The 54,195-nt window shown below is 67.3% G+C and carries 60 protein-coding genes and 1 pseudogene (1 of these 61 only partly in view); 44 read left to right on the top strand and 17 right to left on the bottom strand.

The annotated features are described in order from the left end of the window. Positions 1–708: the 5' portion of a LysR family transcriptional regulator gene (locus AC5P8F_RS13490; RefSeq protein WP_495228337.1), read on the bottom strand. 207 nt of this gene lie to the left of the window's left edge; only the first 708 of its 915 coding nucleotides appear in the window; it begins with the start codon at positions 706–708; its stop codon lies beyond the left edge, outside the window. Between the two features lie 176 nt (positions 709–884). Between AC5P8F_RS13490 and msuE the strand changes: the two genes are divergently transcribed. The 3 genes from msuE to AC5P8F_RS13475 are packed head-to-tail and all read left to right on the top strand — an operon-like array spanning position 885 to position 3,576. After that, complete coding sequence (gene msuE / locus AC5P8F_RS13485) at positions 885–1,469, top strand: FMN reductase (protein ID WP_041863466.1); 585 nt, start codon at positions 885–887, stop codon at positions 1,467–1,469. A gap of 56 nt (positions 1,470–1,525) precedes the next feature. Further along, complete coding sequence (locus AC5P8F_RS13480) at positions 1,526–2,503, top strand: DUF1852 domain-containing protein (RefSeq protein WP_495228336.1); 978 nt, start codon at positions 1,526–1,528, stop codon at positions 2,501–2,503. A gap of 38 nt (positions 2,504–2,541) precedes the next feature. Continuing rightward, on the top strand, positions 2,542–3,576 hold the full coding sequence (locus AC5P8F_RS13475; RefSeq protein ID WP_014647229.1) for a methionine synthase: 1,035 nt from the start codon (positions 2,542–2,544) through the stop codon (positions 3,574–3,576). Here the strand turns inward: AC5P8F_RS13475 and AC5P8F_RS13470 are convergent. From AC5P8F_RS13470 to AC5P8F_RS13460, 3 genes are all read right to left on the bottom strand, one after another. Continuing rightward, positions 3,533–4,168: a hypothetical protein gene (locus tag AC5P8F_RS13470; protein WP_495228334.1), complete on the bottom strand. Its 636-nt coding sequence runs from the start codon at positions 4,166–4,168 to the stop codon at positions 3,533–3,535. The genes AC5P8F_RS13475 and AC5P8F_RS13470 overlap by 44 nt on opposite strands. Positions 4,169–4,233: 65 nt before the next feature. Next, positions 4,234–5,049, bottom strand: coding sequence for a S1 family peptidase (locus AC5P8F_RS13465; protein ID WP_495228333.1), 816 nt, complete (start codon positions 5,047–5,049; stop codon positions 4,234–4,236). Between the two features lie 135 nt (positions 5,050–5,184). Beyond that, on the bottom strand, positions 5,185–5,541 hold the full coding sequence (locus AC5P8F_RS13460; RefSeq protein WP_111206845.1) for an excalibur calcium-binding domain-containing protein: 357 nt from the start codon (positions 5,539–5,541) through the stop codon (positions 5,185–5,187). 479 nt (positions 5,542–6,020) lie between these two features. Between AC5P8F_RS13460 and AC5P8F_RS13455 the strand changes: the two genes are divergently transcribed. Both AC5P8F_RS13455 and AC5P8F_RS13450 read left to right on the top strand, forming a co-directional pair. After that, on the top strand, positions 6,021–7,022 hold the full coding sequence (locus AC5P8F_RS13455) for an NUDIX domain-containing protein (protein ID WP_495228332.1): 1,002 nt from the start codon (positions 6,021–6,023) through the stop codon (positions 7,020–7,022). Between the two features lie 50 nt (positions 7,023–7,072). Further along, positions 7,073–8,920 (top strand): hypothetical protein, encoded by a 1,848-nt coding sequence (locus AC5P8F_RS13450; RefSeq protein ID WP_134808888.1) that lies wholly within the window; start codon positions 7,073–7,075, stop codon positions 8,918–8,920. A gap of 45 nt (positions 8,921–8,965) precedes the next feature. On the opposite strand, the pseudogene AC5P8F_RS13445 reads toward AC5P8F_RS13450, so the two are convergent. Beyond that, positions 8,966–9,151, bottom strand: a pseudogene (locus AC5P8F_RS13445) (S41 family peptidase); the annotation flags it as partial. A gap of 270 nt (positions 9,152–9,421) precedes the next feature. Continuing rightward, positions 9,422–10,996, bottom strand: a complete 1,575-nt coding sequence (locus AC5P8F_RS13440) for a S15 peptidase family protein (RefSeq protein WP_495228331.1) — start codon at positions 10,994–10,996, stop codon at positions 9,422–9,424. Positions 10,997–11,155: 159 nt separating this feature from the next. On the opposite strand from AC5P8F_RS13440, the gene AC5P8F_RS13435 reads away from it, so the two are divergent. Together AC5P8F_RS13435 and AC5P8F_RS13430 are read left to right on the top strand one after the other, a co-directional pair. Beyond that, positions 11,156–12,169, top strand: a complete 1,014-nt coding sequence (locus AC5P8F_RS13435) for a DUF4034 domain-containing protein (RefSeq protein WP_046430782.1) — start codon at positions 11,156–11,158, stop codon at positions 12,167–12,169. Positions 12,170–12,503: 334 nt separating this feature from the next. Then, positions 12,504–13,244 carry a DNA/RNA non-specific endonuclease gene (locus AC5P8F_RS13430; RefSeq protein WP_032957559.1) on the top strand — a complete coding sequence of 247 codons (741 nt, stop codon included), beginning with the start codon at positions 12,504–12,506 and terminating at the stop codon, positions 13,242–13,244. An 18-nt stretch (positions 13,245–13,262) separates the two neighbouring features. Here AC5P8F_RS13430 and AC5P8F_RS13425 read toward each other — a convergent pair whose 3' ends face one another. Next, positions 13,263–14,120: a hypothetical protein gene (locus tag AC5P8F_RS13425; protein WP_241886869.1), complete on the bottom strand. Its 858-nt coding sequence runs from the start codon at positions 14,118–14,120 to the stop codon at positions 13,263–13,265. Positions 14,121–14,299: 179 nt separating this feature from the next. Between AC5P8F_RS13425 and AC5P8F_RS13420 the strand changes: the two genes are divergently transcribed. Continuing rightward, positions 14,300–14,995, top strand: a complete 696-nt coding sequence (locus tag AC5P8F_RS13420; protein ID WP_014647239.1) for an HAD family hydrolase — start codon at positions 14,300–14,302, stop codon at positions 14,993–14,995. Positions 14,996–15,002: 7 nt separating this feature from the next. Here the strand turns inward: AC5P8F_RS13420 and AC5P8F_RS13415 are convergent, their stop codons facing one another. The 4 genes from AC5P8F_RS13415 to AC5P8F_RS13400 are packed head-to-tail and all read right to left on the bottom strand — an operon-like array spanning position 15,003 to position 17,050. Then, the gene (locus AC5P8F_RS13415) at positions 15,003–15,233 is read right to left on the bottom strand and encodes a hypothetical protein (RefSeq protein WP_032957563.1); all 231 of its coding nucleotides are present in this window, start codon (positions 15,231–15,233) and stop codon (positions 15,003–15,005) included. Then, positions 15,230–15,655: a VOC family protein gene (locus tag AC5P8F_RS13410; RefSeq protein WP_134808897.1), complete on the bottom strand. Its 426-nt coding sequence runs from the start codon at positions 15,653–15,655 to the stop codon at positions 15,230–15,232. Before AC5P8F_RS13410 ends, AC5P8F_RS13415 begins: the two co-directional genes overlap by 4 nt. 10 nt (positions 15,656–15,665) lie before the next feature. Beyond that, positions 15,666–16,127, bottom strand: a complete 462-nt coding sequence (locus AC5P8F_RS13405) for a helix-turn-helix domain-containing protein (RefSeq protein ID WP_014647242.1) — start codon at positions 16,125–16,127, stop codon at positions 15,666–15,668. Then, complete coding sequence (locus AC5P8F_RS13400) at positions 16,124–17,050, bottom strand: LysR substrate-binding domain-containing protein (RefSeq protein ID WP_014647243.1); 927 nt, start codon at positions 17,048–17,050, stop codon at positions 16,124–16,126. Before AC5P8F_RS13400 ends, AC5P8F_RS13405 begins: the two co-directional genes overlap by 4 nt. Before the next feature lie 91 nt (positions 17,051–17,141). Here AC5P8F_RS13400 and AC5P8F_RS13395 point away from each other — a divergent pair, with 91 nt between their 5' ends. The 4 genes from AC5P8F_RS13395 to AC5P8F_RS13380 all read left to right on the top strand — a co-directional run bounded on the left by AC5P8F_RS13395 (position 17,142) and on the right by AC5P8F_RS13380 (position 19,966). After that, positions 17,142–18,182, top strand: coding sequence for a hypothetical protein (locus tag AC5P8F_RS13395; protein WP_142234773.1), 1,041 nt, complete (start codon positions 17,142–17,144; stop codon positions 18,180–18,182). Then, positions 18,179–19,060, top strand: a complete 882-nt coding sequence (locus AC5P8F_RS13390) for a TolB family protein (protein ID WP_046430791.1) — start codon at positions 18,179–18,181, stop codon at positions 19,058–19,060. Before AC5P8F_RS13395 ends, AC5P8F_RS13390 begins: the two co-directional genes overlap by 4 nt. Before the next feature lie 62 nt (positions 19,061–19,122). Then, positions 19,123–19,665, top strand: a complete 543-nt coding sequence (locus AC5P8F_RS13385) for a GFA family protein (RefSeq protein ID WP_495228330.1) — start codon at positions 19,123–19,125, stop codon at positions 19,663–19,665. Next, complete coding sequence (locus tag AC5P8F_RS13380) at positions 19,658–19,966, top strand: DUF6958 family protein (RefSeq protein ID WP_014647247.1); 309 nt, start codon at positions 19,658–19,660, stop codon at positions 19,964–19,966. Before AC5P8F_RS13385 ends, AC5P8F_RS13380 begins: the two co-directional genes overlap by 8 nt. Here AC5P8F_RS13380 and AC5P8F_RS13375 read toward each other — a convergent pair whose 3' ends face one another. Beyond that, positions 19,967–21,322 (bottom strand): sigma-54 interaction domain-containing protein, encoded by a 1,356-nt coding sequence (locus AC5P8F_RS13375; protein ID WP_495228329.1) that lies wholly within the window; start codon positions 21,320–21,322, stop codon positions 19,967–19,969. A 397-nt stretch (positions 21,323–21,719) separates the two neighbouring features. On the opposite strand from AC5P8F_RS13375, the gene AC5P8F_RS13370 reads away from it, so the two are divergent. From AC5P8F_RS13370 to AC5P8F_RS13300, 15 genes are all read left to right on the top strand, one after another. After that, positions 21,720–22,250: a FapA family amyloid fibril periplasmic chaperone gene (locus AC5P8F_RS13370; protein ID WP_495228328.1), complete on the top strand. Its 531-nt coding sequence runs from the start codon at positions 21,720–21,722 to the stop codon at positions 22,248–22,250. Positions 22,251–22,294: 44 nt separating this feature from the next. Next, positions 22,295–22,864: a FapB/FapC family functional amyloid domain-containing protein gene (locus tag AC5P8F_RS13365; RefSeq protein WP_049439918.1), complete on the top strand. Its 570-nt coding sequence runs from the start codon at positions 22,295–22,297 to the stop codon at positions 22,862–22,864. A gap of 43 nt (positions 22,865–22,907) precedes the next feature. Beyond that, positions 22,908–24,224: a FapB/FapC family functional amyloid domain-containing protein gene (locus AC5P8F_RS13360; protein ID WP_046430796.1), complete on the top strand. Its 1,317-nt coding sequence runs from the start codon at positions 22,908–22,910 to the stop codon at positions 24,222–24,224. A gap of 99 nt (positions 24,225–24,323) precedes the next feature. Continuing rightward, complete coding sequence (locus AC5P8F_RS13355) at positions 24,324–25,028, top strand: C39 family peptidase (RefSeq protein ID WP_046430798.1); 705 nt, start codon at positions 24,324–24,326, stop codon at positions 25,026–25,028. A gap of 13 nt (positions 25,029–25,041) precedes the next feature. After that, positions 25,042–25,791, top strand: a complete 750-nt coding sequence (locus AC5P8F_RS13350) for a hypothetical protein (protein ID WP_111207017.1) — start codon at positions 25,042–25,044, stop codon at positions 25,789–25,791. A 49-nt stretch (positions 25,792–25,840) separates the two neighbouring features. Next, positions 25,841–27,133: a transporter gene (locus AC5P8F_RS13345; protein WP_495228327.1), complete on the top strand. Its 1,293-nt coding sequence runs from the start codon at positions 25,841–25,843 to the stop codon at positions 27,131–27,133. A gap of 301 nt (positions 27,134–27,434) precedes the next feature. Beyond that, positions 27,435–27,725, top strand: a complete 291-nt coding sequence (locus AC5P8F_RS13340; RefSeq protein WP_005416648.1) for a RebB family R body protein — start codon at positions 27,435–27,437, stop codon at positions 27,723–27,725. A gap of 43 nt (positions 27,726–27,768) precedes the next feature. Next, the gene (locus AC5P8F_RS13335; protein ID WP_005416649.1) at positions 27,769–28,038 is read left to right on the top strand and encodes a RebB family R body protein; all 270 of its coding nucleotides are present in this window, start codon (positions 27,769–27,771) and stop codon (positions 28,036–28,038) included. Positions 28,039–28,064: 26 nt separating this feature from the next. Continuing rightward, positions 28,065–28,331, top strand: coding sequence for a RebB family R body protein (locus tag AC5P8F_RS13330; protein ID WP_006446865.1), 267 nt, complete (start codon positions 28,065–28,067; stop codon positions 28,329–28,331). A 60-nt stretch (positions 28,332–28,391) separates the two neighbouring features. Further along, complete coding sequence (locus AC5P8F_RS13325; protein WP_005416651.1) at positions 28,392–28,664, top strand: RebB family R body protein; 273 nt, start codon at positions 28,392–28,394, stop codon at positions 28,662–28,664. 70 nt (positions 28,665–28,734) lie between these two features. Next, positions 28,735–28,971 carry a RebB family R body protein gene (locus tag AC5P8F_RS13320; RefSeq protein ID WP_032957589.1) on the top strand — a complete coding sequence of 79 codons (237 nt, stop codon included), beginning with the start codon at positions 28,735–28,737 and terminating at the stop codon, positions 28,969–28,971. Then, complete coding sequence (locus AC5P8F_RS13315; protein ID WP_495228326.1) at positions 28,968–29,564, top strand: RebB family R body protein; 597 nt, start codon at positions 28,968–28,970, stop codon at positions 29,562–29,564. Before AC5P8F_RS13320 ends, AC5P8F_RS13315 begins: the two co-directional genes overlap by 4 nt. Before the next feature lie 47 nt (positions 29,565–29,611). Next, positions 29,612–29,959, top strand: a complete 348-nt coding sequence (locus AC5P8F_RS13310; RefSeq protein ID WP_046430815.1) for a hypothetical protein — start codon at positions 29,612–29,614, stop codon at positions 29,957–29,959. A 20-nt stretch (positions 29,960–29,979) separates the two neighbouring features. Beyond that, a complete protein-coding gene (locus AC5P8F_RS13305) occupies positions 29,980–31,059 on the top strand; it encodes a hypothetical protein (RefSeq protein WP_049439619.1) in 1,080 nt (359 codons plus the stop codon). Beyond that, positions 31,056–31,502 (top strand): hypothetical protein, encoded by a 447-nt coding sequence (locus AC5P8F_RS13300; protein ID WP_239683796.1) that lies wholly within the window; start codon positions 31,056–31,058, stop codon positions 31,500–31,502. The genes AC5P8F_RS13305 and AC5P8F_RS13300 overlap by 4 nt, the downstream gene beginning before the upstream one ends. Positions 31,503–31,561: 59 nt before the next feature. Here the strand turns inward: AC5P8F_RS13300 and AC5P8F_RS13295 are convergent, their stop codons facing one another. Further along, complete coding sequence (locus tag AC5P8F_RS13295) at positions 31,562–33,049, bottom strand: helix-turn-helix domain-containing protein (protein WP_049439615.1); 1,488 nt, start codon at positions 33,047–33,049, stop codon at positions 31,562–31,564. Positions 33,050–33,709: 660 nt separating this feature from the next. Here AC5P8F_RS13295 and AC5P8F_RS13290 point away from each other — a divergent pair. The 9 genes from AC5P8F_RS13290 (at position 33,710) to AC5P8F_RS13250 (ending at position 41,416) form a co-directional block, all read left to right on the top strand. Then, positions 33,710–33,973, top strand: coding sequence for a CD225/dispanin family protein (locus tag AC5P8F_RS13290; RefSeq protein ID WP_041863485.1), 264 nt, complete (start codon positions 33,710–33,712; stop codon positions 33,971–33,973). Positions 33,974–34,105: 132 nt separating this feature from the next. Further along, positions 34,106–35,245 (top strand): SPFH domain-containing protein, encoded by a 1,140-nt coding sequence (locus AC5P8F_RS13285; RefSeq protein WP_014647262.1) that lies wholly within the window; start codon positions 34,106–34,108, stop codon positions 35,243–35,245. A 20-nt stretch (positions 35,246–35,265) separates the two neighbouring features. Beyond that, positions 35,266–36,618, top strand: coding sequence for a membrane protein (locus AC5P8F_RS13280; protein ID WP_032956535.1), 1,353 nt, complete (start codon positions 35,266–35,268; stop codon positions 36,616–36,618). Then, on the top strand, positions 36,615–36,872 hold the full coding sequence (locus tag AC5P8F_RS13275; RefSeq protein WP_014647264.1) for a hypothetical protein: 258 nt from the start codon (positions 36,615–36,617) through the stop codon (positions 36,870–36,872). Before AC5P8F_RS13280 ends, AC5P8F_RS13275 begins: the two co-directional genes overlap by 4 nt. A gap of 189 nt (positions 36,873–37,061) precedes the next feature. Then, a complete protein-coding gene (locus AC5P8F_RS13270; RefSeq protein ID WP_495228325.1) occupies positions 37,062–37,646 on the top strand; it encodes an AprI/Inh family metalloprotease inhibitor in 585 nt (194 codons plus the stop codon). Positions 37,647–37,715: 69 nt separating this feature from the next. After that, positions 37,716–38,675, top strand: a complete 960-nt coding sequence (locus tag AC5P8F_RS13265) for a cation diffusion facilitator family transporter (protein WP_164165655.1) — start codon at positions 37,716–37,718, stop codon at positions 38,673–38,675. A gap of 72 nt (positions 38,676–38,747) precedes the next feature. Further along, on the top strand, positions 38,748–39,383 hold the full coding sequence (locus AC5P8F_RS13260; RefSeq protein WP_346601056.1) for a DNA-3-methyladenine glycosylase: 636 nt from the start codon (positions 38,748–38,750) through the stop codon (positions 39,381–39,383). Then, complete coding sequence (locus AC5P8F_RS13255) at positions 39,383–39,577, top strand: hypothetical protein (protein ID WP_346601055.1); 195 nt, start codon at positions 39,383–39,385, stop codon at positions 39,575–39,577. The genes AC5P8F_RS13260 and AC5P8F_RS13255 overlap by 1 nt, the downstream gene beginning before the upstream one ends. 120 nt (positions 39,578–39,697) lie before the next feature. After that, positions 39,698–41,416, top strand: a complete 1,719-nt coding sequence (locus AC5P8F_RS13250) for a sensor domain-containing diguanylate cyclase (RefSeq protein ID WP_014647269.1) — start codon at positions 39,698–39,700, stop codon at positions 41,414–41,416. On the opposite strand, the gene xth is transcribed toward AC5P8F_RS13250, so the two are convergent. After that, a complete protein-coding gene (gene xth / locus AC5P8F_RS13245) occupies positions 41,417–42,211 on the bottom strand; it encodes an exodeoxyribonuclease III (RefSeq protein WP_049439606.1) in 795 nt (264 codons plus the stop codon). It lies immediately after the preceding gene. A gap of 159 nt (positions 42,212–42,370) precedes the next feature. Here xth and AC5P8F_RS13240 point away from each other — a divergent pair, with 159 nt between their 5' ends. Then, positions 42,371–43,957, top strand: a complete 1,587-nt coding sequence (locus tag AC5P8F_RS13240) for an alpha-amylase family glycosyl hydrolase (protein WP_495228324.1) — start codon at positions 42,371–42,373, stop codon at positions 43,955–43,957. On the opposite strand, the gene AC5P8F_RS13235 is transcribed toward AC5P8F_RS13240, so the two are convergent. After that, positions 43,927–44,913, bottom strand: coding sequence for a TIGR03885 family FMN-dependent LLM class oxidoreductase (locus AC5P8F_RS13235; protein WP_495228323.1), 987 nt, complete (start codon positions 44,911–44,913; stop codon positions 43,927–43,929). The genes AC5P8F_RS13240 and AC5P8F_RS13235 overlap by 31 nt on opposite strands. A 59-nt stretch (positions 44,914–44,972) precedes the next feature. On the opposite strand from AC5P8F_RS13235, the gene AC5P8F_RS13230 reads away from it, so the two are divergent. The 3 genes from AC5P8F_RS13230 to AC5P8F_RS13220 all read left to right on the top strand — a co-directional run bounded on the left by AC5P8F_RS13230 (position 44,973) and on the right by AC5P8F_RS13220 (position 46,924). Then, positions 44,973–45,356 (top strand): sensory rhodopsin transducer, encoded by a 384-nt coding sequence (locus AC5P8F_RS13230; RefSeq protein ID WP_495228322.1) that lies wholly within the window; start codon positions 44,973–44,975, stop codon positions 45,354–45,356. 101 nt (positions 45,357–45,457) lie between these two features. Then, positions 45,458–46,324: a glucose 1-dehydrogenase gene (locus AC5P8F_RS13225; protein ID WP_012480369.1), complete on the top strand. Its 867-nt coding sequence runs from the start codon at positions 45,458–45,460 to the stop codon at positions 46,322–46,324. A 6-nt stretch (positions 46,325–46,330) separates the two neighbouring features. Beyond that, positions 46,331–46,924: a mechanosensitive ion channel domain-containing protein gene (locus AC5P8F_RS13220; RefSeq protein WP_014647275.1), complete on the top strand. Its 594-nt coding sequence runs from the start codon at positions 46,331–46,333 to the stop codon at positions 46,922–46,924. Positions 46,925–47,040: 116 nt separating this feature from the next. Here the strand turns inward: AC5P8F_RS13220 and AC5P8F_RS13215 are convergent, their stop codons facing one another. Both AC5P8F_RS13215 and AC5P8F_RS13210 read right to left on the bottom strand, forming a co-directional pair. Continuing rightward, the gene (locus tag AC5P8F_RS13215) at positions 47,041–48,984 is read right to left on the bottom strand and encodes a MacB family efflux pump subunit (protein ID WP_495228321.1); all 1,944 of its coding nucleotides are present in this window, start codon (positions 48,982–48,984) and stop codon (positions 47,041–47,043) included. 2 nt (positions 48,985–48,986) lie between these two features. Continuing rightward, the gene (locus AC5P8F_RS13210) at positions 48,987–50,168 is read right to left on the bottom strand and encodes an efflux RND transporter periplasmic adaptor subunit (protein ID WP_014647277.1); all 1,182 of its coding nucleotides are present in this window, start codon (positions 50,166–50,168) and stop codon (positions 48,987–48,989) included. Positions 50,169–50,405: 237 nt separating this feature from the next. Between AC5P8F_RS13210 and AC5P8F_RS13205 the strand changes: the two genes are divergently transcribed. The 4 genes from AC5P8F_RS13205 (at position 50,406) to AC5P8F_RS13190 (ending at position 53,938) form a co-directional block, all read left to right on the top strand. After that, positions 50,406–50,972: a hypothetical protein gene (locus tag AC5P8F_RS13205; protein ID WP_172601393.1), complete on the top strand. Its 567-nt coding sequence runs from the start codon at positions 50,406–50,408 to the stop codon at positions 50,970–50,972. Positions 50,973–51,024: 52 nt separating this feature from the next. Continuing rightward, the gene (locus AC5P8F_RS13200) at positions 51,025–51,741 is read left to right on the top strand and encodes a response regulator (protein WP_111206929.1); all 717 of its coding nucleotides are present in this window, start codon (positions 51,025–51,027) and stop codon (positions 51,739–51,741) included. Positions 51,742–51,744: 3 nt separating this feature from the next. Beyond that, entirely contained in the window at positions 51,745–52,821 is a 1,077-nt protein-coding gene (locus AC5P8F_RS13195) for an ATP-binding protein (RefSeq protein ID WP_346601051.1), read from the top strand. 190 nt (positions 52,822–53,011) lie between these two features. Next, positions 53,012–53,938 (top strand): ABC transporter six-transmembrane domain-containing protein, encoded by a 927-nt coding sequence (locus AC5P8F_RS13190; RefSeq protein WP_495228319.1) that lies wholly within the window; start codon positions 53,012–53,014, stop codon positions 53,936–53,938. The last annotated feature ends 257 nt before the right edge of the window (positions 53,939–54,195 follow it).

The raw sequence follows: 54,195 nt of genomic DNA, 5'->3' as shown, positions 1-54,195 counted from the left end.
GCGGCCGCTGGCCACCATCTGCATCATGATGTCGGTGGTTTCGATGGCCTTGTGGCGCCGCGGGGTGATGCCGGCCGGCAGCAGGAACTGGTTGTAGATGTCCAGGCGCTCGAACGGCACCGGGTAGCTGATCAGCACTTCCTGGCCGAGCTGGCGCGGCTTTACGTGGTCCACCTTGGCCAGGGCGTGGTTCCTGGCGACCACCAGCACCTGCTCGTAATCGAACACGGGGATGAACTTCAGGCCCGGCTTCAGCAGTGGATCGGGCGTGACCAGCAGGTCGATCTCGTAACCGAACAATGCGCCGATGCCACCGAACTGGAACTTCTGCTTGACGTCCACATCCACGTCCGGCCACGCCGCCAGGTAGGGAGAGACGATCTTCAGCAGCCACTGGTAGCACGGATGGCATTCCATGCCGATGCGCAGCGCGCCGCGCTCGCCCTGCGCGAACTGGCCCAACCGCTCCTCGGCCAGGTCCAGCTGCGGCAGTACCCGGTTGGCGACCGCCAGCAGGTACTGCCCGGCCTGGGTCAGGCGCAGGCTGCGGCCCTCGCGCAGCCAGACATCGGTGCCCAGCTGCTGCTCCAGCTTTTTCATGCTGTGGCTGAGCGCCGACTGGGTCAGGTTGAGCACGCCGGCGGCCGCGGTGAGCGAGCCCTGCTGTTCGACCTGCTGCACGATGCTGAGGTGGATCCGCTCCAACATGACGATGAATCTCATTCATGGATTGGTGAAGTAATACCATTTTACGTCATGGAAGGGCATGGCTAGGATCGGGTCATGCCTTCGGTTGCCTGCCAGCCTGCTGACCCAGCCGGCCTGCAGGGCTGCGCACCTGCAGATGCCCGAAGGCGCTCCCCTCCCCCGCTGATAGCGAACAGATGACCCGCCCCCTCCGTATCGTCGCCGTTTCCGGCGGACTGCAACGCCCCTCCCGGGCCGCCGCCCTGGCCGAGCATCTGCTGGACCTGATCGGCGAGGACATCCACAGCGAACAGCAGCTGATCGAACTCGGTGAGCTGGCACCGCAGCTGGCCGGTGCGCTGTGGCGCTCGCAGCTGCCCGAGGCCGTGGAGCGGCAGCTGGTTGCGGTTGAACAGGCCGACGTCCTGGTGGTGGCCACGCCGGTCTACCGCGGCTCCTACACCGGCCTGTTCAAGCACTTCTTCGACTTCATCGACCAGGATGCGCTGGTCGACACCCCGATCCTGCTGGCCGCCACCGGCGGCAGCGAGCGCCACGCCCTTGTGATCGACCACCAGCTGCGCCCGCTCTTCAGCTTCTTCCAGGCCCGCACCCTGCCCCTGGGCGTCTACGCCACCGACCGCGATTTCGCCGAGGGCCGCGTGCACAACGACGCACTGATCCAGCGTGCGCGACTGGCCGTGCAGCGGGCGATGCCCCTGCTGGCGCTGTCCCATCGCGCCGCGCCTCCCGCTACCGCAGAGGCCACCGCAACGCTTTGAATGCCAGACGCCGCCGACCTGCATCTGGATGTCACCCCGCAACCCGGAACGCCGCCATGACGACCGATACCTTCACCTTCAGCATCACGCGCATCCCCTTCAACGAGGATTACCAGCCGGCCGAGGGCACGCGCATCACCACCAACTTCGCCAACCTGGCCCGTGGCGCGTCGCGGCGGGAGAACCTGCGCAACACGATCAGCATGATCAACAACCGCTTCAACGACCTGGCACATTGGGACAACCCGAATGCGGACCGCTATGCGGTCGAGCTGGACATCATCACCGTGGAGATGCACATCGACGGCGCCGACGGCAGCGATCCGTTCCCGTTGATCGAAGTGCTGCGGCCGACCATCGTCGATACGCAGACCGGCGTGCGTAGCGAGGGCATCGTTGGCAACAACTTCTCGTCCTACGTGCGCGACTACGACTTCAGCGTCGTGCTGCCGGCCAGCAACGAGGGCAAGGACACCTTCGGCATTCCGGAGGGCTTTGGCGACCTGCACGGCAAGCTGTTCCAGCACTTCCTGCGCTCGGACGCCTACCGCGCCAACTTCAGCAAGGGGCCGGTGATCTGCATCAGTGTTTCCAGCAGCAGGACCTACCACCGCACCGAGAACCATCATCCGATCCTGGGCGTGGAATACCGCCAGGGTGAGTTCTCCCCCACCGACCAGTACTTCGACAAGATGGGCCTGCAGGTGCGCTATTTCATGCCACCGGGCAGCGTCGCGCCGCTGGCGTTCTACTTACAGGGCGACCTGCTGGGCGATTACTCGAACCTGGAACTGATCGGCACCATCAGCACCATGGAAGCCTTCCAGAAGATCTACCGCCCGGAGATCTACAACGCCAATTCCGTGGCCGGCAAGGTCTACCAGCCCAGCCTGAAGCACCAGGACTACTCCTCCACCCGCATCGTCTACGACCGCGAAGAGCGCAGCCAGCTGGCGGTCAAGCAGGGCAGGTTCACCGAAGAGCACTTCATCAAGCCGTACCGCGCCGTGCTTGAGCAGTGGGCCGCCCGTTGATCCATCGATTTACCAACCGCCCCAGGACACACGACACAATGCCGACGAAGACGCTGCTCCCCACCTCCACCGCAGGCAGCCTGCCCAAACCCTCCTGGCTGGCAGAGCCCGAAACACTCTGGTCACCCTGGAAGCTGCAGGACGAAGCGCTGCTTGAAGGCAAGCAGGACGCCCTTCGCCTGTCCCTGCAGGAACAGCAGCACGCCGGCATTGATATCGTCAGCGACGGCGAGCAGACCCGGCAGCATTTCGTCACCACCTTCATCGAGCATCTCAGCGGCGTCGACTTCGAGAAGCGCGAAACCGTGCGCATCCGCAACCGCTACGACGCCAGCGTGCCGACCGTGGTTGGCGCGGTGAGCCGCCCGAAGCCGGTGTTCGTGGAGGATGCGAAGTTCCTGCGCCGCCAGACCACGCAGCCGATCAAGTGGGCGCTGCCGGGCCCGATGACGATGATCGACACGCTGTACGACGCGCACTACAGGAGCCGCGAAAAGCTGGCCTGGGAGTTCGCGAAGATCCTCAATGAGGAAGCGAAGGAACTGGAGGCCGCCGGCGTTGACATCATCCAGTTCGATGAGCCGGCCTTCAATGTGTTCTTCGACGAGGTGAACGACTGGGGCGTGGCCGCCCTGGAGCGTGCGATCGAAGGGCTGAAGTGCGAGACGGCGGTGCACATCTGCTACGGCTACGGCATCAAGGCCAACACCGACTGGAAGCAGACGCTGGGTTCGGAATGGCGCCAGTACGAGGAGTCGTTCCCGAAGCTGCAGACCTCCAGCCTCGACATCATCTCGCTGGAATGCCACAACTCCCATGTGCCGATCGACCTGATCGAGCTGGTGCGCGGCAAGAAGGTGATGGTCGGTGCCATCGACGTGGCCTCCACCACGGTGGAAACCCCGGAGGACGTGGCCAACACCCTGCGCAGGGCGCTGCAGTTCGTGGACGCCGACAAGCTCTACCCGAGCACCAACTGTGGCATGGCGCCACTGGCGCGCGACGTGGCCAGGGGCAAGCTGCGCGCACTCAGCGCGGGAGCGAGGATCGTTCGCGAAGAACTCTCGGCATAACCCTGGCTGGGGAGGAATTGTTGTTCGAATGTCGGTTTGACGGAGCCCGGCCGGGTATCGACCAGGCTCCACCCCGCCCCTGCACTTCCGGTCGGGTCTTCATCGCGGGCTGTCGCGGCGCCAGTGCCTGCTTGATCCGTACCACCTCCCCCGCCCCGGCCTCGGCCAGGCGGCGGGCCTGCTGCCGTTGTTCCCGCGAAAGCGCGGGCGACGGCGCAGCGCCTGTTTCCGGCGCTACGTCCACCAGGCGTGCCACTGCCTCGCGCAGCCGCAGCTGTGGGCAGAGCCGCGCAGCACACCAGCGCTCGGCGTAGCGCCTGGCCTGCCGCACATTCGTGGCGGCCACCACCTTGGTCTGGGACATCCTGCGTGCATCCAGGTAGACCCGGAAGCCAAGTTCGGCATGCGGCACGATGTTGGCCACCGAGCGCCCGTTCCACCACAGGTCCCAGCGCTCGCCGCTCCGTACCCAGCCGGAGGGCCGGGTAACCGTCATGAACTCTGGAAGATCGAAGGGAGGACTCATGCCAGGAAGGATACGAGCGCCCGTCGCACCGGCTGAGATCCGCACCGTGCGCTTGTTCGAGACCATGAATCGTTAAGGCGCGCTTGCTTCCGCTACGCCTGCTCCGCACCGCCGGGCTACGGGAACAAGAATTAAAGTGACGCGTCACGCTCGATGATGCTTTCGATCCAGTCGATGTAGCGGGACACACGCACGTTGTAGACCACCTGCCCATAGAAACCCGCTTCCAGCGCATGCTCGGGTACGGCGGTGATCCAGGAACCGAGGCCCACCAGCTGCCAGGCCCCATCTTTCTCGATCACCAGCGGGCCGCCGCTGTCGCCGTTGCCGAGCACGCCTTCAAGGGGAAGGCCCTGCGGAGGCGGATCAAACCGGTACCAGAGATAGCGCGTGTTGCCGCCGGTGATCGCGTTGCAGGCCCGCCGCAGCGTCGTACGATGCGGCCCGCCGGGCACCAGGCCAGTCGCACCATTGCCGGTGGCGCCTCTCCCTATCAGGGCGGCGACCTGCGTGACCTCGTCGGCGCCCCGGTAGAGTGCGACCGGCGGCACATCGCCCACCGGTGCGGCAAGTCTGATCAATGCAATGTCATCCGATGCTGCCAGGAACGCGTGGATTTTCGACGCGCTCCCGGTTGCCATCGCTTCCTTGCCCAGGGCTTCGGGCATCCTCCGGTAGCCGGGGTGCAGGAAGACACGCTCGACGCCGTAGCCGTTCCCATCGATGGTGATGGTGGCGCCCCTCCCTTCCATCGGCGCGGCATGCGCGGCGGTCAGCACCCAGCGCGGCGCGATCAGGACGCCGTGCCCCTCGCCCGGCATGTCGGCCAGCGCGGGGAAGGCCGATGCATCGATCTGATACCGGGCGTCGTCCACATCATCACGGATGACCACGGCACCGGCAGTGAACGGGAGCGTGGCCAATGCCAGGAAAATCCAGCGGCTCATGGTTGCTTGCATCCCAGCAGTTCAATCCCAACAGCCTAGGGCATGGCCCTGCCATACGGGGAGATCGTGCGACCGATCCCCGGCGATGGCCGACGAATGCGGGGAAACGGGAGTTGAAGCCAGGCGGGCCATGCCCTACCTGCGGCCGCGATAGGGTTCGCAGCCCACGCCATCATTGTCACGATCGAGGTGCGGGCCATAGCCCGGATCACCACGCCGTACCGGCGCCGCCCCGGCGGCGCGGGCCTCCGCGCAGTTGGCAAACACCCGGGAACTGCGCGCGGGCGCGGGGGCGAAACTGCTGCGCGGAGTGTCGACGTATCGAGGTGCCGCTGGAGCGCCTCGATGACAGTGATACTCACCCGTTTTCCGGTTGGTGTGGCACCCCTGCTTGTCGAGCCCGCCCGGATGCGCGAGCGCATTGGCGGACAGTGCCAGTGCGAGCATGCCGGATGCAGTCAATACGCTGGAAACGCGGCGTCGTGTGTCCATGCCTTCCCCCTGTCAGGCACTCCTGCCAAGGGGAAGGCTAGCATGGTGTCTCGACCGCCAGGCTTGACGCTGCAGCGGCTGCCACTCAACGCAGGTAGTCCTTCAGGAACAGCCAGGTGATCAGCGTCGGCAAGATCAACAAGAAGAAGCTGCGCGTGCTGCACGACCCGGAGGCAGGCGCCGGCAATCGCTGATCCCTGGGCGGCCACGGGCTCTGCGCCAATGCGGGGAAATCAATGCACCCGCGCTCCTGTTCCGTCGGTTCCGCCGCATACATCGTGGCTGGCGCCGATCCTCCCTCGCCCCTCGCTCCTACAGTGGATTCGCGGCGACGCACGGCCTGCACCCCGATGGCAACGTCGCCGCCCCCACCTTTCGAGCCCACAGGAGCGAGACATGGCATGCCTTTCCCGGACTATCGCTGGCACAGCGGCAATGCGCCCAGCCCCCTCCACGCAGGTTGAACGGAGGGGTGCACCATGAACCAGGTCTACGTCGCAGTCTGGGATGGAGCCCACTATCTGGTCGTCCGCAAACGGGTGCTCAACAGCTGGTGGGGCAGCAATTCCGTGGTCGTACTTTCTGCCGAGGCGATGGCCGCTGTGCTGGCCATCCGCAACGCGTCCGGCGGTGGCACAGAGCAGGACTGGGATCTGGTGAAGAAGCTGCTTTCCGGCGCCTGGCGCGCCGCAGGGTCAGTCGCCTACCGCGGCGAACGCACGCTGCCCCGCACCATGGACGCACTGGACCGGGCGCTTGAAAGCGCCGAACGCACGCATCCGCAAACCGATGACATCGCCATGGAGACGCTGGCCGCTCTGCAGAGCCTGTTCCGCGAGGACGCAAGAACCCCTCCCCCGTTCAGCGCTGCGCGAGCAACCTTGCGGGAGCTCTCCATCGCGTTGCCGCCGCCCACCCGGGGTGCGCCGAACTGGGCCGCTGCGTTGATACTGGCACAACGCCTGGTGGCGGAAGTCGGAGCGTGGTCGGATGGCCTGCCCCCGGCGCTGGTGAACCAGGCGGGGCAATGGGCCCTGCCCGGCGGCGGCCGCCTGAACAACGAACGCAAGGAGCGCGCCGCGCGCCGCGAGTTCGAGGAGGAGCTTGGCATTTGGCTTGGGCAGGGACGCGCCGCATGCGATCTGCGTGCCCGGCTGTTTCCGGATGGGGGAGGCAGCTTCTCCCTGGTTCGCTTCCGCACCACGGCCGAGGAGCTCCTGCGGATGGCGCAGGAGGCCGAGAACAACGTCCAGGCCAGTGCCAGCAGCCCTACGCGCCCCCAGTCCTGCCTGGTGACCGACTGGGAGGTGGCGAGCATCGGACGGGTGCCGGTGGCCAATCTGCGCAATGTCCTCGGGGCACGTGTGGAGGTTCCGGGCGAAGGAACACTGGAGGTTGACGAGGCCCTGGCCAGCGCCAGGCCCGGTAGCCAGGAGATCGACTGGTACCGGGAGATCGCCGCCCTGCTGTCACCCGCCTGAGCCTCCAGCGCGAACCCATGTGATCCCCTGCAAGCCCAGCGAGGCCCACCATGAAAGAGAGCACGCCCGAGCGCGAGGCCCGGCGCCACATCAGCAAGCAGCTCACCGCGCAGATCAACAACGCGCAGGCGTATCCCGACGTCCGCTCGGTCGTGGTCAAGGCCCTGTCGGACATCAAGGACCAGCTGCGCAGCCTGTCCAGCAAGGTACGGCGCGACTACAGCCTGAAGCCTGACGAGCCGCTGATGTTCTTCTACGTCAAGGGCGGCAACGCACTGGACGCACTGCTTGAACGCCCGGCCCAGCCGCCACCGACGCTGTTCGATTTCGGCCGGTCCGACTGGGATACGCAGGTGGTGATCAATCCCTGGATTCCGATCCCGGCCCAGGACGCCCTGCACGGCGGCGTGGAGGACATCGTGATCGAGGTGATGCTCGGCGCCGGCCTCAACATCGCATTGGAGATCAGTGTCTTCCCACCCAACCAGAATCCGCTGGCCGGCCAAGTGGTGGATCTTGCACCGGTGGACATCCATGTGCCGCCCGGCCAGCAGTGCCTGGTGACCTGTGACACTCCGCAGGCGTTCCGGAAGGTCTACCAGCGTGACCGCGCGGGCCTGCATCTGTTCACCAGCGAACCGCTGAAGGGCATCGGCACCTCCACGGCCTTGGCCAGCCCGTCCGTGCTGCCCCCGCCGCAGCCGCCACTGCCCGTGCAGCCGCCACCTACCCCTCCGCCGCCACCCGGCATCATCCTCAACGACGGCATCAAGCCGTTCGTGCTGTACCGCATGGGCTACACCTGGCACGCGCGATGGGTGAAGGATCCGAAGGCGCCTGTCGGCGACGACCCGGTGACGCCGCGGCCGATCCTGATGGAACTGATCGATGTGACCACGCCGCGCCGCGATACCGTGGAGGCCGTGACAGTGTGGTCGGACATCATCCGCAACCATCTGGTGATTGCCGAGGATGCCGGCGCGGAAGAGCGCTGGCGGCTGCCCCTGCCCAGCATGGAGTACCACCTGTGGGAAGGCCTGACCATGCTGTGCGAGATCGCCGCCTATCCCGGCTGGCCGGGTGCGGACAAGCTGGAGAAGCGTCGCCGCAATGTGCAGCGCATCCACGACTGGTACCGCGACCAGCAGGGCGACCTGGCGACGTTCGGCAGGGTGATCGATGGCATCTCGGCGGCGCCGGTGTTCGCCGATGACAGGGACTGCATGCAGCAGGTCGATGCCTGCATGCGTGAGGTCAAAATGCGCATGCAGGCGTCATCTTCGGGATTCGATCACGGCGCCCTGTCGGCCACCCACACGCATCGCCTGCGGCAGGGGCGGCAGTGGGTCGCGCAGCGGGTCGCAACGCTGCTGCAACGCCTGCAGACATCTGCCGCATCCTGTGGCTACAGCGACGATCTGGCGTTGATCGGGACGCTGGCACAGAACCCCTACCTGGATGTCACCCAGGTACCGATCTCCGACGTCGACTGCGCGATGATCATCCGCACCGACCCTGCAACGCTGCGCAGGGCGACGGCGGCCAACTGCTTGAATGCGCTTGCCGAGGATCTCGGCGCGCACATGACCATCGAGGATTCCCTGCACTCGACCGTACGTGCGACGGGTATCAGTTACGAGCGAACGCTGGTGATCTTCGATGCGCCGCGTTCGCCGTCGGCGCGCGTGGCCAAGGCGATCCTGACATTCACCACGGCTGGCCCGGTCGGTTGCCCGTTCCGGGACAGCCCCGACGGTTCCGGGCAGGCCATCGCGCCGTTGCTGGACATGGACAACCAGCGCAAGGTGGCAGCCTCGATCGTCCAGGGTTTCGTGCAACGGGCGAATCTGTCCAGGCAGCACGAGATGATCCGGGTGCTGTTGCCGCAGGGGGAATGATCCTCCATCAGCGCAGCGCGGGCGGCGGGTTCCGATCAGGTCCGATCAGTCCCTGCCCTCCAGGATCCATGCCTCCAGCGCCTGCGTGTCCCGCATGTCCCCCGCGTAGCGGCGATCCGGCACGTAGGGCTCGTTCGAACCGCGCCCGCGACCGCGGTAGACCTTCATGGGCACCGAAATCCGGCTCAGCCCACTGGGCAATGGCTGAGGCCTGATATCCATGTAGACACTGAGGGCGCCGTCCATCTGGGAGACGAAGCCGGGATTGTGCGGGTCAACCACCCCGGAATGGCTGTCGCGCAGGGCCGCGTCAGCAGCCTCCAGATCCATCAACAGCGTGCTTGGCCAATCTGTGGCACAGCCTTGGGTGCCTGCTGCCAGTACCGCACCGACCAGCAACGATGCGAGCGCCATCGATTCACCTCTCGACTGGATTGCGCTCCAGTCTGGCAACTTTCAGGTCTGTCGTACCGCGCCCGCCGCAACGGGCGCGGCGCCACGTCAATGCAGGGGCACCTTCAGCACCGAAGGCGCGTTGGCCGGTGAACTGAAGGTCACCGCACCGCCCAGCTGGCTGATGCCTGCATAGCGCAGGTCCACGGTATCGACCACCAGGGTCAGCCGGCTGCCGGCCGGGAGGTTCCAGCTGCTGGCTTCCAGGCGGAGATCGATTGTTTTCGGCTGGCCGGGCGCGGCCCCGCGCAGGGTGTAGGGCTTGTGGCTGACCAGCTGGCCGTTGCCCAGCGCGTCTTCGGCATACAGGTAGGCATACAGCGTGGTATTGGCGCGGCTGGGCGTCACCGTCACCCGCACTTCCGGTGCGCCATCCAGGCGACGTGCGCTCCAGTAGATCGGGCCCTGCCAGACGCCGGCGGCGTTGCGGCCGACGAACGGTACATAGGCGCCGGGCGGCAGGTTGATCATCTGCAGTGCACCGGAGGCCATCACCACGCCGGAACTGGCAGCCGTCAGCAGCCCGCTGCCGATGCGGTAGCTCCAGCCGGTAGCGCCACCGTTCTCTGCCAGGCCGCCGGTGGGCAGCAACAAACCGGAGGGTGCGGTCAGGCCGTAGCTGACGGCGCCCGCATTGGTGGCCTGCCAGTCCGGATAGCGGCTCCAGCTGCCCTTCTGCGACTTCAGCTGCACCGCTGCCTGGCGATCGATGCCATTGTCCACGCCCTTCAGGTAGTGGTCGAACCAGTCGCCCACGGCGGCATAGACCTCATTGGGAATGCCGAACGCACCGAAGGCCTCGTTGAGGGCATGGTCGCCGTGGCGCAACTGCAGCTGCTTGGGCCCCTTCAGGCGGTTGAAGAAATCGACCAGCTGGCCCGGCGGGAACAGGCTGTCATTGAAGGCATTGGCGAGGAATACCGCCGGCTGGTTGGCGTTGATCTCTTCAAGGCCGCTGGCCGGGCTGCGCTTTGCGGCCACCGGCAGCAGCGAGTCCACCGCCCCCTGGTAATTGCCGACCAGCACATTGCGGTTGATGGTGGCCAGCTCCGCGCCGGGGCGGCCGGTGGCCAGGCCCGCCGCCACCAGCAGGGCGATGCCCTGGGCGCTGGGTGTGTCATGGCTGTACAGCGACGCCTGCAGGTCGGCCCAGCCACTGAGTGCGGCAACGGCCTTGATGCGGGGATCGCGCGCCGCCGCCAGCAGGCTGGTGCCGGCGCCATAGGAGATGCCCGAGACCCCGATCCTGGCCGGATCGGCGCGGGTGTTGTCCAGCGCCCAGTCGATCAGCGCGCTGACATCCTCGACCGTGGCGGGCCCGGCGATGTCGATGCTGCCACCTGACTCCCAGAAGCCGCGCGAGCTGTAGCTGATGACCACATAGCCGCGCTGCGCCAACGACTGTGCCACGCCCACGTACTCCACGCTGGGCACCGCCCAGCTGCTGGGCATGACCAGCAGCGGATAGCGCCCGCTGCCGGCATCCTGCGGCTCGATGACGAAGGCCCCGAGAGGCGTGCCATCCCAGCTGGGAATGGTGCGATGGGTGGTCTTGACCGTGGCGGCCCAGGCGGTGGGCGCCAGGCCGGTCAGCAGGATCAACAGCAGCAAAAGCTTGCGCATTATCGTCTCTCCCCGTCGGTGGTGGTGCAACGGGTCGGACCGTACCAGTGCGAATGGTGGCTGGCACCTTGCGACGCAGCATGGCGCAAAGCGCACCTTGGTATGCTTCGCGGCACTGCGGTCCTCCGCAGGCTCCCATCAATGCAAGGATGCCCCCCGATGCGCAGGACGCTCTTCGTCGGCACGCTCTTGAGCGTGGCCAGTCTGTTCGCCCCTTCAGCCGTGGCGGCCCGGGACCCCGACGTCACGGATGACTGCAGCGAAATCGCGCAGTTGATGTCCAACGACGACTTTCCGGCACTGGACGCGATGGCCGCGCGCCTCCGCACGGGCGAGCTCAACGCCGCCGGCGAATCCCGGCTGGGCCGTTTCTACCTCTGCATGTCGCGTGCAATCGGCACGGCGCGGCAGGAGGTGGAGGCCTGGAACCGCTGGTCGGCCTGGGCGGCGCGCTGGGTTCAGCATGCGCCGAAGTCGCCGGCAGCCCACCTGATGACTGCACGGATTCCGCTCAACCTGGCCTGGAGCTACCGCGGAAATGGTTACGCCAACACCGTCAATGCCGAAGACTGGGCTCAGTTCCATGAGTACAACGCGGCTTCGCAGGCCTACCTGCAATCGCATGAGGGCGTTGCCGGCGGCGACCCGTTCTGGCACGAGATGAGCGTGCTGATCGCGCTGCGCGAGGGCGCGGATGACGAAGAACTACTGACGCTCGTCGACCGTGCAGCGAAGGCCTTCCCCGACTACGAGCCGCTGCACTTCATTGCCCTGCAGCACTTCACGCCGGCCTGGGGCGGCAGCGCACAGAAGATGGAAGCCTTCGCACGGCGCTCGATGGCCAGTATCCCGAAGAAAAAGCGGGCCATGCGCTACGCACGGCTGTACTGGTCAGCCACCGCGTATTCGGCCGATCACTTCCGCGCGGCGACACCCGATTGGCCGCTGATGCGCCAGGGGCTGGACGAAATCGCACAGCGCTACCCGACCATCGACAATCTGGAGACCATTACACGCTACGCCTGTTGGGCGCGTGACGGCGATGCCCTGGATCGGTGGAATCGCCTGTACTTGAGCCGAAGTGGTTTCAGCGAGGCGGTCATTGCGGACTCGAGCGAGCAAAGCAGGGCCGCCTGCCTGGCGCCGGATGCTGGGCAAGAGGCTTCCTTGTAGAGCCAATCGGTGCGGAACCGGGCCGCGGAGGATGCGCGGTCCAGCATGCACTTCACACCTGCAGGGTGCTTAGCACGTACGCATGTCAGCCACGGACCGCGTGATCTGACACATCACCAGTGCTTGCACCCGGTCACAGCTTCGCGTTCTCGTCGTTGACCAAAAGACGACAGCTTGTGACGCTTGCGACACCGCGCGGCCCTCCGGGCCTCCTCATCGCGGCCTCGCTCTACTGCACTCCGCATCACCCGTATCCGCAACGCCTTCACATGACACAGGCCCGGCCTGGTCGTGGCGGGCAGCTGCGTCCTGAACTCTTTGCTGGAGAATCGCAATGCGCCTTGCAAGCTTCGTCTTTGCCTTCGTCCTCAGCGCCTTTGCCGGCGCAGCCCAGGCCCAGGTAGTCACCCTCAACAAGGGCGGCTTCGTGCTCACCTACGACTGCGGCATCCACAGCGCCACCCGTTACGAGTACACGCTCACCGCCGATACCGGTTCGGCCGCACGGCCGTCCAGCTTCTACAAGGACCCGGACCTGCCGGCCGGTTGCCTGGGCCAGACCAGCACCGCGTCCTACGCCAGCATCAAATCCGGCTATGACCGTGGCCATCTGGTCACGTCCAACCACATGGATTACGACGCGACCTACATCCGTCGCGCCAACTACATGACCAACATCGTGCCGCAGGTGTCCAGCTTCAACCAGGGCATCTGGGTGAAGGCCGAGAACGTGGCCGAGTGCTACCGCGACATCGCGCCGGTGGACGTCTACGGTGGCGTGGTCTACGGCGATGCCGCCAACGATTATTTCCTGGCCAGCCATGGCATTCCGACGCCGGAGTTCTTCTGGAAGACGATCATCACCCGCGACCCGAACACCGGAACCGCCAAGGCGATCAGCTGGATCATCCCCAACGAGGCCAACCTGGGCAGCCTGGACAACTACCTGGTGACGATTGCGGATCTGGAGGAACTGCTGGGCGCCAGCTACGTGGCGATCAACGCGCCGGCCTCGCTGAAAAACATGCTGCCGGCGACCACCTGGCCGCAGCCGGCCGGGTGTGACCTGGGCTGATCGGGGGGCAGAGGAACGTCACGATGCCTGTGCGCGCAGCCATCGTGACGCCAGCACTCTGGCCAGCAGGAACTGCACTGCGGCGCCGACGACGGTGGCAACGACAAGCCCGCGACCTGTCGTCGGCGCCCCAGCGGACAGCGCTCGCAGAAGATAAGCCATGCTGGCCAGGATGATCAGCAGCGCCGTGGCAAGCAGGATCAGCGACACCACCATCGTGCGCGCCGTCGATGCGGGTTCCGGCGACGGCGCGCCGGCCCATAGGCCGGCAAACGTGGCCAGCGCGCAGGCCACCAGCAGGATCAGGCTCGCAATCTGCAGCTGCGCGGCGCCGTCGGCAACGGGCATGATGAACTCGCCGGGCGAGAATCCCACCGGCAGCTGCGCCACCAGGATGGGGAGCAGGCAGCTGCCGGCCACCAGCGCCACTGCGCCGGCGATGCCGGCACTGATGAGATGATGGTGCCTGCCCTCGGCACGTACGCGCCGCTGCATCAGCAGCGCCGGCACCAAGGCCAGCAGCGTGAGGACCAGTGCATGCGCAAGCGGCATCAGACTGATGGCTGCGACGCTGTAGACTGGAAACGGCAACTGCGCCATCGGAATGCGCATGGCGCGATCCAGCACGACGAGCAACCCGAAAAAGGCGATCGAAGCGATCACCGGGTGGCGGATCCGCAGCGCGCCGCGACGCCCGAACAGCAGCATCGACACCAGTACCGCCGCTCCGGCGAAGAGACTCAGCCTGAAACCGAGCTCCGCCAGCGCGTAGCCGATTTCACGTGAGGCCTCGGGCGGGCCCAGACGGCGCCCGAATTCGACCAGGCGGAGGGCTACGGGCAGATACAGGCAGAGCACGTAAAGCTTGGCGGCCATCGCGAAATGGATGGGGTACGCACTGAAGAATGATCGCAATCGGTTCAAGGCGTATTCCCGTGCAGGCGCTGGGCGGGCTGACCTGGCAGTCTAGCGTTCCTGTGGCCCGCGTGCCCCGCCCGACCCGCTATGGGAAAATGGCGGGCACGTCGCCCCTTTGGCTGTTCCCGGAGTAGTAGATGTCCCGTTTCCCCTTCGATGCCGTGCTGTTCGACTGCGACGGCGTACTGGTCGATTCCGAGCCGCTGGTGGCCCGTGTGCTCTCGGAAATGCTGACCGCACGCGGCTGGCCGCTGACCCCGGCGCAGGCGGGCGAGGTCTTCCTCGGCCAGTCCGTGGCTCATCTGGCCGGGCTGATCGCAGAGCGCACCGGCAAGCCGTTCACCGAGCAATGGCTGGAGGAATTCCGCCAGCAGCGCAACCGTGCGCTGGAGCAGGACCTAGAGGCGATCCAGGGGGCGCCCGAGGCCGTGCGTGCGATTGCCGCGGCCACCGGCGGGCGGATTGCCTGCGCCTCCGGTGCCGACCTGTTCAAGGTGAAGCTGCAGCTGGGCAAGGTCGGCATCCTTGATGCCTTCGGTGCCCATGTGTTCAGTGGCCAGGACATGCCGAACACCAAGCCTCACCCGGATGTCTATCTGGCCGCCGCCGCAGCGCTGGGCGTGGACCCGAAGCGCTGCGCGGTGATCGAAGACACCGTGACCGGCGCCACCGCCGGCGTCGCGGCAGGTGCGACCGTGTTTGGTTTCAGCGAGGGCGGCCCGCACCACAGCACGCCGGAGGCCCTGCGCGCTGCGGGCGCGAAGGTGATCTTCCAGCGCATGGAGCAGCTGCCGGCAGTGCTGGCGGCCTACGCCGCCGACGCAGCCGCCTGAGGCGGCCTCAGCCCGCAGCGCCCAGCGCGGCGCCGCGGCGTTTCCCGGCGTAATGCAGCACGAACAGGTACAGGCCGGTGAACAGCTGCAGGAACAGTGGCGGCAGCGGCGAATAGGTGATCCACGCTGCAGGCTCGCCCTGCCCCAGCCCGCGGACGACGAAGTTGGCGATCACCGCCAGGGTGAAGACGATCGAGGTCCAGCGATGTACGGGCCGCGCCCAGCCACCGCGGCTCATTGACGGCGCCTCGCTTCGGAGCGCGCTTCGATCATCTTCCAGCCATTGCCGGACGGGTCGCGGAACCCCGCATCGATGGCGCCGTAGCGTTCGACCGGCGCCTGGGTGAACTCCACGCCGTGCGCCAGCCATTGCGTGTAGCGCGCCTGGCAGTCATCCACGGCCAGCACCAGCGGCGGCATTGCGCCCTTGGCCACCAGCTGCTGCAGCGCCTGCGCGGTGGCCGCATCGTGGGTGGGCGGACCGGGCACGAACAGGCCCAGCTGGAATCCGTCCTGGCCGGGGCTGCGCACCGTCAGCCAGCGGTAGCTGCCATTGCGCACGTCGGTATGCACTTCGAAGCCGAGCGTGCCGACGTAGAACGCGAGCGCCTCATCCTGGTCGCGCACATACAGGCCGACCGTGTTCACAGTGTTTGTCATGGGACCTCCCTCAGGTGGGATCCACGTTAGCAACCGCCTCGCGGCGGCGCTTCTCCAAAACTGCGATGTTCAGGTCCGGTCGCTGCGCGGCACGTGCGTGGCATTCCGGCACGCTGGCCGGCGTCGCCTCGCCGGCGCGCTCGCGCTGGCGCACATTGCCCGGGCTGTCGCCGGTGATGTCACGGAAGATGCGCCCGAACGTGCCCAGGCTGCTCCAGCCGGTCTGCGCGGCGATCTCGGTGACCGGCAGCTCGGTGTCACGCAGCATCGCCACGGCCCGTTCGATGCGGCGGCTGAGCAGGTAGCGGTGCGGCGGCAGGCCGAATGCCTGCTTGAACGAACGCGCGAAATGCGCAGGCGATACCGCACTGACCTCGGCCAGGCGGGCCACCGGCCAGTCCTCGTGACTGGCGTGGTCCATCCGGTCCTTGGCACGCAGCAGGCGCCGCAACAGTTCCGGGCTCTGGTTCATGGCGTCACCGCGTGTGCCAGATGATGTCGCGACGCACGCCTGGCCTGCGCGGCCTGCTCGCCCAGCCAGTCACCGAATGCGATGACCTTGGTGCTGCGGCTGCGCGCCGTCGGTGCCACGAACCAGAAACCACGCCCGTCGCTGGCCACACCGGGATGTGCCTGCACCAGGCGCCCACTGTCCAGTTCGGCCTGGAACAGGATCGGCGAGCCGATGGCGATGCCCTGCCCGGCAATGGCAGCACCGACATCCAGATGCTCCATCGCAAAGGGGGTGACGAAGCTCTCCGGGTCCGGTGGCGGAACAGCACCATGTGCGGAAAACCACAGCGCCCACCAGTCAGGCCTGCCGAGCAGTGGAACCTCCAACGCCCGCCGACCGAGCCCGTCTGCCGCCGGCAGCAGCGCTGGCGCGCACAGCGGAGTGAAAATGCTGGGGAACAGGGGCGTGGCCTGCAGCCCGGGCCACGCACCATGCCCGTTGCGGATGGCGGCATCGAAACGCCCGGCGGCCAGGTCCTGCGGCTCTGCCGACAGGTCCAGTTCCAGCACGATGCTTGGATGGCGCGCGCGGAAACTGCCCAGGCGCGGCGTCAACCAGCTGGTGCCCAGCGTCGGCAGAACGGACAGGCGCAGTCGTGCCGCATCCATGTCAGCGGCGCGCATGAAACTGGCGCGCAGCGCGTCGAAGGCCCGGGTGGCCTCCACTGCGACGCTCGCACCGGCGGCGGTCAATTCCACATGCTGGGCGTGGCGCAGGAACAGGCAGGTACCGGTCTGGGCCTCCAGCCGGCGCACGTGGTAACTCACCGATGCCGCACTGGTGTCGAGCTCCTCGGCGGCGCGGGCGAAGCTGCCCAGCCGTGCCGCCGCCTCGAAGGCGCGGATGGCGACAAGCGATGGCAGCTGGCGTTGGGTCACCATAAGTGTGGCTTAGCCTGAGCCCCGATTTCCGCGTGGTCAATCCCCCTCGCACGCGCAACGATGGAGGCACCTCCGGCGCGGGATAACGCACATGGATCGACGGCAGTTCCTGGCCACCCTGGCCGCCACGGCAGCGTCCACCGCCCTGCCCTCCGGGTGGGCCCTGGCCAGCCCCAGCGCAGACTGGAAATGGTTGCAGGGCAACTGGCAGGTCCGGCACCAACGCCTGAAGGAGCGCCTGGTGGGCGATACCCGCTGGGACGCCTTCACCGGCGCCAGCGCGGTCTGGCTCACCCTGGGCGGGCTCGGCACCATCGATGACAACGTCATGGCACTGCCTTCGGGCCCCTACAGGGGATTGGGCGTGCGTGCCTTCGATCCGGTTTCTTCCACCTGGTCGATCTGGTGGATCGATGGGCGCACCCCTGCCCATATCGAAGCGCCCGTGCGCGGCGCCTTCGCAGGCGATGGCGGCAGCTTCCGTGGTCGCGATGACTTCAAGGGACGCCCCATCGAGGTCTGGTTCCGCTGGCATGACATCCACGGCGATGAGCCGTGGTGGGAGCAGGCGTTCTCCGACGATGCCGGTGCCCATTGGGAAGTGAACTGGCGCAACTGGTTCCGGCGCACTGCTGCGATCCCCACTCCGCTTCCGAAGCTGCCGGATGCACCGGGCGATTTTGATTTCCTGGTGGGCCATTGGAACGTGCGCCATCGCCGCCTGCGCGCTCGGCTGGCAGGCAGCGATGCGTGGGACGCGTTCAACGGCACCCTGCACAACTGGCCGGTACTGGGCGGATTCGGCAACGTGGGCGACAACCTGATGGACGTGCGTGGAGCACCGCTGCGCGGCATGGGCATCCGCGCCTGGAATGCGGCCGAGCGGCACTGGCTGAGCTGGTGGCTGGATGGCCGCGCGCCGACCCGGATCGGCGAGCCACTGCGTGGGGGATTCGAGGCCGGTGTCGGCCGCTTCTTCGGCGAGGACCAGCACGAGGGACGGGCGATCCAGACGCGGGTGATCTGGTCACGCATCACCCCGCGTTCGGCGCGCTGGGAACAGGCGGCCTCCGCCGATGGTGGACGCAGTTGGGAAACCAACTGGGTCAGCGACTTCGAGCGACAGGCATGAAGGCGCTGCTGGCCGTGATGCTGCTGGCATCGGCATTGCCCGTGCCCTCCCCGCCCGTGGTGCTGCGGATCATCGGTCCCGCCGAGCGCTTCGCCCCCGGCATTGCCTCCACACAGCATGACGAGATCCGGCTGACCCTGAGTCCGGACGGCAATACCGCCCTGTGGTTCAGCCGCAACCGGCCGGGGGGGCCTGGGGGCTACGACATCTGGATCTCGCACCGCGAAGGTGACCGCTGGCGGCCGGCCACGCCAGTGCCGTTCAACACGCCGGGGCGCGACTTCGATCCCGCATTTTCCGCAGATGGGCGCGTCGTGTATTTCTGCTCGGACCGCGCAGGCGGCCAGGGCGGTGACGATCTGTATCGGGTCAGCATGGGGAGCGACGGTCGATTCGGGGAGCCAGTCAATCTTGGCCCCGCAGTGAACAGCGCGGCCGATGAGTTCGCGCCGATGCTCTCGCCCGACGGTCGTACGCTGTTGTTCTCCAGCGATCGTGCGGGCGGTGCTGGCGGCCATGACCTCTACAGCGCGGCGATGATCGGCGGCGTCGCGCAGCCGGCACGGCCGCTGGCGGGAGACCTCAATACCGCAGCGCAGGAGTTCGATGCCACCTTCCTGGGCGACGGCCGAACGGTGGTATTTGCCCGCGCCCAGGACTTCGGCAGCGCACCGGTGCGCCAGTTCATTGCCTACGAACGTGGAGGCCGCTATGACGCAGGCCATGCCTTGCCATCGCCCGTGAACGCGCCCAGCGGCGACAGCTACGGCGCGATGCTGGATGGCTCGCGCCGCGACACGCTGACCTACTCGGCGCGACGCGCCGGTGGTGAGGGACTGGACCTGTACCGCGTCCGCTACCGGATGATGCCGCCCTGAAGGCAGTGGGTGTCGATTTCCCACGCGCCCGTTCGTCGAGAGGTTGAGTACCCCAGGAGAAAATGCAGATGCCTTCCCAACAGTCCCTTGCCTGCGCCTGCGGCCAGGTCCGCCTGACCACCACCGGCAGCCCCATCGCCAGCGTCGAATGCTGCTGCGACAGCTGCCGCAGGGCCGGCGTCCGGATGCAGGCGATGCCCGGCGTACCGCAGGTGCTGGGGCCTCAGGGCCAGACGCATTTCGTAATGCAGCGCAAGGATCGCGTCCGCATCGATGCCGGGCATTCCCGGCTGCACGCGTGGCGGTTGTCCAGCACGGCCGGCAGCCGCCGCGTCGTGGCGGGCTGCTGCAATACGCCGCTCTTCCTGGAGTTCAGCGGTGGCCATTGGCTGAGCCTGTATGGGCTGTTGTGGCCGGACGCGATACGCCCCGCCGTGGAGATGCGGACGATGGTCAACGATCTTCCCGACGCGTCTGTCCTTCCCGGCGACGTGCCCAACCTGAAGACCCACTCGCTGCGGTTCCATGCCCGGCTGTTGAAGGCGTGGATCTCCATGGGCTTCCGCAGCCCAAGCATCGAGATCACGGGAGACAGCCATGCCTGAGCCCGAGCGGATCGAGATCGAGAGCATCACCACGCCCGGGCACATCCAGCGCGTGGATCGCGCCAAGTACATGGCCATGCGCGCGGCCCTGCTGCGTGCCTTGCCCAGGCAACCTCCCGGGATGACGGTGGCGCAGGCGAAGCAGGCGCTGTTGCCGCACCTGCCCGCATCGCTGTTTCCGCAAGGCGCCACGGCCGGTTGGTGGCTGAAAGCCGTGCAGCTGGACCTGGAGGCCAAGGGCGTGATCGAGCGTCTTCCAGGCACGCCATTGCGCCTGTTCAAGCACGTGCCGGCCGGCTGATCAGCGCTGCGCCGGCAGCTCCAGCCGATGCTTGCGGCACAGCCGATACACGGTCACCCGCGAGATCTGCATCTGCCGCGCGCACTCGGAGACGTTGTAGCCGGTCTGCCGCAGCGTCTGCAGCAGCACATCACGTTCGGCCTGGCCGCGGGCATCGTGCAGCATCGCCCCCGGCGGCGCATGCACGGGCCCTCCCAGTTCGAGGTCACGCTCGCTGATCAGCTCGCCTTCGGCCATGATCGCCGCCCGCTGCACCCGGTTCAGCAGTTCGCGCACGTTGCCGGGCCATTCGAAACGCCGCATCGCCTGCAGCGCAGCGGGTGCAAAGCCACGTGCACGCACGCTGTGGCGCAGGCGGAAGCAGCGCAGGAAATGCTCGGCCAGCAGCTGCACATCAGCGCCGCGCTCGCGCAGCGGTGGCATCACCAGGCGCAGCACGTTGAGGCGATAGTAGAGATCGCTGCGGAACCGCCCCTGCGCCACCGCGTGCTCCAGTTCCACATGGGTGGCAGCCAGTACACGCACGTCCGCCCGCAGCGGCTGGCTGCTGCCGACCCGCTCGAACGTACCTTCCTGCAGCACGCGCAACAGGCTGGTCTGCGCTTCGGCCGGCAGGTCGCCCACCTCGTCGAGGAACACGGTGCCGCCGGATGCCGCTTCGAATACGCCGATCTGGCGCTTGTCGGCACCGGTGAACGAGCCACGCTCGTGGCCGAACAGCTCCGACTGCACCAGGCTGGCCGGGATGGCACCGCAGTTGACCGCGATGAACGGCTTGCCTGCACGGCCGGACAACGCGTGCAGTGCATGTGCAGCCAACTCCTTGCCGGTGCCGGTCTCGCCGGTGACCAGCACCGGCAGATCGACCGGCGCGAACTTGTGCAGTACGGTGCGCACCGCATGCAGCGCAGGACTCTCGCCGATCAATGCGCGCGGCCCCTGCCCGCTGCACACTTCGTCGGCAGACGTATCCTCCGCGTCGAACTGCTGGCGCATCGCCGCCACCAGGTCCTGCAGGCCGAAAGGCAGCGTAAACCGCGAGATGCAACGCTGCAACAAGGGCAGCCACGCGGCAGGCGTGGGCCCTGCGCCAGGCGGCAGCACCGCCAGCCACGTCAGATGCGCGTGCTGTTCGATCCACGGCGCCAGCAATTGCAGGGCCGGCGCATCCAGATGGCGAAGATCCAGCACGGCGAGCAGCCGGTCGCGCCCGCGCAGGCCGATGGCCATCGCCGGGTCGGGATGGATGCGACGCACGTACCAGCCTGCGGCTGCCAGCGCGCTGCGCTCGTTCGCCAGCGGCTCGCCGAACCAGAGCACGCATCGTGACGCAGAAGCCTCCGGGACCGCTGCCATGCTTCCCCCAGCATCCGGACACCGTCGGCGGACTGTCAGGCAATCACCGGCGTGCCGCCCCTCCGCCGGGACCTCTACGGCCACCGCGGCGGCCTTTGTTGCGCGGATCCTAGCGCTGCGCTAAACGGCGGCGCAATGAGCGGCGCGTCAAGAAAGCACTGGCTGAAGCGGCATCGTTACAGTCCGCGGCGGCACCTGTAACACCCGTGCGACAGTCGGGCGCCCGCCTTGCCCTGCGGCGCTTGGCGCTGCGCAATCCCAACATTTTTCCCACGCCGCTGTAACGACGCGGCAGCAACGCCCCACACCCGCCAGTGCCCACCCCCCTGGCTGCCAAGCCTTTCAGGGTTGGCACGGTTGATGCGTGGTTCCGCCGCACCCATCACGGGAGATCGGCATGGACGGCATCACCCCCATTCGCGGCCTGCTGGCAATGCTGGCCGTGGCCCTGCTGTCGGGCGCCGCGGGCGCCTCTGCCTCCGGTGCCCGCCAGGGCGTGAAGGCACAACCGGGCGAAATCGTCCTGTTGCGGGATGTGGCCGCGCGGCCGGCCTATCGCATGGCGCCCCCGGGCATGGCGCTGATCGCCGACCCGAAACCACAGCGCGAGATTGCGACGGCGCTCGGTGCGGGTACCCCGGCAAACGCGATGGACGAGCTGAGCGATGAGGACTATGCCGGCATGGGGGCGGGGCACACGGCTGCGACCGCGACCCCCACGGGCACCACCGTCGAACGGGTCGCCCAGCAGGCCCTGAGCGGCACGCCGGGACGCAGCAGTGACGGCATGCTCGGCAGCAGCCTCGGTGGCGCACTGGGTGGCCCACTGGGCGCGGTCGGGAACAGCACCCGCGGCATCGGCGATACCGTGCGCGGCACGCTCGCCCAGTTCCCGTTGCAGGGCCCGGCCCCGGCAGGTGGCAAGTGAAGCGGGCACGTTGGCTGCTGCTGGTCCTGTTTGCCACGCCGTTGATGGCGCAGGCCGACGACTACAGCGGCATGCTCGCCTACCTCGACGTGGCCCGCATCGACGGTCACGCCCTGGCGGGTGCAAACGGCGCCATCGCGTTGAACCAGGCGGCCGGTGACCTCAACCTGCAGGCCAACCTGCATGGCATCGCCACCGGCGAACGCGCCGACGTGTTGATCGGCAACCGGCAACTGCGGGCCGGCAACCGCGTGCTGAGCGCACCGGCGCACGCCACCGCCGTCATCGACGGCAACGCGCTGGCCGGTGCCAGCGGCATCGCATCCATCAACCAGGCCAGCGGCATCGCCAACACGACGCTCAACGTCGTCAGCGCGACGCTGGCCAGACAGGGCATACGCGAATCCGACGATACGGCCTTGGCCGCCGAAGGTTCCGCGTTGGCAGGGGGGCGGGACGACGCCGGTCGCGGCGTCGCGACCGGCACCCGCAGCGCCGGTGTCACCAGCACCGCGCTGCGGGGATTCGACGGGGTCCTGCAACTCAATCAGATCGCGGGCAGCGGCAACGACACGGCCAATGTGCTGGGCCTGGTCGTGCAGGACCGCCCGTGACAACCACCCAACCGATGCACCACCCGATGAGAGAGAGGGCACCATGAAAGCGACCGTCAAACGGACCATGCTCGCCATGGCGATTGCCACTGCCTCGACCGCCGCTGCGGCCAATGGCTGGGACAACCAGAACGCCAACGCGAACATCAACCACAACCACACCGTCAGCGAAACCCGCAACGACACCCACAACCACACCGACAACGACGTACGCAACCGCACCGTCAACGTCAATGTTCAGAAGCACAGCACCATCCAGGCCGACGAGCGCAAGGAAAAGAACAACCACGGCGTCGACGTGAACCTGGAGAAGGACCTGCGCCTCAGCACCGACGTCAATTTCTCCGGCGACCCCACCATCACCGGCGACATCGACCTCGACTCGGCGGCCATTGCGGTGATCGACAACCGCCAGTCGATCAGCAACAACGCCACCAGCAACAGCCTGGTCACCAACAGTGCGTCCATCGGTGACAGCGTGGGTGCCGGCGCCTCCGGCAACCTCGGCTTCAACGTGGTATCGGGGGACAACAACGCCCAGGACAATGCCGCGTCATTGTCCGCTGCCGATGCGTCCTTCAGCTTCGGCATGGCCGACGCCGAGGTGTTCGTCAACCAGGCCGGCTTCGGCAACGCGACCATGAACTCCGGCGTCACCAATGCCGCAGGTCTCGGTGGCAATGCCTTCGGCGGTGCGTCAGGCAACATCGGTGTCAACATTGCTTCGGGCAACAACAACGAGCAGAAGAACGCGCTCGCGGCCTCGGTCGCAACCACGGCGGTGGCGCAGTCGAGCATCAGCTCCAACCAGGTCTCCACCGGCAACACGGTCAGCAATGCCGGCTTCGTGCAGTCCTACACCGATACCGTGCAGGTCGGCCTGCATGGCGGCGTCAGCGGCCTGACGTGGGGCTATGGCGCCGGCACCTACCGCGGCACCGGCAATGCCTACCAGATGGCCAACTATTACCTGGATACGTGGAACGGCGCACTGCCGCACCCGGGTGGCAACAGTACCGGCCACATCGACCTGGACAACGAGATCCAGAACGCCACGATGAACCCCAACCGGCCGGGGGTGGGCGGCCTGGGCTTCGATACGCGTGAAAGCGGCACCAGCCAGTTCGTCGAACTGGGCGTGGCCGATCTGTACGCCAGCCTGAGCGGCACGGTCAGCACCACGCGCTGGGTGAACGTCAACGCCACCAACACGTCGGCCTTGTCCGGCAGTGCCTTCTCCGGCGCCTCCGGCAACATCGGCGTGAACGTGGCGGCGGGCACCGGCAACCTGCAGGCCAACAGCCTGGCCCTGGCCGTAGCCCAGCCCAGCACCGGCGGTGGTGGCGGCAACGGCGAGTAAGTGCACCACCCCGGCCGTCCGCCAATGGCCGGGTTCCCGGGAGCCCCTGTTCCTCCTCCCCCTTGGGGCAGGGGCTCCCTCCTGCTGCTGGAGAACGTGATGATCGGCCACCGTCTCTCGATATGCCTGCTGGCCTGCCTGCTGTTGCTGGGCGGTGCATCGGCGCGGGCGGGCGACGTCGGCTTCGCCAGCGTGCTACCCAATGGCGCACTGCTGCAGCAGAAGGTGGAAAGCATGCAGGAACGGCGCTACCGCAACGTGGTGCGCCAGCACACCGATTACAGCTGCGGGGCGGCCGCACTGGCAACCATCCTGCGCCATGCCTATCACCTGCAGACCGACGAAGCGACGGTGATCGAAGGAATGATGGGGGTGTCCGATCCAGCACTGGTGGCCGAGCGTGGTTTCTCGCTGCTCGACATCAAGCGCTACGTGGAATCGCTGGGCATGCGCGGGCGCGGCTATCGTATCGATGAAACACGCCTGCGCACGCTTCGCGTTCCCGGTCTTGTGCTGATGGACGTGCGCGGCTTCCGCCACTTCGTGGTGCTCAAGCAGGTGCGCGACGGTGTGGTCGAGGTGGCTGATCCCATCCTCGGCAACCGCAGCCTGGCGCTGCCTGAATTCCTCGCTGCGTGGCCATCGCGTGCCGTCTTCGTGGTGATCGGCAGCGATTTCGATCGCAACACGGTTCTGCTGCAACCCAGCGAACGGCCCAGTGCCCGCGCGCTCTACGCGCGACAGGGGCCGATCACCGATGCCGAACTGGTCGACTTCGGCTTCAGCCACGCCGACCTGTTCTGAAGGAGGTTCCGCCATGTTCCGTCACCGCCTGTTGATGGTCCTGCTGCTGGCCTGCCCCGCCCTGCCCCTGCAGGCGGCGGACGCGGCGCCCGGGCGCGGCCTGAAGGAAATCCCGGATCCCGAACTGAACCTGATGCGGGGCCGTTACACCGTGGGCGGCAATACTGTCGCCTGGTTCGGGGTGACGATGGTCTCGCAGTGGCAGGCCAGCAACGGAAGCGTGTTGCAGGGTGCGTTGACCCTGGGCATGGACTTCCGCGGCGGGGGCAGCCCGAAACTGAGCTTCCAGCCCAGCGTGCACGTCACCGCCGCAGATGCGCCGCTGCCGGACACGCAGGGTCGCCGCATCGACAGCAGCGGCCTGGCCAACGCCAGCGGCGTGGTGCAAAGCGTGCAGGTGGCCGGCGATGGCAACGTCGCCCGCAATGCGACCACGCTGGTGGTACGCAATGGCGCGGTGCCGGCCCTGCCGGGTGACGGTGCCCATTCGATCAGCGCACAGGCCGAAGGCGTCTCGGCCTCCGCGGTGCTCGACGGCAACCAGGCACGCCTGCTGTTGCAGGTAGATGGCCAGGGCCTGGTCCAGCAATGGATACGCAACGGCAGCGTCGGCCAGGGCATCGCCCTGGCCGGTGACGGCCAGATCGCCAGCAACCAGCTGCGGCTGGAGCTGGTGCGGGATACCGCGGGCGGCAACCTGCCGTTGAGCCAGAACGTGGCCCAGGCGATTGCGATGAACCGCGGCATGGGGCCGGGCCGGTAGTACCACGGCACGGCGTTGGGGGAAGCGTTCCACAACGCAGGACACGAACATGCACACCCTGATGAGGATCACCCCGTTGGCGCTGGCGGCGCTGGCGGGCACCGCCTTCGCCGCGCCACCCGCGGCGGATGATGGCGCCGACGTGCAGGCGCTGGCCAACCAGCTGGAGCAGCTCAAATCCAACTACGCGCAGGAAGTGCGGCGGCTGCGCGAACTGGACATGCAGGTGCAGGCGATGCAGGCGCGCCTGAGTGGGAAGGTTGGCCCGATGGCCTCGTCTACGGCTGCGCCCGTCGAGCATGGCTCGCCCCTGCAGACGTCACCGGGCAGCGAAGGCTATGCCAGCAGTGCCGCCGAGGCGCAGCAGGCAAAGCAGGAATCGCGGCGCAGCGTGGATGATGTGAAACAGCAGCAGTCGGCGCTGTTCTCGCGCCGCTTCACCGTCGAGAACAGCCTCACCTACGCCCGCTACGACCGCAAGCAGCTCACCCTCAATGGCTTCCTGGCGCTGGATGCGATCTTCCTCGGCAACATCGCCATCGAGAACGTCGAGTCCGATTCGCTCACCTACAATCTGGCCGCGCGCTGGGGCGTCAGCCCGAACCTGACGCTCAACCTGGACGTGCCATACCTGGCGCGGCGCACCGTCTACCAGAAGGGCGGTGCCGGCGGTGCGGCGGCCGCGATCGCGCAGGAAGAGACCAATGGCAACGGCCTGGGCGATATCGGCCTGAGTGCGAATTACCGCTTGTTCGGCGAGCGCGGCTGGCGCCCGGAAGCCGTACTCACCGCCGGAGTGACCGCGCCCACCGGGCGTGCGCCCTACGGCCTGGACTGGAAAGTGATCGAGCGCGATGACGATGACTACATCCGCTTCGCCGTGCCCAAGGAACAACCGACCGGCAATGGCGTGTGGCAGGCCAACGTCGGGCTGTCGATGGTCAAGACAGCCGATCCGGCGATCCTGTTCGCCAACCTCGGCTACGTGCATTCGTTCCCGCGTGGTTTCAGTGACATCGACAGCAACCCCGACACGGTCAACCCGGGTGACGTGAAGCTCGGCGGCTCGGTCTACTTCGGCGCCGGCGTGGCCTTTGCGTTCAACGAGCGCACCAGTCTCAGCCTGTCCTTCAGCGACCGCATCAGCGCCCGCGCTTCCACCCGTTTCCAGGGCGGGAAGTGGATGAAAGTGATTGGCAGCGACGCCAACGCGGCGTCACTGAATCTGGGTGTGACGTATGCGCTCAACCAGCACACCACGCTGGTGACCCTGCTGGGCATCGGGCTGACCCCGGATGCACCGGACTTCACGCTGGCGTTCAAGATCCCTTACATGCTCTGACCCGCCCGATCCGGCGACGCTGTGGCCGACAGCCCCTCGCCGCCGGATCGCGCTGCCCACGCGCAGGCCCTGTGTGTGCTCCAGGGCAACGCGCCAGCGCTGGCGACGACGGCGATGATCATCAGTTCCGCCGTATTCACGCCGCACCTTCACGGTGATCCCACCGCATTCTCCGTCGATTCCGCCAATCCGGCGGCGGCGCCATTTCCTACTCTGGCCCCACGGTGAAGCCCAGGCCGCTGCAGGCAACGCACCGTGACACTGGATACCACGCACTTCCACCCTTTCGCAGGAGCAGGACATGGCATTTCCAACCGCGGTAAACGACCAGATCACCGATTCGGTCACCCAGGCCAACACCAAGGTGCTGGGCGACGCGCCCGCCGTGGCAGTGGGCAATCTGTACCAGGCCACCGCACAGGCGCTGGCCAATGCCGCCCACAACGCCACCAACGCGCAGCAGCAGTCCTACGTCACCGCGCAGTCGGCCACCACCATGGGCGTGGCCACTCTGTACTCGATCGATACCGCCACCACGGCGGTAGCGAGCAAGGAAATCCTCAGCACCCGCGTCCGCGGCCTGGGCTCCTGATCTGTCGTTCCATCGCTGACCCGCCAACCTCAAGGAGATCGACATGGCATTCCCGACCGCTGTAAACGACCAGATCACCGATTCGGTCACCCAGGCCAACACCAAGGTGCTGGGCGACGCGCCCGCCGTGGCCATGGGCAATCTGTACCAGGCCACTGCGCAGGCGCTGGCCAACGCCGCCCACAACGCCACCAATGCGCAGCAGCAGTCCTATGTGACGGCGCAGGCGGCCACCACCATGGGCGTGGCCACGCTGTACTCGATCGACACCGCCACCACCGGCGTGGCCACCAAGCAGATCCTCGGCGCGTGATGCGCCGGCAGGCAAGGAGCTGAGCCATGGCATTTCCCACGGCCGTCAACGACCAGATCACCGACTCGGTCAGCCAGGCCAACCTGCAGGTGCTGGGCGTGGCGCCTGCCACGGCAATGGGCACGCTGTACCAGGCCACCGCGCAGGCGCTGGCCAATGCCGCCCACAACGCGACGCTCGCCCAGCAGCAGATGTATGTCACGGCGCAGGCCGCGACCACGATGGGCGTCGCGCTGCTCTACGCCGTCGATACCGGCGCCACCGGCGCCGCCACCCGGAAGATTCTCGGCTGATTCCATTGAGTGCCGGCAATCTCCGTTCCTGTAGTGCTGTCCACCCTAGGAGCTTCCACCATGGCATTTCCCACCGCCGTCAACAGCCAGATCACCGATTCGGTCTCGCAGGTCAACACCAAGGTGCTTGGCGATGCGCCAGCCATCGCAATGGGCAACCTGTTCGTGGCCACCAGCCAGGCGCTGTCCAACGCCGCGCACAACGCCACCAACAACCAGCAGCAGTCCTACGTGACCATGCAGGCGTCGACCACCCAGGGGGTGTCCACGCTGTATGCGATCGACACCGCCTCCAACGGCGTGGCCACCCGCGAAATCCTGGGCCTGCGCTGACGTGTCGGCCCGGCGTGACGCCAACCACCGCGCCCCCGCCCAGGGCGGCGTCACGTCGGGCCCCTGATCGATGGCCGCATCGCCCGCCACCGGCTACCTGCTGGCAACCACCAGCGCCGGATCCGGTGTGGCGATCGCCCTTGCCCCCTCGTTCGCGATGTCCGCCACCTACCTGGCGATGGCCGACAGCCTCGGCCTGGCAATGCAGAACGCGGTGGCCAACCAGCAACGCGGCCAGGTGACCGCCGGCGCAAGCCTGGCCCAGGTCCTGGCCCTGATCATCCAGAAGGGAGCCGTTCCGTCATGAGCAGTGAGAACACCGTCAACAGCCAGATCGTCGACAGCGTCAGCGCCGCCTCGACGTTGCTGGTGGCCCAGGGTCCGGCGCAGTCCTTCAGCATGCTGGACATGGTGATGCTGGAGACGCTGGGCACCGCCATGCACAACGCCGTCGCGCGCCAGCAGGGTGCAGGCATGGTCAGCAACGCAGCGGTCACCGCCACCTGCGCGAAGATGATCAACGCTCCCTGGCCGGTGCCGCCACCCGCTCCGGAACCCCCTCCGCCGCCGCCACCGCAGGTCATCCCCCTGCCCGGCCCGGTGCCGGCGCCCCCTTCGCCTGCGGCGGTGATCGCCGCGGCCACCGCAGAAGGAAAGACCGCCATCATCGTCCTGCAGGCACAGACCCACGGTGCCACTGCCGACGCTGCGGCCGCTACCAGCAGCCTGCATGCACTCCAAACGCTTGCAGGCAATGCGGCAGCGCCCGCGCCCGGTCCTGCGCCCGACCCCGCGTCCGGTCCGGATCCGGACGCAGGTCCCGCCCAGGATCCCGCGCCAGACTCCCCTTCCCCTTCCCCTTCCCCTTCCCCGGCAGACGACGCTGACGCCGGGGCCTGACAGACTGCAGGCCGCCTGCGGCCCCACTCGCCCATCAAGGAGCCCGTATGGACCCGAGCAACGTCAACGCCCAGATCATCGATGTGATCAACCAGGTGCAGACGGCCACCATGTCAGCGACCGTCGTGACGACCAGTGGTGCCGGCAAGGCCTACCAGTCGGTGGCCCAGTCTGCGGCGATCGCCGTACAGGATGCCGCCGACGCCCTGCGCAATGTCTCAACCATCGCGACCACCGCGGCCGGCGTGGCCATGGCCCAGTACCTGGCGACGGGGGACGAAAAGTATGCAAGGGTGCTCACGCAGGCGCAGAACATGATGCAGGGGGCCACCGCCGACTTCAACCGCGTCGGCAATGCCGCTGCGACCGTCCTCAAGGAATTTCCGGCCCAGTGAGGCCGCCAGGAGATCCACGCATGAGCATTTTCATTGCCGGTCGTTCCATCCCCCAGGCCAACCTGATCAGTCAATCCTGCAGGCATGTCCTTCAGTTCATCGACGGCGGCGAGCACTGGTTGAAGTGGGCCATGGAATCGCATGAGCACCGCTACGCCTTCTCCGACGAGGGCACGATGCTCGATGGGGTGCAACAGGGCCTGCACGGTTCGCGCATGACATGGTTGCCGCGCACCGGGTTGCAGATCGGCCCGGTCAAGCTGCTCAGCCTTGGTGCCAGCGACCTCGGTGCCCTGCGCAACATGGAGTTTGATGACGAGACACGCCTGTCGCACAACGAGGCACAGCGAGTGCTGGAAAAACACCGGCTGCTGACCAACGCCGAGCTCGGCGCCTCGCGCGCGTTCCTGGCTTCGATCGGCGCGGCCGACGCACCCCTGCTGCAGCAGCTGGACTTTCGCGAATCGGTGGCGCTCCACCAGCTGGCCGGTGAGGTGGGCATGTCCGCCGCAGGGCGCGACGACCTGGCCGACGCTGCCGGCTTCGCGCTGCTGCACGCGCGCAGGCCCATCGAGTTTGCCGACTACTTCCGCTTCTACCAGCGGGTGAGCACAGGAGGTGGCAGCCGCGAGCATCGGCTGACGCGTGCCACCCGTGCGTTGCAGCAGGTGCTGCCGATCCTGTTCGGCTTCCTGGACGGGCCGCAGCTGCCACAGTTGCCGTCGCCAGAGCAGGTGCGCGAGGCGATCGACGCAAGCCTGGCCGCGCACCGGCAGATCGGCTATGCCCGCATCTCGCTGGCCGCCCAGCAGATGGCGGCCTGCTTCGACGACGAACCCGAACTGCTGCAGGATGACAGCCGGTTGCGCGAGGCCGCGCGGTGGCAGCTGCGCGATGCACAGGAATTCCTCAACGAACATCCGGTTTCCCGTGGCCGGCTGGGCCAGGACGGTGCCAGCGTGCAGTTCGCGATCGATGGTTCCAGAGCGAAGGCGCTGATACAGGTGGAGGACAATGTGATCACCCTGCAGGATTACCGCCGAACCCGACGCTACCTGGGCGATGAAGCGCGGGTGGATTATCAGAAGGATGCAGTGTGAACCCGGCTCCGGCGCCAGATGGCGATGGCGTGCAGGCAGCAACAGAGGCCTTTGCTTCGGCAGCCGGCGCGGCCGTTGCTGCCGGACGCCTGGCGGCCCGGCAACAGGCGCAGAAGATCCTGGCCGATGCCCAGGCGGCATTGCGCCACATCCTGGGGGAGCGCAGTGACGGTGTTCCCCCCTCATCCCCAGCAGGAGCACCGACGATGACCTTCCCGACCCCGCTTCCCGGCAAGCCCACTCCCGCCCATCCGGCGGGCAGAACCCCGATGGAGATCGCCCAGGAACTGGCGGACGCCGCAATGGCTGCCAGTGAAGAAGGCATCCGCGCCGCGATGAAGGTTTCGCAACGCGCGGTCGAAGCCGCCGCCGAGGCCGCGCGACGCGCGGACGAAGCGGCCGAACATGCCGTGCAGCGCGCTGCTGAAGCCAACGCGCGCTGACGCCGCATCTGCCATCCCAACGCCCCGGGCAGGCCCGCGCCTGCACCGGGGCAATGTTCTTACTGGTGCGGGCTTCGCCGGTAGCTGCGCGGGCTGACCCCTACCGCGCGCCGGAAGCTCTTTTCGAAGTGGCTCAGGTCACCGAAGCCGACCTGCAGTGCGACATCGGTAATGCGCAGGCGCTGCCCATCCCGCAGCAGCTGCTTGGCGTGCTCGATGCGCAGTTGCTGCAGCAGCAGCTTGAACGTCGTGCCCAGCTCGCTGCGGAACAGGAATCCCAGGTGTGACTGGCTCACATGGGCCTGACGGGCAAGGTCGCCCAGCGTGAGCGGCTCTGCGGCATGGTCCTTCAGGTAGGCCAGGGCGCGTTTCAGACCGTCGTGCAGGCCTTCATGCGCTGCCCGCGGCGTATCCGGCTGCGCGGGCGCAGGACCGACGGTCTGCCCAACCGCGGGCAGCCGTTGCGGGGCGCGCCCGGCATCGCTGGCAACGTGGCCTGCAGCCAGATCCGGCGCGTGGCGTGCAAGATCCTCACGACGGATGCATCGGCCACCGGTCATCACCGCCAGCCGGACCACCACCCGCTCCATTTCCAGCAGATTGCCGGGCCAGTCGTGCGCGCACAGGGCTTCCAGCACATCGTCGCCCAGCACGCGGGGATTGAATCCATGCAGCTCCAGCGAACGCGCCGCCAGCGCGCCGATGTCCTCCACCCGTTCGCGCAGCGGCGGAATATCCACGGTCAGGAACTCCAGCCCGGCCAGCAGGGCGCGCGAGAACTGCTTCTCTCTCACCCGTTGTTCCAGGTCCGCGCTGGTCGACGCGATCACCCGTATCGGGCCGGCCGCCAGCGCGTCAGCATGAGCGGCAGGCAGCCCACGCATGCGATGTGACAGCTGCCCCTGCAGCGGCACCGGCAGTTCGTCGACTTCGTGGAAGTACAGCGTCCCGCCCTGTGCGCGCGCGAACCAGTCGCTGGCTTCGCCCAGCGGGTGAACACAGTTCACTTCGACAAACGGGCCCTGCCGGGAAGGGCCGCCACTGTGCAGGGCGGCGGCCAGCTCCATCTTCTCGGTACCAAACTCGCCGCGCAGCAGGACCGGCAACGGGCTGGCCGCCGCGCGCTCCACGAATTCATCCATCTGTTTCAGCGCCTCGCCGGCGCCGACCAGCAACAGCGGCCGGCTCAACGCCTGTTCGGCCCAGGCCTTGGCTTCGTAGCGCTTGATCAGATGCGCGCAACGCTGGGCAAACTGCTCCCCCAGCGCCAGGGCACTGCCATCCAGCCGGCCCTTCTCGCCTTCCAGGTGCAGCTCACCCAACACCTCGCCGCCATAGCGGATGGGAACCCGCTGCAAGGAAACCTCTTCCCCGGACGCAGCTGGCAACCCCGCAGCCGCCCCTGCCACCGCACCACGCAACCGCACTTGGCCACCCCGCATCACCTTGTGCTGGGACAGCTCCTTCACGAACGCGCCCAGCAGCTCGGGCAATGACGGATAGGGCCGATAAGCGCGCTGCAGCATCTCACTGACTTGCCTGTGCATCGAAACTCCCCTTTGGAATGGCGACCCGATGCATCTGCAACGGGCGATCTCGCGATGCAGGCCCTCCGGCATCATCGCGGGATGCTGCGACGTCCACGCCGCATGCCGTACCCGCTGGTCGCACCGCTGGTGCCGTGCACGCTGCCCGCTCCCGCAGTGCCGGGAACTGCCATCGCTGCTGGAGGTCGGCAAGGCGGACGTCGTCCAGGCCGGGGTCGTGCGCCAGAGGGCGGCACTGCCTGTGACGCGGCGCTCCCTGTGTTCCGGCCATCGCGTCCCTGGATTATGGGAAACGAGTTTCCAGAAAATAAGCATGATAATGACGTGAATATCCGCGCCGGATATTTGTCGCCCGCGTTTCCGTGCACCGCGCACCGCAAAGCAGGTGAAGGCAAGGCGCCGGGATTCCATCCACGCTGATGATCAACGCGTCTGAGCGAACCAGGGACGGGCACGTATTGCGCCGCCGTGACGGCTGCACCGCCTGCTCGCCCAGGCCCGCAGGCCACCGCGCCTGCCTGCCGCGGCGCCGCCCCCGATCAATGACCCATCGACCAGCAGAAGATTGCGCACCACGCACGGGTGGCATGCCTTCCGCTGCACCTGGCCTGTCGGCATACTCGCGCTCCCGACCGCAGCACGATCAAGGAGATCGACCGCATGGACCGCACCCCGCCACCCGTGCCCCCCAGGAACTACCTGATGTGGGCCATCCTGAGCATCATCGCCGGCTTCTGGCCGTTCGGCATCGTCGCCACCGTCTACGCCAACCGCAGCACGTCATTGGTCGCCAGCGGCCAGATCGGCGCGGCCACCGAGGCTTCGCGCAAGGCGCTGCGCTGGATGATCGCCTCCTTCCTCACCCTGCCACTGTGCCTAGCACTGATGATCGGCTATGCCCTGATCGCGCGCGGCATGGCCTGAAAGCCTGCCGTCGCCGTCGCGCCATGATGAATGGCGGGCGCGCGCGGCGGTGGCGGCGGCCCATCCCGCTCCTCTATAGTCAGTCCAGCTCGGCAGGCATGGTGCCTGCCCTCGAATCACAGGGAGTTGGACATGGGTCTGGTACAGGCGGTGAAGGGTGCGGTGGGTGGTGTGCTGGCCGACCAGTGGAAGGACTTCTACACCGTGCCCACGGGCCTGCCCTCGACGGCGGCCCTGTTCGCGGCGGTACCGCGCGGCACCAATGCCGGCCGCGGCTCCAATACCAGCGGCTCGTCCAACATCATCACCAACGGCTCGAAGATCATCGTGCCGGAGGGCTACGGCCTGCTGCTGTTCCAGGACGGCGCGATCACCGCGTTCGTCGCCGAACCGGGTGGCTACGAGTGGCGTTCGGACGATCTGAACTCGCAGTCGATCTTCGCCGGCGACGGCCTGGTCAGCACGTTCATCAAGCAGAGCTGGGAGCGCTTCAAGTTCGGCGGCCAGCCGGGTTCGCAGCAGGCGGCGTATTTCGTGTCGCTGAAGGAACTGCCGGACAACCGCTTCGGTACCCAGTCGGAAATCTACTGGGACGACGGCTTCCTCAACACCCAGGTGGGTGCGGTCACGCGCGGCTCCTACACGCTCAAGATCGTCGACCCGATCCTGTTCGTGAAGAACTTCGTGCCGGCCAGCTACCTGCAGCCGGGTCAGGTGTTCGACTTCACCGACCTGGACAACGCCGCCGCCAGCCAGCTGTTCAATGAAGTGGTCGGTTCGCTGGCCCCGGCCTTCAGCCTGTACACGAACGACCCGGGCAAGGGCAACCGCATCACCAAGCTGCAGCAGGATTCGCTGGGCTTTGCACAGAGCCTGTCTGCCGCCGTCGAGCAGGGCTACCAGTGGAAGTCCGACCGCGGTCTGGCCATCGTCAAGACCGCCATCGTCTCGATCGAGTACGACGCCAACACCCGCGAACTGCTGAAGACCGTGCAGCGCGCCGATGCCCTGTCGGGTTCGCGCGGCAATTCCAACCTGCAGGCCAGCGTCGCCCAGGGCATCCAGTCGGCCGGCGAGAACGGCGGAGCGGCTGGCCTGGTCGGTGTCGGCATGGCCTCGGGCATGTTCGGTGTCGGCGGCATGCAGCAGCCGGTCGCCCCGGCTGCCGACGACCCGGTGGCCAAGCTGAAGAAGGCCAAGGAAATGCTGGATCTGGGCCTGATCACCCAGGGCGACTATGACGCCCTGAAGGCCAAGGCACTGGGCCTGTAACAGCAGGACGCACAACGAACATGTCCGATCCCCGAAACGGCCCGCCGCCGCTGCCCGGATCCGCGCCCGCGACGCCGCCGCCCTTGCCGGCGGCGTCGTTGGATGGGCCCGGTTCGCCGCAGGACGTCCCTCCCCTGCCCGGCAGCTTCCCGCTGGACACCTCGAAACTGCCACAGGCCATTCGTGATGAAGTGGAAGCGCCCGACCCGGTGGCCATCGATACGTCGGCCAGCGAGCTGAAGGACGGCCTCAACCGCTGCCCGAAGTGCGGCGCCACCGACATCCGGCCCAAGGCCGGCACCGACATCCTGGTCTGCCTGTACTGCCGTCACGAATGGCATGGCGCACGCGTCGAGGAAGAGTTCGGCCTGGGCGAGGCCATCGACCAGCTGCGCGGTACGGTCATTGCCTCTGGCGCACGTGACATCGACGCCGACACCTCGGCACTGATGACGTTCAAATGCACCGGGTGCGGCGCTGAAGTCACGGTCAATACCGAGAGTACGATGACGGCGCGCTGCCACTGGTGCCGCCATGTGTTCGGCGTCAACGAGCAGATCGCCAACGGCGCGGTGCCCGATGCAGTGCTGCCCTTCCATATCAGGAAGGACGATGCGGTCGCGCGCATCCGCCAGTTCGTCGACAAGCGCCGCATGTTCGCGCTGAAGGCGTTCAAGGACCAGTTCACCCCGGAAAACGTGGTGGGCGTGTTCCTGCCCTACATGATCGTCGACAGCAATGTCAGCGCGGCCGTGGCCGGCAAGGGTGAGATCCAGACCCGGCAGTACACCGTGGGCAGCGAGAAGAACAAGCGCACCCTGTACGACGCCGATGTCTACCAGGTCGAGCGCCAGGTCGACTTCACGGTCGATGACCTGCCACTGGAATCCTCGGCCGAGCGCGGGAATCTCGATACCCGCGCCAACACCAACAACATCATCAACACCATCCTGCCGTTCGATACCAAGAACGCGGTGAAATGGAACGCCTCGTACCTGGCCGGCTTCACCTCCGAAAAGCGCAACCTGGATGTGGAAAAGCTGCGGCCGCGGCTGGAAGACCAGCTGCTGTCGATCGCCCGCGCACAGGTGGAAGGTTCGGTGAAGCGCTACAACCGTGGCGTGCGCTGGGAACAGGAGCAGCTGGAGGTGCATGGCACCCGCTGGGTGTCGATGTACCTGCCGGTGTGGTTGTACTCCTACCACCAGCCCGGCAAGAACGGCGGCATGCTGCACTACATCGCGGTGAACGGCCGTACCGGCGAAACCATGGGCAGCGTACCCGTGCAGCAATGGAAGATGCTGCTGGCGGCACTGGCCACCGGCACCGTCATTGAAGCCCTCGCAATTGCCTTCCTGGTGGCATCGACATGAGCGACGACAGTGGCCTCTGGCTGTTGGCGGCAGGTCCGGCCGGCGCAACCGCGCTGTACTGGGCGCTGTACCGCTATTACCGCAACACCGACAAATCGCACTCCTTCGAGCACGAGACCGCCATCGAGGCCAAGCCGGTCACCGGCTCGGACCAGCAGGTAGGCCGGGTTACCGGTACCGAGGAAAAGCGTATCCGCGGTGACAATGTGTATGAGTACCGGAAACGGGTGGTGCGGGTAAAGCCCGACCCGTAGCGCCAGGCTCCGCCTGGCTGCGGGTAGTGCCGGCCGCTGGCCGGCATTCCTTCGGTTTCTGGGCGCCAAGTGGGAGCCGGCCAGCGGCCGGCACTACCCTTCGCTGGGCTGCCGCCGCGCACACCCTCACACCGTCTCCCGCCCCACCGGTTCGATACTCGCGCGGTCCACCCTTCCGAGGATGCTGCAATGGCTGCCGTGCTCGCCCGTACCTGCCTGTCCGCGTTGTGCTGCCTGGCCCTGCCCGCCCTGGCCCAGGACGCCTCGTTCGGCTTCGGCGAACAGACCACCCACGCCGACCAGACCACGCAATCCAGCAGCACCCGGACCCAGAGCAGTGGCGCGGTGACCACCCAGACCACCACCAGCGGCAGCTCGCAGTCCGGGTCACGCAGCGAAAGCAAAGAGATCGACGTGGGCTTCGGTTTCCACGACGACAACGACGACTGGGGCCGCGACCGCCACCGTGGCGGCCGCGATGTGCGCGACAGCGATCTGTTCGGCAGCTGGACGCTGGGCCAGGAGAACGGCAACACCTGCTCCATCGAGCTGAAGAACATCGAGTGGTTCGGCGGCTACAGTGCCTACGTGCCCGCCGGCTGCCCGGATGGCTTCTTCTCGGCCAACCGTTGGGTACTGTCGGGCAACCAGCTGCTGCTCACCGACACCAGCAACACCGTGTTCGGGCGCTTCCGCGCGTCAGGCGGTGGGCGCTGGACGGGCTACCGTGAATCGGATGGGGCGCGTTTGTACCTCAATCCCAAGGGGCACTGATCGCGCCGTGCACGCAATGGGCACGCGCTGATCGGGAAGATCAGGCGTCCGCCCCGCCCCGCCGCCGAAATGTCCGCTCCCACCGGTTCCCGTCTGGTCATCTATGCCGCCCTCGCGGGCAACCTGGCCATTGCCATCGCAAAGTTCATCGCTGCCGGCATCTCCGGCAGCTCGGCCATGCTCAGCGAGGGCGTGCATTCGCTGGTCGACACATTGAATGAACTCCTGCTGCTGTACGGGCTGCGCCGTGCCGGCAAGGCGCCAGACCCGGTACATCCATTCGGCTATGGCCGCGAGCTGTACTTCTGGAGCTTCATCGTCGCCCTGCTGGTGTTCGCCGCTGGCGCCGGCGTCTCGGCGTACGAGGGCATCCAGCACATCCGCCGGCCGGAGCCGGCCACCAACCACGCGTTGAGCTACAGCGTGCTGGGCATATCCATCCTGTTCGAGGGGGCCTCCTGGTGGGTGGCGCTGCGCGAGTTCCGGCGTACCAAAGGCAAACTTGGCTACTTCGAAGCCTTCCGCCGCAGCAAGGATCCGTCCACCTTCACCGTACTGCTGGAAGACAGCGCTGCGTTGCTTGGGCTGGGCTTCGCGTTGATCGGCCTGGTGGCCGCGCAGGTGCTGGATATGCCGGTGCTTGATGGTGTGGCGTCGCTGTGCATCGCCGGCGTGCTGGCCGCAACCGCCTTCCTCCTGGCCCGTGAAACCAAGGGCCTGCTGGTTGGAGAGCCTGCCCACCCTGCGGTGGCCGAGCGGATCATGGCGGTGGCCGAGACCGATCCGGATCTGCGTCGCGCGAACGGCGTGACCACCATGCAGATGGGACCGGAACAGGTCGTGGCCATGCTCAGCGCCGAGTTCGAGGACGATCGGCACACCCCACAGATTGAAGCCTGCATCACCCGCATCGAAACGGCGGTAAAGCGCGAGTATCCGGAGCTGGTGGCACTGTTCATCAAGCCGCAGACGCCCGAGGTCTACGCCGCCCGGCGCGCCACGCTGGCGGCACCGCCCGCGCCGGAATGACGCTGCGTCTGCGCCCGTTTCACCAGTCCAATGCCACAGTGCCACCAACATCTGCCCGAACCTGCCTCTACCGTGCCGGATTGGTTGCCCGCCTCTCTCCAGATCCTCCCGCGCAGCTTCTACCGGCGCCCGCCCGTCGAGGTTGCGCCCGAGCTGCTCAACAAACTTCTGGTCCGTGACGATGGCCGAACGGGTCGCATCGTTGAAGTCGAAGCGTACGCAGGCAGCGTCGATCCGGCGGCGCACTCCTATCGCGGGCAGACGCCGCGCACGGCCAGCATGTTCGGTGAGGCCGGCCACCTGTATGTCTATTTCACCTACGGCATGCACTGGGGCAGCAACGTGGTCTGCGGAGAGGTCGGTGAAGGCGTGGCGGTGCTGCTGCGGGCCATCGAGCCGCTGGCGGGCCTTGAGCGCATGCACGAGCTGCGCCCCGCCGCGCGCCGGGATCACGATCTGGCCAGCGGCCCCGGCAAGCTCTCGCAGGCATTCGGGCTGGACCGCAGTTTCGACGGCGCCGACCTGGTGACTGGCAGCCATGGCATCGTGATCGCAAGCGATGGGACCCCGCCTCCGGCCGACCCGGTAATTGGTCCACGCATCGGCATCACCCGCGCGGTCGATTTCCCTTGGCGCTGGCACATCCGTGACAATCGTCACGTATCGATTCAGCCACGGCGTACTCCCGCCCCTGCGAGGAAACGATGATGACCCCGCTCGACAAACCACTGCGACGCGAACTGGACATCGATGGCCGGCCCCATACCCTCACCGTGGACCCCGAAGGCCTCAAGCTGGTCGAAAAGGGGCGACGCAAGGGCATCACGCTACGCTGGCAGGACCTGATATCCGGTGATGCCGCACTGGCCACCGCCCTGCAGGCATCGCTCCAGCAACACTGAGCGGGCGCGGCCACCTCACATCGGCATCACTCTGCCATGGCGATACATAACGCCGTGCGCACTAGCGTAGCGCCAGCCAGCTGCCGCAACCGCCCTCGCTACCCAGCCCTGAAAAGCGCCATGGACGAAGCCGAACGTCTGCTCGAAATCGAACGACTGCACCTGCTGGATACGCCCCCCGAGCCGGTGTTCGATGCCATCGTCGCCGCCGCCCGCGCCGCGACCGGCATGACCATGGGGCTGATCACCGTGGTGGCCGAAGACCGGCAGTGGTTCAAGGCCAATATCGGGCTGGAGGGCGTCACCGGAACGGCCCGCGAGATCTCCTTCTGCACGCATGCGATCCGCCACGACGAGCTGTTCGAGATACCCGACGCGCGCCAGGACCCTCGCTTCTCGACCAATCCCCTGGTGACCGCCGGGCCGCGCATCCGGCATTACGCCGGCATCCCGCTGGGCTCGGCCCATGGCGCACGCATTGGCACGCTGTGCCTGCTCGACCCGATGCCCGGCGTGCTGTCCCCCTCCCAGCGCGAACTGATGGTGCATCTGGCGCGGGTCACCACCCAGGTGCTGGAACAGCGCAGTACCCTGATGGCGCAGGTTGGCCAGGCGAAAGCGCTGCATCGCGAGCTGAAACGCAGCGAAGACTTCCTGGAGCGGACCAACCGCGCCGCCCGGGTGGGCGGCTGGGAGATGGACCTGGTCACCAACGAAGTGCGCTGGACCCGCGAGACCAAACAGCTGCACGGCGTGCGCAGCAACTTTGAACCGACGCTCGACACCGCGCTGTCGTTCTACCGCGAAGACAGCCGCAACATCATCCGCGCGGCCGTGCAGCGTTGCATCGACGAAGGCACGTCCTGGGAGGTGCAGCTGCCAATGACCACCGCCGACGGGCGCGCGATCTGGACCCGGGTGGTCGGCAGCCGGCAACAGGTCGACGGCCATCCGCGCCTGGTCGGGGCGATCCAGGACATCACGGACGAGCGAGCCGCGCTCGACGCGCTGGAAGCGAGCGAGACCCGCTACCGGCGGCTGTTCCACTACAGCCTGGGCCTGATCTGCACCCACACGCTGGACGGGACATTGACCTCGGTGAATCCCGCGGCGGTGCAGTCGCTGGGCTTCGAGGAAAGCCAGATGGTCGGGCGCAGCCTGTGCGACCTGATGCCACCGGAAAAACGCGAGGGCTTCAAGGCCTACCTCGCTCGGATCCAGGCAAACCACACCGACGCTGGCGTGATCGAGCTGATTGCCGCCGACGGTACGCGCCACTACTGGGCGTACCACAACGTGCTCGACAGCGAGGCCAGCCCGCCCTACGTGCTGGGGCATGCACAGGACGTCACCGCGCTGAGGATGCAGGAGCAGCAGCTGCGCGAAATGTCCTTCAAGGATCCGCTCACGCAGTGCTACAACCGGCGTTACCTGCACCGGCTGGATGAACTGATTGATGAGCGCTGGGCCTGCGTGATGTTCGATCTGGACCACTTCAAGCACATCAACGACACCCAGGGCCACCGCCGCGGCGACGCCGTCCTGGTCGAGTTCGCCACCTTCCTGCGCTCGCCGCTGGGCAAGGAGGAGACGGTGGTGCGGCTGGGCGGCGACGAATTCATGGTGGTACTGGTCGCGCCCGCGGATGGCCGGTTGAGCGAACTGGAGCACTGGTACCAGGACCACGCTGCGCTGTCGCCCAGCGCTTTCTCGATGGGTGCAGCCATCAATACGGCCGGTGAGCCCGTGGCCGACACCATCCAGAAGGCGGACAGCCGCCTCTACCGGACCCGCGCGCGCGTGCGCCGCGAGCGGCGCGAAGGCCCCGCCGCGCGTTGATCACGCCGGCCGCACCGTCACCCACGTCGGCGCGTGGTCGCTGGCCTTCTCCTGCAGACGCACCCAACGGTCGACGCCAGCGTCCTTCAGTCGCTCCGCCAGTACGGGATTCAACAGCAGATGATCGATGCGCAGCCCACGGTCGCGCTCGGCATGTCGGCGGAAATAGTCCCAGAAGGTGTAGATCGTGGCGTCGCCGTGCACCTTCCGCAGCGCATCGGTCCAGCCCTGCGCGAGCAGCCGCTCGAAGGCATCGCGAACCTCGGGCTGGAACAGCGCATCGCGGCGCCAGGCCTTGGGGTCGTAGACGTCGGCTTCGGTGGGAATCACGTTGAAATCACCCAGCAGCAGCGCCGGGTGCGGCAGCTCGACCAGGCTGCGCGCGTGCCGGATCAGGCGTTCCATCCAGCGCAGCTTGTAGTCGAACCTGGGCCCGGGCTGCGGGTTGCCGTTGGGCAGGTAGAGGGCACCCACGATGACCCCGTGCACCGCCGCCTCCAGGTAGCGGCTCTGCGTGTCGCTGGGCTCGCCGGGCAATCGGCGGCGGCTCTCGACCGGCGTGGTCCCCCGAGCCAGCAACGCCACGCCGTTCCAGCGCGCCTCACCTTGCCAGAGCGCACCGTACCCAGCCTCCTCCAATGACGCAGCAGGAAACGCGGCGTCGGTCGCCTTCAGTTCCTGCAGGGCAACCACGTCGGGCGATTCCCTGTGCAGCCAGTCCAGCAGCTGTGGCAGTCGCGTGCCGATGCCGTTGACGTTGAACGTGGCAATACGAAGCGTCTTGCGTCGGGCCATGCAGGAAGCCTCCTCGGTGCCGCGAATGAGCACTCACTCTGCGCGCCCGGGCATGCACGGGTCGTGGATGCCACGTCATGATGCGGTGCCATTCGTTTCACGAACCGCTGCCACGCGCGACAGCAGGCTGGTCACCCGTGAACAGTGCCGGAGAAGCCCATGGCGGTGCGTCCGCTGCGCGCCATCTACCAGATCGACCCCTACCTGTTCCGCGACAGCGACGGCCGCGGCTGGGGCACGCTGGATGGCATCACGGAAAAGCTGGACTACCTGCAGTGGCTTGGCATCAGCCATGTCTGGCTGCTGCCGTTCTACTGCAACGCCGGCCGCGATGGTGGCTACGATGTCACCGATCACTACCGTATCGATCCACGCCTGGGCGACCAGGCCGCGTTCCAGCGCCTGGTCGATGCCGCCGACGCACGTGGCATCGGCATCATCGTCGAACTGGTGATGCAGCATACCGCCAGCGCGCACCCGTGGTTCGTCGCCGCGCAGCAGGGTGACCCGGCCTGGCGCCGCTGGTACCTGTGGAGCGACCACATGCCTGACGACGGCCTGCAGCCGATGTTCCCGCCGATCGAGGCCTCTGTCTGGACCTGGGATGCCGAGGCCGGCGCGTTCAACCGGCACATGTTCTACTGGCACGAGCCAGACCTCGACCTGGCCCATGCGCCGGTACGCGAGGAACTGCTGCAGGTAATGACGTTCTGGCTGCAGCGCGGCGTGGCCGGCTTCCGCGTCGACGCGGTCCCGTACATGGTCGCGCGCGCCCGCCACGCGGACCCGCGCGACGACGGGCTGTGGCTGCTGGAGGCGATGCGCGCCACGGCAGACGCGCAGCAACCAGGGCTGCCACTGATCGGCGAAGCGGATGTCCGCGCGTCCCACTACGGTGACTTCCTGTGCCGCGGGCGGCGGCTTTCGCACCTGCTCGATTTCCACCTCAACAATCACTTCTTCCTGGCACTGGCACGCGGCGATGCCAGCGAAGTGGCCCGGGGCATGGCCGAATACGGCCCGCACGCGCCGCCGGACACACGCATTGCCTGGCTGCGCAACAATGATGAACTGGACCTGGAGCAGCTGGAGCCGGATGAGCGCGAAGCGGTGATGGAACGCTTCGCTCCTGAGCGTGGCATGCGCATCTATGGCCGTGGCATCCGCCGCCGGCTGGCACCGATGCTGGGGGGCGACATCGCATGGCAGGCGATGGCCTGGGCGGCGCTGCTGTCGCTGGGCCAGGTGCCGGTGGTCCGCTATGGCGAAGAGATCGGCCTCGGTGACTGCCTGGAGCTGCCCGAACGCAATGCCGTGCGCATGCCGATGCGCTGGCATGACGGCCCAGGGGCTGGGTTCACCGACCAACCGCGGCATGCCTGGCGCGCGCCACCGGCAGACGGCCCCTACGGTTACCGCACGGTGAATGTCGAGGCGCAACGCGCGACGCCGGACTCACTGCTGCTGCGGGTGCGCGAGCTGCTGCAGCAACGCAACGCCCATCCGGTGCTGCAGCAGGGGCCTCACACGCTCGACCCACCCTCACCCGCGCTGCTGATGCTCCGCTTCGGTGAGGCACCCCATCAGGCACTGGCACTGATCAACTTCGGCGACAACCCGGTTGAGGTGGACGTACCCCTGCACGGCCCGCTGCACACGCTGGTGCGGCACGGCGCCAAACTGCAGGGTCGCCGCTGCTACCTGCAGGGCCATGGCTATGCGTGGCTGGCTGCCGAGGGTGCCTGAGTACGCAGCGCAGGCAGTACGTGTTCGGCGAAGTCGTCGATGAAGCGTTCCTGCTCGCGGTTCACGTTGTGCAGGTAGATGCGATCGAACCCCAGGGACTGCAGCTCCTGCAGCCAGGCCCGATGCTGGCCCGGGTCTGCCGAGACATGCACGTGCTCACGCACCACCTCGGCGCTGACCGATCGGGCCTGTGCTTCGAACTGTTCGGGCTGGTCCAGGCCTTCAGCCAGTTCCGGCGGCAGCACGTTGGCGCTCCACTGCTCCATCGCACCTTCCAGCGCCGCCTGTTCGGCGCGCGCGTAGGAGAGCTTGGCCTGCAGGTACATCGGCTTGCCCCTGCCACCGCCGTCCTCAAACGCCGCCACCACACGCCGCAACTGCGCCAGTGGCTGGCTGATGGTGATCAGGCCATCGGCCCAGCCCCCCATCCAGCGTGCGGTTTCCTCGGTGACGGCCGCCCCCAGCAGCGGCAGGGGAAGCGCCGGGCGACTGTAGAGCCGTGCCTGGCGCACCCGGAAGCCACCGTCGTGGTCGACCTGCTCGCCGCCCCACAGCCGCCGCATCACCTCGGCCGCATCGCGCAATGCCTTCTGCCGCTCGCGCTTGGCTGGCCACGGCTGGCCGGTGATGCGCTCGTTCAGGGCCTCGCCGGTACCCAGCGCCAGCCAGATCCGGCCCGGCGCCAACTGCTCCAGCGTCGCCGCTGCCTGTGCCACCAATGCCGGGTGCTGGCGCAGCATCGGGCAGGTCACCATGCCCAAGGTCAATGCGCTCTGCACCGCCAGCGCGCCGGCCCATACCCAGCTGTGGCCGGACTGCCCTTGCGCAATCGTCCACGGGTGGAAATGGTCCGAGCACATCAAAGCCTCGAATCCCGCCTGTTCGGCGCGCAGCGCCAGGCCCAGCAAGGTGGCGGGCGGGAACTGCTCATGCGATGCGTGGTAGCCGATGGTCATCACGGATTCCGTGCGGGGACTGGACACGATGGCAACACCCCTCCAGCTAAAACGGCGTCATGGAAACGAACACCTCCTGCATCGGGCATCGACGCTGGGCTATCGCCGAAGGCTACATTCCAGCCTGGAGCAACGGCCCGTCGCCGGAGATGCAGAGTCACGAAACCTGCTGCGTCCTCAATGCGGGCAACGAGGACGCGCATGTCACGCTGACCCTCTACTTCGAGGACCGCGATCCTGTCGGTCCCTACCGGATCACCGTGCCAGCACGACGCACCTGCCACCTGCGCTTCAACGACCTGCAGGATCCGGCGCTGGTACCACGCGGCACCGGCTTCGCCACCCTCATCGAATCCGACCAGCCGATCATCGTGCAGCACACGCGGCTGGATTCACGGCAGCCGGCCAACAGCATCATGACCACGATCGCCCATCCGTTGTGAAGCACCGTGCGCAGTCGTCCACGCTGCCACGACACCGCGCCCTCCGGCCGTTTACCCGCGCCGAGCGAGACTGCCGCCAGGTTCCCTTTCGGAGAGTGACGATGGCCCTGCCCGACTACCCACGTCCGCCCTTCCCGGCGCAGCAGCAATCCTTCCCCGGCAAGACCGCGCAGATGCAGCCCCGGCCGGACCACGGCGAGGACAGCTACCGCGGCCATGGCCTGCTGCAGGGCAAGAAGGCACTGATCACCGGCGGTGACAGCGGCATCGGCGCAGCGGTGGCCATCGCTTTCGCGCGCGAGGGTGCCGACGTCGCCATCGCCTTTCTTGATGGCGAGCAGGACGACGCCCGCCATGTGCAGCAGCAGATCGAACAGGCCGGGCGCAAGGCCGTGCTGGTACCGTGTGACATCAGCGACCCGGCGCAGGCGCGCTCGCTGGTCGACCGCGTGGCCAGCGAGCTGGACGGTCTCGACATCCTGGTCAACAACGCGGCCTACCAGCGCTACTACGAGCACTTCGACGACATCACCCTGGATGACTGGAAGCGGACGTTCGATACCAATGTCCATGCCGTGTTCAATCTGACGCGGTTGTGCGTGCCACACCTGCGCGGTGGCGGCGCGATCATCAACACCGCATCGGTCAATTCCAAGCGACCGACCCCGAACATCCTTCCGTACTCTGCGACCAAGGGCGCCGTCGCCAACCTGACGCTGGGGCTGGCGGGCCTGCTGGCCGAGCATCAGATACGCGTCAACGCCGTGCTGCCCGGCCCGATCTGGACACCGTTCATTCCGGCAGGCATGGCTGCCGAAGAGGTCGAGCAATTCGGCTCGCAGACGCCGTTTGGCCGCCCCGGGCAGCCCGCGGAACTGGCCTCGGCCTACGTGATGCTGGCTTCGGACAGCGCCAGTTATACCTCCGGTGCCTTGCTGACCATTTCCGGCGGCGCGGCAACGCTGTGACCGCCCATGGCCGGACTGCCTGCCTGGATCGCGGATTGGCTGCTGGTGGTGGTACCGGTGGCCGAGGTGCTGGTCATTCTCGGGGTGGCGTGGCTGATGGTGCGTGCGCTGGCGTGGCTGCTCGTGCAGGCCCGGCAGCGCGGCAGGCTGGCTCCAGAGCTTCATGTAGGCCTGCGCCGCGGCGGTGCTTTGCTGCTGTATCTGGCGGCTGCGCTGCTGATACTGGAGCGACTTGGCGTTTCGCGCTCGGTGCTGTGGACCGCGCTGACCGGGTTCATGGCGGTCGGTGCGGTGGCGTTCTTCGCAGCATGGAGCGTGTTGTCCAACCTGTTCTGTTCGTTCCTGATCGTGGCTACGCGCCCGTTCCGCATCAACGACACGATCGAAGTGCTGGAAAGCGTGGACAAGCCGGGCCTGTGCGGCCAGGTGGTGGACATCAACCTGATCTACACCACGCTGAGTGACCGTGGCGAAGGCGCGCGCGGTTGTCTGCTGCGCGTGCCGAACTCGTTGTTCTTTCAGCGCATCACCCGGCACTGGGGTGACAGCGGCTATTCGCAGCTGCCAGGCAGCCTGCCGATAAAGGGCAAGGTGCGCTGAGCAGCTGTAGAGCCGAGCCCATGCTCGGCTCGCTGCGCGCAGCGCAGGGTGCGTCGCGGCCGAACGGAGCGCAGCCGAGCGTGGGCTCGGCTCAACAGGTGCCACAGCGGGCGACCCTACTCCGCTGCCAATGCCTGGATCGGGTCCAACTGTGCGGCATTGCGTGCCGGGAAGTAGCCGAAACCGAGCCCGATCGCAGACGAACATGCCAGCGCGGCGAGCACCGGCCCTGGCGTGAACAGGAAGGGCACCCCCAGCGACAGCAGGCTGGACAGCGCACCCACGGCGAAGGCCAGCAGTACGCCCAGCACGCCACCGGACAGGCAGATCAGCACCGCCTCGATCAGGAACTGGCGCAGGATGTCGCCCTGCCTCGCCCCCACCGCCAGCCGCACGCCGATCTCGCGCACGCGCTCCTTCACCGACACCAGCATGATGTTCATCACGCCCACGCCGCCAACCACCAGCGCCACCGCCGCGATCGCCGAAACCAGCGCCGCCATGGTCTGGCTGGATTTCATCACCGCCTTGCGGATCTGGTCCGAGTTGTAGATGAAGAAATCGCGACGACCATGCAGGCGCTCCAGCTCGGCGCCCAGCGAGGCCTCGGCGGCATTGGTGGGTACGTTGTCGCGTACGCGCACGGTGATGCTCTCCAGGCGCTGGCTGCCCAGCAGCCGGGAGGCAGCCGACGTATAGGGAACGTAGACGGTTGGCGTGGCCCCACCGGCGAATGCATTGGCACCCACCACGCCGATCACCTCGACCGGCATGCCGCCCAGCAGCACCGTGCTGCCGACGGGGTTGCCAGTGAACAGTGCCTTCGCTGCCTTCTGGTCGACCACGCCCACTGCCCGATGCGCCTCCACCTCGGCATCGGTGAAAAACCGGCCGGCCTTCAGGCGAAGCCCGCGCACGCGCGGCAGATCGGCACCGGCGCCCAGCACCTGCGTATTGGCTCGTCGGCCGCCCTGCAGTGCTGCTACCGAACCGCTGAGGTTGGGGCTGACACTGTCCACGTAACTCAGGGCGGCCAGGTGATCGGCATCGCCTACCACCAGCGTTTCGATCTCCGCCGAGCGCGGGTCACCGAAATCGGCGCCCGGGAAGATCTCCAGCGTGCTGGCGCCCAGCGCGTTTATCTGCGCCTCGACCTGCGCCTGCGCGCCTTTGCCCAGCGCAACCACGGTCACCACCGCGGCCACGCCGATGATGATGCCGAGCATGGTCAGCAGGGTGCGCAGGCGATGGGCCAGCATCGAACGCACTGCCATGCGCGTCGCCTCGCGCACGGCATCGATGCGGGCGCGCCGCTCGGTAGCCGCCGTGGATGTACGCGCCGGTGCGTCCGAACGCTGCCGCACCGAAGGGCCTCGCTCCTGGCGATCCGCCACCACACGCCCATCGGCGATCTCGATCACCCGTGACGCGTGGGCAGCAATCGCCGCATCATGGGTGACCAGGATCACGGTATGGCCCTGCGCATGCAGGCGCTCGAGCTCGGCCATCACCTGCCTGCCACTGGCATGATCCAGCGCGCCGGTCGGCTCATCGGCCAGCACGATCGCGCCGCCGTTCATCAGCGAGCGTGCGATGGAGACGCGCTGCTGCTGGCCGCCGGACAACTGGCTGGGCCGGTTCGCGGTCCGCTCGCCCAGGCCGAGCGTTTCCAGCAGCAGGCGGGCACGCGTGGTGCGCGCATCGGCCTCCACCCCGGCATAGACGGCGGGCAAGGCCACGTTCTCGGTGGCACTGAGGTTCTCCATCAGGTTGTAGCGCTGGAAGATGAAGCCGAAGTGCTCGCGGCGCAGGCGCGCCAGCTGGTCAGGCGACATCTGCTCGGTCGCAGCCCCCTCCACGCGGTAGCTGCCTTCGGTCGGCCGATCCAGGCAGCCCAGGATGTTCATCAGCGTGGACTTGCCCGAACCCGAGGGGCCGATGATGGCGATGAACTCGCCGGCATCGATGCGCAACGAGACCTCCTTCAGCACCACCACCTCGCCGGCGGCCGAGCGATAGGCGCGCGATACGCCCTTCAATTCCAGCAGTGCGTCGGCCATGCTCACATCCCCAGCAGGCTGGTGGGTTCGGCATCGCCACCGCTGGGCGCCTGGCCGACCACCACGTTCTCGCCCGCTTCCAGGCCAGAGAGGATCTGCACGGCGGTGGCGGTGCGCAGGCCGGTAGTCACAGCGCGCTCGTGGGCGCGGCCTTTCGCATCGACTACCCGCACGGTTGCGCCGTTGCCGTTCTTGTCGTCGGACTCGCTCAGGGCGGTCAGTGGCACCTGCAGTGCATTGGCCACGCGTGCCAGCTGGATCGTCACTTTCACCGTCATCGAAGGCTTCAGCATCAAGCCCGGATTGGCCACGTCGAACAGCCCCGCGTAGTACACCGCTTTCGGCGTCTGCGCCGATCCGCCGCTGTTGCCGCTGGACGCGTCGGCAATCGACGACGGCGCTGGCTCAAGCTGCTGCAGGTGCGATTCATAGCGGCGCCCGCTCGGTCCCAGCGTCGAGAACCACAACGGTTGGCCGGGTGCGATCAGTTCCACGTCAGCCTCGGCGATCTCGGCGCGCACCGTCATCGTGTCCATCTGTGCCAGCATCACGATGGTCGGCGTGGTCTGCATCGAGTTCAGCGTCTGCCCCGCCTTGGTGACGATGGCCACGATGTAGCCCTCGGACGGCGACACGATACGCGTGTAGCCCAGGTTGATGCGGGCGGTTTCCACCTGGGTCACCGCCTGGTCGATCTGCGCCTGCAACGCAGCGGCATCCGCGCGCGCCGCATCGCGCGCCACACGTGCCGCTTCGAAGCCTTCCTGCGAGACCAGCCGCGACGCCACCAGCTGCGACTGGCGATCGTACGTGCGAAGGGCCTGGCGGTAGCGCGCCTGGCTGGCCGCATGTTGCGCACGCAGCGCGTTGGCGGCGGCTTCGGCACTGCGCAGGGCAATGCGCTGCGGTTGTGAATCCACTTCGGCAATCAGGTCGCCGGCCTGCACGTGCTGGCCCAGCACCACATGCAGGCGCGTGACCTGCCCGGAGACCTGCGCGCCCACGGCCACCAGTTCTTTCGGATTGACCCGGCCGACCGCCTGCACGGTCTTTTCCAGACCGGCGACCCTTGCCGGTGCGGTGATCAACGCGGCATCCTCGCCATCGGCAAACGCCCACCAGCAACCGCCGCCGGCAAGAACGGCCAGCGTTGCGGCAATGATCCAGGTCCTGCGGTTGTTCATCGAAACTTCCGGGGGTGCGTGCAGTCGCCCGGTGCGACCGCCAGGGCCGCAGTCTGGAAGCCCCAGGTGGATGTTTCTTGGAGCGGCTGTGGAGATTGGATGGAGACGCGACCGCCGTTCAGGGACCGCGTCGGCCGCTGAATCCATGGCGCGGCTCCACGCAATCTCGACACAATCTCGACCAAGTCTCCATCAACGGTCGCTAGCCTCGGCGGCCTCGCCGACTGCCAGCCTGCCGTGCCCCTTTCCTACCCGGACCTGCCACCCATCGATGTGCGCCGTGCCTACCTGGCGTGGTGTGCGCCTTCGCCGTGGTTGATCGCACTGGTGCTGGCATCGACCAGCACATGGATGTGGGTCGCACCGTATCCGCTACTGCCGTTGCTGGCCGGCTTCGGGGCCGCCGCCCTGCTGGGGTTCCGCAGTGACGGGCCCGGACGCACCCGCCGCTCCGGGTCGCTCGCATCGCTGGCCTTGATCGGCCTGGCGTTCTGGTCGGCAACACCTCCGGCCGCCAACGTCAACCTGCATCTGCTGCTTGCGCCCGCCACCGCCGTGGTCGCCGCCCTGCTGGCAGTGCGCCTGCGCGCCATCGTGGGCATGGCCTCGCGGCTGCAGGCCCGGGTGAACGCCACCCCCATGGCCTCGCGCTGGAACGCGCTGCCTGCCGCGGTGTCTACCCTGACGCTGCAGCAGCTGCGCGGCGCGGGTTCGGTGGACCCCAGCCTGCAGCGCTCGCTGGTGCTGGCCACGCTGGCCTGGGCGGCCAACGAAGAGGCGCAGGCCAGGGAACGCCGACGATGACCCCGTCCCTGTCCCGCCCTGCCCGCCCTTGGCCTCGAACCTGCCGCTCGCAATGAAACACCAACTCCGTAACCGACAGCCGCCCTTGGTGCTGATTGCCGAAGATGAGGGCGAGATCGCCGACATCCTCGGTGCCTACCTGGCCCGTTCGGGCCTGCGCAGCGCACGCGCCGCCGACGGTGAGGCGGCGCTTGCCAGCCACCGCCAGCTGCGCCCGGACCTGGTACTGCTGGATGTGCAGATGCCCAAGCTGGATGGCTGGCAGGTGCTGAGCGAACTGCGGCGTCGCGGCAACACGCCGGTGATCATGCTCACCGCGCTCGACCAGGACGTGGACAAGCTGACCGGCCTGCGTGTGGGCGCTGACGACTACGTGGCCAAACCATTCAATCCCGCTGAGATCGTTGCACGCATCCAGGCCGTGCTGCGCCGCAGTGCCCGCAGCGTGGCCGAAGAACCCACCGGGCTGATCCGCCAGGGCCCGTTCGAGATCGACCTGCGCAGCCACGAAGTGACGGTCCGCAACGGCGAGCAGGCGCACGCACTGAACTTCACCCTCACCGAATTCCGGCTGTTGGTGCACATGGCGCGCGCGCCGCGCCAGGTGCATGCGCGGGTGGACCTGCTGCACGCCTGCCTGCCCGAGGGCGATGCGCAGGAGCGCACCGTCGACAGCCATGTCAGCAAGCTGCGGCGCAAGCTCGAGGATGTCGGCGTGATCGGCATTCCCGCCACCATCCGTGGCGTCGGCTACCGCTTCCTGGACTGAATGATGAACCCCAAAGGCAAGAGCATCGGGCGCCAGATCACGCTGTCCATCACGGTGGCCTCGCTGTGTTCGACCGTGCTGTCGATCAGCGGTTTCTACCTGTTCTACTACCTGCTGGAGGTGTTCTATCCGCGCTGGTATGACGAGCCGAAGTCCATGATGCCCTCCGGGCTGGAGTGGCTGTGGATCGGCCTGACCGCCACCGTGGTGGTGGCGTTGGCCACCCTGATCGCGTCTCGCCTGACCCGGCGCATCATCACCCCGTTGAATTCGGTGGCCGCAAGCCTGCGTCGCGTGGCCAGCGGTGACCTGGAGGCGCGCGCGCGCGGCGGCGACACCTCGATGGCCGAGGCCGCCACGCTGGTCAACGACTTCAATTCCATGGCCGAGCGGCTCAGCCGGATGTCCGAGAACCGTGTGTTCTGGAACGCGGCCATCGCACACGAACTGCGCACGCCGATGACCATCCTGCGTGGCCGCCTGCAAGGCATCGCCGAAGGTGTATTCGAGCCGGGCCCCGAGCAGTTCAACAGCATGCTCACCCAGCTGGAGGGACTGACCCGCATCATCGAGGACCTGCGCGTGGTCAGCCTGGCCGAGAGTGGCCACCTGGATCTGCGCCTGCAACGCAGCGACGTCAGCGTGCAGGTGGCGGCGGTGGTGGAGGCGATGTCCGAGGCGCTGACCGAAAGTGGCTTCTCGGTGAGCCTGGATGCGCGGCCGTCGCTGGCGGACTGCGATCCGGCCCGCATCCGCCAGGCGGTGCTGGCATTGCTGGAGAACGCCCGTCGCCATGCCATCCCCTGCCCGCTGCGGGTGCGCGTCACCCTCGCTGAGGGGCAGTGCGCGGTGGCCGTGGAAGATGGTGGCCCCGGCGTGCCGGACGACCTGCGCGACAGCATTTTCGAAGCCTTCCAGCGCACCGATGTGTCGCGCTCACGGCAGAGTGGGGGCTCAGGTCTCGGCCTGGCGGTCGTGCGTGCGATTGCCGTGGCCCATCACGGAACGGCGCAGTGCCGAGCTACCGAGCGTGGCGGCAGTTCGTTCGAGATCCGCTGGCCGGTGCACGTGCGCCGTTGAGGCCGTAGACGCTGCCCTGGTAGCAGCCCACCTTGGTGGGCACCACGCGCGTGGCTGAACGCCGCCGATTTCTCCACGCAATCTCCATCATCCCTCCATGCCCGCTCCAAAGGGCTGCAGATACTGGGCGCTACCCGGCAGATGGCAGGCATCCGTCCCCTGCCCTGTCCCCGAACCCCCCAGGCATCCCATGCAACACCCCCACGATCCAGCGGCCGCCGCCGGCAGCATCGGCCAGCAGAATGCGGCCGCCACGCTCAAGGCCATCCTGCGCACCTACCCCTGGCAGCTGACCGGCACGTTCTCGCTGGTGGCGCTGGAGAACACCCTGCTGCTGGCCTATCCGTTGTTCGCCGGCTTCGCGGTAGACGCGATCATCAGCGGCAACATCGGCCATGCCATCTCCTATGCCGGCGTGGTACTGCTGTTCTGGCTGGTGGGTGCCGCCCGTCGGGCGGTGGATACGCGCACCTTCACCCGCATCTATGCCGATCTGGCAGTGAGCGTGGTGCAGGCGCAGCGCCGGTTGGGCCAGGCGACGTCCACTTCGGCGGCACGCGTGGTGCTGGCCCGCGAGTTCGTCGACTTCTTTGAAAAGCACGTGCCGATCATCGCCACCGCGCTGGCATCGATGTTCGGTGCAGTGGCCATGCTGCTGGCGATCGAGCCGATGGTCGGTGCCGCTGGCCTGGCCACCCTGCTCGGCGCCCTGCTGGTGCTGCCCTGGTTCGCACGTCGCAACGAGCAGTTGCACGGCCGACTGAACAACCGCCTGGAACACGAAATCCGGCTGGTCGACCGGGTCAGCCCCTCGGTGCTGCGCCGCCACTACACCACGCTGTCGCGCCTGCGCATCCTGCTGTCCGACCGCGAAGCCGGCGCCTATGTGGTGATCGGGCTGGCTGCCGCGGCATTGTTCGCGCTGACCATCGGCCGCCTTGCCACCAGTGAAGGCGTTACACCGGGCCACGTCCACGCGGTGATGACCTACCTGTGGACCTTCGTCGGCAGCCTGGACGATGCGCCTTCAATGGTGGATCAGCTTGCGCGGCTGAAGGATATCGGCCGCCGCGTCAGCCCCGGCATGGACGATGCGGACCACAAGGGCGCCGCTTGACCGGTCGCTGCCCACCTTGGTGGGCACCGACGAGAGCAGCGCCAACCAAGGTTGGCGGCTACCAGGCCTGAGCAGTGTTGCCCTGGTAGCTGCCCACCTTGGTGGGCACCGACGGAAGCCAGCGCCAACCAAGGTTGGCGGCTACCAGGCCTGAGCGGTGTTGCTCTGGTAGCTGCCCACCCTGGTGGGCACCGATGGAAGCCAGCGCCAACCAAGGTTGGCGGCTACCAGGGCTGAGCGGTGTTGCCCTGGTAGCT

It is taken from the genome of Stenotrophomonas sp. YJH_SMC_69 (assembly GCF_059370495.1).
Note: the sequence above shows the minus strand (reverse complement) of the source record. Positions and strands in the feature narration are given on the sequence as shown.

Coding starts and splice junctions, on each gene's coding strand:
- AC5P8F_RS13270 (WP_495228325.1), top strand. CDS start 37,062: ATGGCTGCCGTGCTCGCCCGTACCTGCCTGTCCGCGTTGTGCTGCCTG.
- AC5P8F_RS13380 (WP_014647247.1), top strand. CDS start 19,658: ATGCCTGAGCCCGAGCGGATCGAGATCGAGAGCATCACCACGCCCGGG.
- AC5P8F_RS13335 (WP_005416649.1), top strand. CDS start 27,769: ATGGCATTCCCGACCGCTGTAAACGACCAGATCACCGATTCGGTCACC.
- AC5P8F_RS13345 (WP_495228327.1), top strand. CDS start 25,841: ATGCACACCCTGATGAGGATCACCCCGTTGGCGCTGGCGGCGCTGGCG.
- AC5P8F_RS13350 (WP_111207017.1), top strand. CDS start 25,042: ATGTTCCGTCACCGCCTGTTGATGGTCCTGCTGCTGGCCTGCCCCGCC.
- AC5P8F_RS13220 (WP_014647275.1), top strand. CDS start 46,331: ATGGCCGGACTGCCTGCCTGGATCGCGGATTGGCTGCTGGTGGTGGTA.
- AC5P8F_RS13430 (WP_032957559.1), top strand. CDS start 12,504: ATGCGCCTTGCAAGCTTCGTCTTTGCCTTCGTCCTCAGCGCCTTTGCC.
- AC5P8F_RS13465 (WP_495228333.1), bottom strand. CDS start 5,049: ATGAGCCGCTGGATTTTCCTGGCATTGGCCACGCTCCCGTTCACTGCC.
- AC5P8F_RS13290 (WP_041863485.1), top strand. CDS start 33,710: ATGGACCGCACCCCGCCACCCGTGCCCCCCAGGAACTACCTGATGTGG.
- AC5P8F_RS13230 (WP_495228322.1), top strand. CDS start 44,973: ATGGAAACGAACACCTCCTGCATCGGGCATCGACGCTGGGCTATCGCC.
- AC5P8F_RS13450 (WP_134808888.1), top strand. CDS start 7,073: ATGAAAGAGAGCACGCCCGAGCGCGAGGCCCGGCGCCACATCAGCAAG.
- xth (WP_049439606.1), bottom strand. CDS start 42,211: ATGGCCCGACGCAAGACGCTTCGTATTGCCACGTTCAACGTCAACGGC.
- AC5P8F_RS13210 (WP_014647277.1), bottom strand. CDS start 50,168: ATGAACAACCGCAGGACCTGGATCATTGCCGCAACGCTGGCCGTTCTT.
- AC5P8F_RS13395 (WP_142234773.1), top strand. CDS start 17,142: ATGGATCGACGGCAGTTCCTGGCCACCCTGGCCGCCACGGCAGCGTCC.
- AC5P8F_RS13200 (WP_111206929.1), top strand. CDS start 51,025: ATGAAACACCAACTCCGTAACCGACAGCCGCCCTTGGTGCTGATTGCC.
- AC5P8F_RS13235 (WP_495228323.1), bottom strand. CDS start 44,913: ATGACCATCGGCTACCACGCATCGCATGAGCAGTTCCCGCCCGCCACC.
- AC5P8F_RS13410 (WP_134808897.1), bottom strand. CDS start 15,655: ATGACAAACACTGTGAACACGGTCGGCCTGTATGTGCGCGACCAGGAT.
- AC5P8F_RS13365 (WP_049439918.1), top strand. CDS start 22,295: ATGGCGCAGGCCGACGACTACAGCGGCATGCTCGCCTACCTCGACGTG.
- AC5P8F_RS13475 (WP_014647229.1), top strand. CDS start 2,542: ATGCCGACGAAGACGCTGCTCCCCACCTCCACCGCAGGCAGCCTGCCC.
- AC5P8F_RS13470 (WP_495228334.1), bottom strand. CDS start 4,168: ATGGTCTCGAACAAGCGCACGGTGCGGATCTCAGCCGGTGCGACGGGC.
- AC5P8F_RS13325 (WP_005416651.1), top strand. CDS start 28,392: ATGGCATTTCCCACCGCCGTCAACAGCCAGATCACCGATTCGGTCTCG.
- AC5P8F_RS13435 (WP_046430782.1), top strand. CDS start 11,156: ATGCGCAGGACGCTCTTCGTCGGCACGCTCTTGAGCGTGGCCAGTCTG.
- AC5P8F_RS13390 (WP_046430791.1), top strand. CDS start 18,179: ATGAAGGCGCTGCTGGCCGTGATGCTGCTGGCATCGGCATTGCCCGTG.
- AC5P8F_RS13280 (WP_032956535.1), top strand. CDS start 35,266: ATGTCCGATCCCCGAAACGGCCCGCCGCCGCTGCCCGGATCCGCGCCC.
- AC5P8F_RS13355 (WP_046430798.1), top strand. CDS start 24,324: ATGATCGGCCACCGTCTCTCGATATGCCTGCTGGCCTGCCTGCTGTTG.
- AC5P8F_RS13215 (WP_495228321.1), bottom strand. CDS start 48,984: ATGGCCGACGCACTGCTGGAATTGAAGGGCGTATCGCGCGCCTATCGC.
- AC5P8F_RS13375 (WP_495228329.1), bottom strand. CDS start 21,322: ATGGCAGCGGTCCCGGAGGCTTCTGCGTCACGATGCGTGCTCTGGTTC.
- AC5P8F_RS13330 (WP_006446865.1), top strand. CDS start 28,065: ATGGCATTTCCCACGGCCGTCAACGACCAGATCACCGACTCGGTCAGC.
- AC5P8F_RS13305 (WP_049439619.1), top strand. CDS start 29,980: ATGAGCATTTTCATTGCCGGTCGTTCCATCCCCCAGGCCAACCTGATC.
- AC5P8F_RS13285 (WP_014647262.1), top strand. CDS start 34,106: ATGGGTCTGGTACAGGCGGTGAAGGGTGCGGTGGGTGGTGTGCTGGCC.
- AC5P8F_RS13255 (WP_346601055.1), top strand. CDS start 39,383: ATGACCCCGCTCGACAAACCACTGCGACGCGAACTGGACATCGATGGC.
- AC5P8F_RS13275 (WP_014647264.1), top strand. CDS start 36,615: ATGAGCGACGACAGTGGCCTCTGGCTGTTGGCGGCAGGTCCGGCCGGC.
- AC5P8F_RS13480 (WP_495228336.1), top strand. CDS start 1,526: ATGACGACCGATACCTTCACCTTCAGCATCACGCGCATCCCCTTCAAC.
- AC5P8F_RS13295 (WP_049439615.1), bottom strand. CDS start 33,049: ATGCACAGGCAAGTCAGTGAGATGCTGCAGCGCGCTTATCGGCCCTAT.
- AC5P8F_RS13315 (WP_495228326.1), top strand. CDS start 28,968: ATGAGCAGTGAGAACACCGTCAACAGCCAGATCGTCGACAGCGTCAGC.
- AC5P8F_RS13415 (WP_032957563.1), bottom strand. CDS start 15,233: ATGAGCCGCGGTGGCTGGGCGCGGCCCGTACATCGCTGGACCTCGATC.
- AC5P8F_RS13340 (WP_005416648.1), top strand. CDS start 27,435: ATGGCATTTCCAACCGCGGTAAACGACCAGATCACCGATTCGGTCACC.
- AC5P8F_RS13370 (WP_495228328.1), top strand. CDS start 21,720: ATGGACGGCATCACCCCCATTCGCGGCCTGCTGGCAATGCTGGCCGTG.
- AC5P8F_RS13240 (WP_495228324.1), top strand. CDS start 42,371: ATGGCGGTGCGTCCGCTGCGCGCCATCTACCAGATCGACCCCTACCTG.
- AC5P8F_RS13320 (WP_032957589.1), top strand. CDS start 28,735: ATGGCCGCATCGCCCGCCACCGGCTACCTGCTGGCAACCACCAGCGCC.
- AC5P8F_RS13420 (WP_014647239.1), top strand. CDS start 14,300: ATGTCCCGTTTCCCCTTCGATGCCGTGCTGTTCGACTGCGACGGCGTA.
- AC5P8F_RS13425 (WP_241886869.1), bottom strand. CDS start 14,120: ATGGCCGCCAAGCTTTACGTGCTCTGCCTGTATCTGCCCGTAGCCCTC.
- AC5P8F_RS13225 (WP_012480369.1), top strand. CDS start 45,458: ATGGCCCTGCCCGACTACCCACGTCCGCCCTTCCCGGCGCAGCAGCAA.
- AC5P8F_RS13360 (WP_046430796.1), top strand. CDS start 22,908: ATGAAAGCGACCGTCAAACGGACCATGCTCGCCATGGCGATTGCCACT.
- AC5P8F_RS13460 (WP_111206845.1), bottom strand. CDS start 5,541: ATGGACACACGACGCCGCGTTTCCAGCGTATTGACTGCATCCGGCATG.
- msuE (WP_041863466.1), top strand. CDS start 885: ATGACCCGCCCCCTCCGTATCGTCGCCGTTTCCGGCGGACTGCAACGC.
- AC5P8F_RS13310 (WP_046430815.1), top strand. CDS start 29,612: ATGGACCCGAGCAACGTCAACGCCCAGATCATCGATGTGATCAACCAG.
- AC5P8F_RS13265 (WP_164165655.1), top strand. CDS start 37,716: ATGTCCGCTCCCACCGGTTCCCGTCTGGTCATCTATGCCGCCCTCGCG.
- AC5P8F_RS13195 (WP_346601051.1), top strand. CDS start 51,745: ATGAACCCCAAAGGCAAGAGCATCGGGCGCCAGATCACGCTGTCCATC.
- AC5P8F_RS13405 (WP_014647242.1), bottom strand. CDS start 16,127: ATGAACCAGAGCCCGGAACTGTTGCGGCGCCTGCTGCGTGCCAAGGAC.
- AC5P8F_RS13190 (WP_495228319.1), top strand. CDS start 53,012: ATGCAACACCCCCACGATCCAGCGGCCGCCGCCGGCAGCATCGGCCAG.
- AC5P8F_RS13440 (WP_495228331.1), bottom strand. CDS start 10,996: ATGCGCAAGCTTTTGCTGCTGTTGATCCTGCTGACCGGCCTGGCGCCC.
- AC5P8F_RS13250 (WP_014647269.1), top strand. CDS start 39,698: ATGGACGAAGCCGAACGTCTGCTCGAAATCGAACGACTGCACCTGCTG.
- AC5P8F_RS13400 (WP_014647243.1), bottom strand. CDS start 17,050: ATGGTGACCCAACGCCAGCTGCCATCGCTTGTCGCCATCCGCGCCTTC.
- AC5P8F_RS13385 (WP_495228330.1), top strand. CDS start 19,123: ATGCAGATGCCTTCCCAACAGTCCCTTGCCTGCGCCTGCGGCCAGGTC.
- AC5P8F_RS13455 (WP_495228332.1), top strand. CDS start 6,021: ATGAACCAGGTCTACGTCGCAGTCTGGGATGGAGCCCACTATCTGGTC.